This is a genomic window from Agrobacterium sp. CMT1 (assembly GCF_037203725.1).
Classification (GTDB): Bacteria; Pseudomonadota; Alphaproteobacteria; order Rhizobiales; family Rhizobiaceae; genus Agrobacterium; species Agrobacterium pusense.
This window is the reverse complement of the sequence record NZ_JBBCAR010000019.1, coordinates 1-54747: the sequence shown is the minus strand read 5'-3', so window position 1 is coordinate 54747 and position 54747 is coordinate 1. Positions and strand designations below refer to the sequence as shown.

The 54747-nt window shown below is 57.8% G+C and carries 56 protein-coding genes and 7 pseudogenes (1 of these 63 only partly in view); 33 read left to right on the top strand and 30 right to left on the bottom strand.

Annotated elements, in window-relative coordinates; all coding sequences use genetic code 11:
* Positions 1-189 carry the 5' end (the start) of a MarR family transcriptional regulator gene (locus WA845_RS23265; protein ID WP_337322637.1) on the bottom strand. Its footprint begins 303 nt before the window's first position, so only the first 189 of its 492 coding nucleotides appear in the window; the start codon lies at positions 187-189; its stop codon lies beyond the left edge, outside the window.
* A 798-nt stretch (positions 190-987) separates the two neighbouring features.
* Positions 988-1680, bottom strand: coding sequence for a MarR family transcriptional regulator (locus WA845_RS23260; RefSeq protein ID WP_337322636.1), 693 nt, complete (start codon positions 1678-1680; stop codon positions 988-990).
* Positions 1681-2279: 599 nt separating this feature from the next.
* On the opposite strand from WA845_RS23260, the gene WA845_RS23255 reads away from it, so the two are divergent.
* The 3 genes from WA845_RS23255 (at position 2280) to WA845_RS23245 (ending at position 4360) form a co-directional block, all read left to right on the top strand.
* Complete coding sequence (locus WA845_RS23255; protein WP_337322635.1) at positions 2280-2483, top strand: DUF6527 family protein; 204 nt, start codon at positions 2280-2282, stop codon at positions 2481-2483.
* 435 nt (positions 2484-2918) lie between these two features.
* Positions 2919-3206, top strand: a complete 288-nt coding sequence (locus WA845_RS23250; RefSeq protein ID WP_337322634.1) for a DUF7673 family protein — start codon at positions 2919-2921, stop codon at positions 3204-3206.
* A complete protein-coding gene (locus WA845_RS23245) occupies positions 3206-4360 on the top strand; it encodes a site-specific integrase (RefSeq protein ID WP_337322633.1) in 1155 nt (384 codons plus the stop codon). Before WA845_RS23250 ends, WA845_RS23245 begins: the two co-directional genes overlap by 1 nt.
* A gap of 15 nt (positions 4361-4375) precedes the next feature.
* On the opposite strand, the pseudogene WA845_RS23240 reads toward WA845_RS23245, so the two are convergent.
* From WA845_RS23240 to WA845_RS23190, 10 genes and pseudogenes are all read right to left on the bottom strand, one after another.
* Positions 4376-4785 (bottom strand): annotated as a pseudogene (locus WA845_RS23240) (type II toxin-antitoxin system VapC family toxin).
* Positions 4782-5030, bottom strand: coding sequence for a type II toxin-antitoxin system VapB family antitoxin (locus tag WA845_RS23235; RefSeq protein WP_337322632.1), 249 nt, complete (start codon positions 5028-5030; stop codon positions 4782-4784). Before WA845_RS23235 ends, WA845_RS23240 begins: the two are co-directional and overlap by 4 nt.
* 821 nt (positions 5031-5851) lie before the next feature.
* On the bottom strand, positions 5852-6295 hold the full coding sequence (locus WA845_RS23225; protein ID WP_337322631.1) for a sulfite exporter TauE/SafE family protein: 444 nt from the start codon (positions 6293-6295) through the stop codon (positions 5852-5854).
* A gap of 4 nt (positions 6296-6299) precedes the next feature.
* Positions 6300-7496 (bottom strand): arsenite efflux MFS transporter ArsK, encoded by a 1197-nt coding sequence (gene arsK / locus WA845_RS23220; protein ID WP_337322630.1) that lies wholly within the window; start codon positions 7494-7496, stop codon positions 6300-6302.
* On the bottom strand, positions 7493-8218 hold the full coding sequence (gene arsH / locus WA845_RS23215) for an arsenical resistance protein ArsH (RefSeq protein ID WP_337322629.1): 726 nt from the start codon (positions 8216-8218) through the stop codon (positions 7493-7495). The genes arsK and arsH overlap by 4 nt, the downstream gene beginning before the upstream one ends.
* Positions 8193-8615, bottom strand: coding sequence for an arsenate reductase (glutaredoxin) (gene arsC, locus WA845_RS23210; protein WP_337322628.1), 423 nt, complete (start codon positions 8613-8615; stop codon positions 8193-8195). The genes arsH and arsC overlap by 26 nt, the downstream gene beginning before the upstream one ends.
* Positions 8616-8619: 4 nt before the next feature.
* Positions 8620-9660, bottom strand: coding sequence for an ACR3 family arsenite efflux transporter (gene arsB / locus WA845_RS23205; RefSeq protein ID WP_337322627.1), 1041 nt, complete (start codon positions 9658-9660; stop codon positions 8620-8622).
* Between the two features lie 10 nt (positions 9661-9670).
* Positions 9671-10108 (bottom strand): arsenic resistance N-acetyltransferase ArsN2, encoded by a 438-nt coding sequence (gene arsN2, locus WA845_RS23200; RefSeq protein WP_337322626.1) that lies wholly within the window; start codon positions 10106-10108, stop codon positions 9671-9673.
* Positions 10105-10635 carry an arsenate reductase ArsC gene (locus WA845_RS23195; RefSeq protein ID WP_337322625.1) on the bottom strand — a complete coding sequence of 177 codons (531 nt, stop codon included), beginning with the start codon at positions 10633-10635 and terminating at the stop codon, positions 10105-10107. Before WA845_RS23195 ends, arsN2 begins: the two co-directional genes overlap by 4 nt.
* The gene (locus tag WA845_RS23190) at positions 10632-10988 is read right to left on the bottom strand and encodes an ArsR/SmtB family transcription factor (RefSeq protein WP_337322624.1); all 357 of its coding nucleotides are present in this window, start codon (positions 10986-10988) and stop codon (positions 10632-10634) included. Before WA845_RS23190 ends, WA845_RS23195 begins: the two co-directional genes overlap by 4 nt.
* A 41-nt stretch (positions 10989-11029) precedes the next feature.
* Here WA845_RS23190 and WA845_RS23185 point away from each other — a divergent pair, with 41 nt between their 5' ends.
* The 9 genes and pseudogenes from WA845_RS23185 to WA845_RS23140 all read left to right on the top strand — a co-directional run bounded on the left by WA845_RS23185 (position 11030) and on the right by WA845_RS23140 (position 17919).
* A complete protein-coding gene (locus tag WA845_RS23185; protein ID WP_337322623.1) occupies positions 11030-11545 on the top strand; it encodes a DUF6428 family protein in 516 nt (171 codons plus the stop codon).
* Positions 11546-11658: 113 nt separating this feature from the next.
* A pseudogene (locus WA845_RS23175) lies at positions 11659-12766 on the top strand (integrase).
* Between the two features lie 108 nt (positions 12767-12874).
* Positions 12875-13198 carry an AAA family ATPase gene (locus WA845_RS23170; RefSeq protein ID WP_337322621.1) on the top strand — a complete coding sequence of 108 codons (324 nt, stop codon included), beginning with the start codon at positions 12875-12877 and terminating at the stop codon, positions 13196-13198.
* A 1-nt stretch (position 13199) separates the two neighbouring features.
* Positions 13200-13792: pseudogene (locus WA845_RS23165) on the top strand (ATP-binding protein).
* Between the two features lie 352 nt (positions 13793-14144).
* Positions 14145-14336: pseudogene (locus WA845_RS23155) on the top strand (type II toxin-antitoxin system prevent-host-death family antitoxin); the annotation flags it as partial.
* Positions 14333-14570 (top strand): annotated as a pseudogene (locus WA845_RS23150) (VapC toxin family PIN domain ribonuclease); the annotation flags it as partial. The pseudogenes WA845_RS23155 and WA845_RS23150, both read left to right, overlap by 4 nt.
* Before the next feature lie 65 nt (positions 14571-14635).
* Positions 14636-14884: pseudogene (locus tag WA845_RS23145) on the top strand (integrase); the annotation flags it as partial.
* 2668 nt (positions 14885-17552) lie between these two features.
* A pseudogene (locus WA845_RS25315) lies at positions 17553-17723 on the top strand (helix-turn-helix domain-containing protein); the annotation flags it as partial.
* A gap of 13 nt (positions 17724-17736) precedes the next feature.
* Entirely contained in the window at positions 17737-17919 is a 183-nt protein-coding gene (locus WA845_RS23140; RefSeq protein ID WP_443111975.1) for a helix-turn-helix domain-containing protein, read from the top strand.
* A 443-nt stretch (positions 17920-18362) separates the two neighbouring features.
* On the opposite strand, the gene repC is transcribed toward WA845_RS23140, so the two are convergent.
* The 3 genes from repC to repA form a co-directional block, all read right to left on the bottom strand.
* Positions 18363-19577, bottom strand: a complete 1215-nt coding sequence (repC, locus tag WA845_RS23135; RefSeq protein WP_337322618.1) for a plasmid replication protein RepC — start codon at positions 19575-19577, stop codon at positions 18363-18365.
* Positions 19578-19773: 196 nt separating this feature from the next.
* Complete coding sequence (gene repB, locus WA845_RS23130; protein ID WP_337322617.1) at positions 19774-20799, bottom strand: plasmid partitioning protein RepB; 1026 nt, start codon at positions 20797-20799, stop codon at positions 19774-19776.
* A complete protein-coding gene (gene repA / locus WA845_RS23125; protein WP_042936411.1) occupies positions 20796-22079 on the bottom strand; it encodes a plasmid partitioning protein RepA in 1284 nt (427 codons plus the stop codon). Before repA ends, repB begins: the two co-directional genes overlap by 4 nt.
* A gap of 635 nt (positions 22080-22714) precedes the next feature.
* Here repA and WA845_RS23120 point away from each other — a divergent pair.
* Complete coding sequence (locus WA845_RS23120) at positions 22715-23614, top strand: hypothetical protein (RefSeq protein WP_337322616.1); 900 nt, start codon at positions 22715-22717, stop codon at positions 23612-23614.
* 59 nt (positions 23615-23673) lie between these two features.
* Positions 23674-24078, top strand: a complete 405-nt coding sequence (locus WA845_RS23115) for a GFA family protein (protein ID WP_337322615.1) — start codon at positions 23674-23676, stop codon at positions 24076-24078.
* A 129-nt stretch (positions 24079-24207) separates the two neighbouring features.
* Here the strand turns inward: WA845_RS23115 and xth are convergent, their stop codons facing one another.
* Together xth and WA845_RS23105 are read right to left on the bottom strand one after the other, a co-directional pair.
* Positions 24208-24984, bottom strand: coding sequence for an exodeoxyribonuclease III (xth, locus tag WA845_RS23110; protein ID WP_337322614.1), 777 nt, complete (start codon positions 24982-24984; stop codon positions 24208-24210).
* Between the two features lie 8 nt (positions 24985-24992).
* Entirely contained in the window at positions 24993-25169 is a 177-nt protein-coding gene (locus WA845_RS23105) for a hypothetical protein (RefSeq protein ID WP_006699349.1), read from the bottom strand.
* Positions 25170-25369: 200 nt separating this feature from the next.
* Here WA845_RS23105 and ku (WA845_RS23100) point away from each other — a divergent pair, with 200 nt between their 5' ends.
* The 6 genes from ku (WA845_RS23100) to WA845_RS23075 all read left to right on the top strand — a co-directional run bounded on the left by ku (WA845_RS23100) (position 25370) and on the right by WA845_RS23075 (position 29421).
* Entirely contained in the window at positions 25370-26269 is a 900-nt protein-coding gene (gene ku / locus WA845_RS23100; RefSeq protein ID WP_337322613.1) for a non-homologous end joining protein Ku, read from the top strand.
* A gap of 11 nt (positions 26270-26280) precedes the next feature.
* The gene (gene ku, locus WA845_RS23095) at positions 26281-27093 is read left to right on the top strand and encodes a non-homologous end joining protein Ku (RefSeq protein WP_337322612.1); all 813 of its coding nucleotides are present in this window, start codon (positions 26281-26283) and stop codon (positions 27091-27093) included.
* Positions 27090-28121 carry a non-homologous end-joining DNA ligase gene (ligD, locus tag WA845_RS23090; RefSeq protein ID WP_337322611.1) on the top strand — a complete coding sequence of 344 codons (1032 nt, stop codon included), beginning with the start codon at positions 27090-27092 and terminating at the stop codon, positions 28119-28121. The genes ku (WA845_RS23095) and ligD (WA845_RS23090) overlap by 4 nt, the downstream gene beginning before the upstream one ends.
* Positions 28122-28290: 169 nt before the next feature.
* Complete coding sequence (locus tag WA845_RS23085; protein ID WP_006699352.1) at positions 28291-28767, top strand: Hsp20 family protein; 477 nt, start codon at positions 28291-28293, stop codon at positions 28765-28767.
* Positions 28768-28835: 68 nt separating this feature from the next.
* Positions 28836-29135, top strand: coding sequence for a DUF982 domain-containing protein (locus WA845_RS23080; RefSeq protein WP_135856547.1), 300 nt, complete (start codon positions 28836-28838; stop codon positions 29133-29135).
* Between the two features lie 10 nt (positions 29136-29145).
* Complete coding sequence (locus tag WA845_RS23075; protein ID WP_337322610.1) at positions 29146-29421, top strand: hypothetical protein; 276 nt, start codon at positions 29146-29148, stop codon at positions 29419-29421.
* Between the two features lie 12 nt (positions 29422-29433).
* On the opposite strand, the gene ligD (WA845_RS23070) is transcribed toward WA845_RS23075, so the two are convergent.
* Positions 29434-32085, bottom strand: coding sequence for a DNA ligase D (gene ligD / locus WA845_RS23070; RefSeq protein ID WP_337322609.1), 2652 nt, complete (start codon positions 32083-32085; stop codon positions 29434-29436).
* Between the two features lie 475 nt (positions 32086-32560).
* Positions 32561-33283: a helix-turn-helix transcriptional regulator gene (locus WA845_RS23065; RefSeq protein ID WP_337322608.1), complete on the bottom strand. Its 723-nt coding sequence runs from the start codon at positions 33281-33283 to the stop codon at positions 32561-32563.
* A gap of 94 nt (positions 33284-33377) precedes the next feature.
* Here WA845_RS23065 and WA845_RS23060 point away from each other — a divergent pair, with 94 nt between their 5' ends.
* The 7 genes from WA845_RS23060 to WA845_RS23030 all read left to right on the top strand — a co-directional run bounded on the left by WA845_RS23060 (position 33378) and on the right by WA845_RS23030 (position 36745).
* Complete coding sequence (locus WA845_RS23060) at positions 33378-33989, top strand: glutathione S-transferase family protein (RefSeq protein WP_337322607.1); 612 nt, start codon at positions 33378-33380, stop codon at positions 33987-33989.
* Between the two features lie 306 nt (positions 33990-34295).
* Entirely contained in the window at positions 34296-34430 is a 135-nt protein-coding gene (locus WA845_RS23055; RefSeq protein WP_337322606.1) for a hypothetical protein, read from the top strand.
* A gap of 200 nt (positions 34431-34630) precedes the next feature.
* Positions 34631-34867: a DUF6894 family protein gene (locus WA845_RS23050; protein ID WP_337322605.1), complete on the top strand. Its 237-nt coding sequence runs from the start codon at positions 34631-34633 to the stop codon at positions 34865-34867.
* Between the two features lie 629 nt (positions 34868-35496).
* Entirely contained in the window at positions 35497-35706 is a 210-nt protein-coding gene (locus WA845_RS23045) for a cold-shock protein (protein WP_337322604.1), read from the top strand.
* A 119-nt stretch (positions 35707-35825) separates the two neighbouring features.
* The gene (locus tag WA845_RS23040) at positions 35826-36071 is read left to right on the top strand and encodes a hypothetical protein (RefSeq protein WP_337322603.1); all 246 of its coding nucleotides are present in this window, start codon (positions 35826-35828) and stop codon (positions 36069-36071) included.
* Positions 36072-36159: 88 nt separating this feature from the next.
* Positions 36160-36435, top strand: coding sequence for a hypothetical protein (locus WA845_RS23035; RefSeq protein ID WP_337322602.1), 276 nt, complete (start codon positions 36160-36162; stop codon positions 36433-36435).
* Between the two features lie 85 nt (positions 36436-36520).
* The gene (locus WA845_RS23030) at positions 36521-36745 is read left to right on the top strand and encodes a hypothetical protein (protein ID WP_337322601.1); all 225 of its coding nucleotides are present in this window, start codon (positions 36521-36523) and stop codon (positions 36743-36745) included.
* Positions 36746-37053: 308 nt separating this feature from the next.
* Here the strand turns inward: WA845_RS23030 and WA845_RS23025 are convergent, their stop codons facing one another.
* A complete protein-coding gene (locus WA845_RS23025) occupies positions 37054-37218 on the bottom strand; it encodes a hypothetical protein (protein WP_337322600.1) in 165 nt (54 codons plus the stop codon).
* A gap of 465 nt (positions 37219-37683) precedes the next feature.
* On the opposite strand from WA845_RS23025, the gene WA845_RS23020 reads away from it, so the two are divergent.
* The 3 genes from WA845_RS23020 to WA845_RS23010 all read left to right on the top strand — a co-directional run bounded on the left by WA845_RS23020 (position 37684) and on the right by WA845_RS23010 (position 41075).
* Positions 37684-39126 carry an ATPase domain-containing protein gene (locus tag WA845_RS23020; RefSeq protein ID WP_337322599.1) on the top strand — a complete coding sequence of 481 codons (1443 nt, stop codon included), beginning with the start codon at positions 37684-37686 and terminating at the stop codon, positions 39124-39126.
* A complete protein-coding gene (locus WA845_RS23015; RefSeq protein WP_337322598.1) occupies positions 39123-40175 on the top strand; it encodes a sensor histidine kinase in 1053 nt (350 codons plus the stop codon). The genes WA845_RS23020 and WA845_RS23015 overlap by 4 nt, the downstream gene beginning before the upstream one ends.
* A gap of 627 nt (positions 40176-40802) precedes the next feature.
* Positions 40803-41075 (top strand): hypothetical protein, encoded by a 273-nt coding sequence (locus tag WA845_RS23010; RefSeq protein ID WP_337322597.1) that lies wholly within the window; start codon positions 40803-40805, stop codon positions 41073-41075.
* Here the strand turns inward: WA845_RS23010 and WA845_RS23005 are convergent.
* Both WA845_RS23005 and rnk read right to left on the bottom strand, forming a co-directional pair.
* Positions 41069-41512, bottom strand: a complete 444-nt coding sequence (locus WA845_RS23005) for a hypothetical protein (RefSeq protein WP_337322596.1) — start codon at positions 41510-41512, stop codon at positions 41069-41071. The two genes, WA845_RS23010 and WA845_RS23005, sit on opposite strands and share 7 nt — an antisense overlap.
* A gap of 339 nt (positions 41513-41851) precedes the next feature.
* Entirely contained in the window at positions 41852-42265 is a 414-nt protein-coding gene (rnk, locus tag WA845_RS23000; protein ID WP_337322595.1) for a nucleoside diphosphate kinase regulator, read from the bottom strand.
* Positions 42266-42743: 478 nt separating this feature from the next.
* On the opposite strand from rnk, the gene WA845_RS22995 reads away from it, so the two are divergent.
* Complete coding sequence (locus WA845_RS22995; RefSeq protein WP_337322594.1) at positions 42744-43784, top strand: DMT family transporter; 1041 nt, start codon at positions 42744-42746, stop codon at positions 43782-43784.
* 433 nt (positions 43785-44217) lie between these two features.
* Here the strand turns inward: WA845_RS22995 and WA845_RS22990 are convergent, their stop codons facing one another.
* The 3 genes from WA845_RS22990 to WA845_RS22980 form a co-directional block, all read right to left on the bottom strand.
* Positions 44218-44766: a DUF1003 domain-containing protein gene (locus WA845_RS22990; RefSeq protein WP_337322593.1), complete on the bottom strand. Its 549-nt coding sequence runs from the start codon at positions 44764-44766 to the stop codon at positions 44218-44220.
* Positions 44767-45587: 821 nt separating this feature from the next.
* Complete coding sequence (locus tag WA845_RS22985) at positions 45588-45878, bottom strand: hypothetical protein (protein WP_337322592.1); 291 nt, start codon at positions 45876-45878, stop codon at positions 45588-45590.
* 878 nt (positions 45879-46756) lie between these two features.
* Positions 46757-47266 (bottom strand): ferritin-like domain-containing protein, encoded by a 510-nt coding sequence (locus tag WA845_RS22980; protein WP_337322591.1) that lies wholly within the window; start codon positions 47264-47266, stop codon positions 46757-46759.
* A gap of 166 nt (positions 47267-47432) precedes the next feature.
* Here WA845_RS22980 and WA845_RS22975 point away from each other — a divergent pair, with 166 nt between their 5' ends.
* Both WA845_RS22975 and WA845_RS22970 read left to right on the top strand, forming a co-directional pair.
* The gene (locus WA845_RS22975; RefSeq protein ID WP_337322590.1) at positions 47433-48257 is read left to right on the top strand and encodes a manganese catalase family protein; all 825 of its coding nucleotides are present in this window, start codon (positions 47433-47435) and stop codon (positions 48255-48257) included.
* A gap of 61 nt (positions 48258-48318) precedes the next feature.
* Positions 48319-48537, top strand: coding sequence for a hypothetical protein (locus WA845_RS22970; protein ID WP_337322589.1), 219 nt, complete (start codon positions 48319-48321; stop codon positions 48535-48537).
* Between the two features lie 443 nt (positions 48538-48980).
* On the opposite strand, the gene WA845_RS22965 is transcribed toward WA845_RS22970, so the two are convergent.
* The 5 genes from WA845_RS22965 to WA845_RS22945 form a co-directional block, all read right to left on the bottom strand.
* Positions 48981-49247 (bottom strand): SemiSWEET family sugar transporter, encoded by a 267-nt coding sequence (locus tag WA845_RS22965; RefSeq protein ID WP_220367413.1) that lies wholly within the window; start codon positions 49245-49247, stop codon positions 48981-48983.
* Positions 49248-49305: 58 nt separating this feature from the next.
* Positions 49306-50280 (bottom strand): TIGR03885 family FMN-dependent LLM class oxidoreductase, encoded by a 975-nt coding sequence (locus WA845_RS22960; protein ID WP_337322588.1) that lies wholly within the window; start codon positions 50278-50280, stop codon positions 49306-49308.
* Positions 50281-50297: 17 nt separating this feature from the next.
* Positions 50298-50594 carry a hypothetical protein gene (locus tag WA845_RS22955; RefSeq protein ID WP_044460274.1) on the bottom strand — a complete coding sequence of 99 codons (297 nt, stop codon included), beginning with the start codon at positions 50592-50594 and terminating at the stop codon, positions 50298-50300.
* Positions 50595-50782: 188 nt separating this feature from the next.
* Positions 50783-51145, bottom strand: a complete 363-nt coding sequence (locus tag WA845_RS22950; RefSeq protein ID WP_044460273.1) for a response regulator — start codon at positions 51143-51145, stop codon at positions 50783-50785.
* A complete protein-coding gene (locus tag WA845_RS22945; protein ID WP_337322587.1) occupies positions 51145-53703 on the bottom strand; it encodes a PAS domain S-box protein in 2559 nt (852 codons plus the stop codon). The genes WA845_RS22950 and WA845_RS22945 overlap by 1 nt, the downstream gene beginning before the upstream one ends.
* Positions 53704-54747: the final 1044 nt, after the last annotated feature.

The following is a 54747-nucleotide window of genomic DNA, read 5'->3' as shown; positions in this document are numbered from 1 at the left end:
GTCTTCTTTCCACCAATTAGAGATTATATTGATTAATACGACCATCTCGCTTGGGTTGAGCTTGAATTCCTCATCTATGTAGTCGTTGATCCAGATCAGATTATTTGGAAGCATCGAGTACGTCGATCTCCCCACGCGTACACCCCATTTCGTCAAGAATGGCGAAATCCCGGAAACACTTTTCACCATCTTAGCCCCTCCGTTATATGTAGGACGCTGGTGTCCAGGTAGGACTTAAGCGTCTCACATATATATATCGGGCTGTTCATCGTCATACGCAACCATTTGGGAAGTCTGCTGAAATCCCGACAGAAAATAATCATGCGTCTGAATTGAGACATCTCGGGGCTGATGTTAATCCTAGTGCGTCGATGCAAATTTGGCATGTAAATCAACAAATTAACGACGAAAGGATTCACCATGATAGTGGCGATGAAAGCTGGAGTATTGTTGGTAGTATTCGCAAGCCTGTCGATTCACTACGGCCTCGAAGCATATCATCAATATAAAAATGCCGTCTCGACCTTCTCAGACCGAGACGGCGACATATCTAAGTAAGCAAAGAGGAGATGGTGTTGCAACCACCATCTCCTCGCACATATGTCTCACTACTCGAAGCAGCCGTCAATTCCGTTCAGAGTTCGTGGCTCATCATAATATGGACACAAGAGATATCGCACTCTATAACGAGTGCAGCACGCTGCAAGGTTTTGGAGACCCTGCAGCGTGCGTCCTTAACCCTTATGGAAGGGGTCAGGGGTGCCGCCTAACTGGCGGTATCCGATAATAAGGTCTGGCGATGCCATTCCATGTTCTGTCCTTTCTCATGTGCGCCACCTGACGCGGGTTATTTTTAGGAGGATGGGCCGTTCGCAGCGGCTTGCCCTTCCGGTTTAAGAGGCTCCCTCGCGGGGGTCTCTTTTCGTTTCAGCACCGAATTTCTCGGCGCCGGATTCTTGTACCATCGAAAAGTTAACGCGAATTAACCTATTCAAAGATGTTCTTCGATCCTCCAGAACCAGAAGACGGATCGTCGCCAAGGATGTCTGCAAAATCTGAGGCATCACTCAGCCTCCCGACCGTTTTCACGATTGCCGATGGTTCCTGGCCCCTCATGTTAAGCGCGGACTCTGCCGTTGCTCTACCTGTTGGTGTCACCCTAAACTTGCCCCGCTCGTTCTCGAGGCGCTCCACAAGGCCACTATCCACGTAAGTTTTGATCTGGCTGCGCATCGTTGGCTTGGCGACATCATAGTCCATGATTTCTGACATCGTTACGAGATCATCGTAGGTAAATGCTTCGTGCTCCGCCATGGACACGAGAAGCTTGGCCCACGATTCCGAAAGGCTCTTTTTCTTCGGTGAGGAAGCAAAAGCATCCCGACCCAAGGCGATCAGCCCGCCTGCAACCGTTACGGATGATGTAAGCGTTGAAGTCAGTGAACTCCTTGCTGTGATATTCCCCTCAATCGCCGCCATCAGCGCCGTGTACTGGCTTTCGCCGAATACCATCGATGCCGCGTCTTCGTAGGCACTGATCTGGATAGACAACTCCTTCAGGCGTTCGTTGATCCTGCTTGCCTCAACGTACGTGCGCGCCCGCTCATTCCTCAAAACTCGGATCTTATCGAGGAGGTCAGTGTTCAGCCCAGGGCGCTTTGTTTCGGTCTCTTCTACCATTCCCCGGAGATAGCAGCCTAAGCCCCAATTGGCAATCCCGGATTCCTAGTCGACACAACGAACTTCGTGTTTTTTGAAAGAAATTAACTAAACGCGGGAGTCGCAAGCACCGTCCCCCTAGTTTGACTCAAACACTAGATATCGTGAATTTCATAATGACGGAGCCGTCAAATAGAAATTCAATCGATATTTAGTAGGTGCGAAAAATCCAATCGCGATATGAAATTCAAACTCGTGTTGGAAATTTCCAACGAACTTTATGCAGTGCGAGAAAATTCAATCGGAATTAATACAACGAAAATTCGAATGAATAGAAAAATGATCGCGCAATTCTAGACGCAGTTAATTCCGCGACGGCGAAATTTTAATCGACGAGAAAGAGCACGTGAATTTCGCTACGATCACAATGGTCAGAACGTCCGGAGGGAACCCTGCCGGCGTTTGCGCCGTGCCCCTGCAACACACACCATTCTTGTGGGCACCAATGCACGAGGAGGATGTGATGCCGGTATTGAATTTGAACGCACAGGAGGCAGGGCTCGTGGTTAATGCACTCATGGAACGGCTTTTCAAGCTCATGAAGGACAGGTGATACATCCATGGTTTTTCGCTCGCGGCCCAGATTGATTGTCATGGCGTGCCCTGATGGGTGCGGCGAGACCCTGGTAATCAATCTCGACAGCCGCGCCGACAAGGCATGGCGCTTCGACATTCGCGGTGAAGGACTTACCCTGTTTCCCTCGGTTTGGCGCGACGGAGGATGCGAAAGCCACTTCATCGTGTGGCGTGGGCACACCCTGTAGTGTGATCGGTTTGAAGAAGGAAATAATGAACCGACCTACAATCTCGAGATCGAGGACGCTGTTCTGAGCGCGATGGATGAGGTTCAGCCGCGCACTGCCGTGGAACTCGCCGATGCAATTGATGAACTCGTCTGGGACGTCAATCGCGCCGCGGGCATGCCCAGGGATCGGATTGTTTTCGGGCACTGCCAGCGAATCTGCCCCACTTACCCCGCATCAGGGCTGTCATGCTGGTTTTTGCGAGATCGTAAGCCATTGAATTTATGGTTAATAAATCTATAATGAAAGCTATATCGCCGTTAGGATTCATTACTGCGTATGGCTTTAAGTTGGGCTTATAACCATCGATAAGTATCCCTTATCGATGGTAGATCGACAAAACCCCCAAATTCACTTACCGTGGGCCAAAATCACGTTCTGCAAAGGTTTCGAAACATGGAAGATCGCGTCCGCTTCGCGCTGGAAAAGTTGCTCAACGTCGCCCACGGCGATACCGGTCAGAGCCGGCGCGTCGCCAACTTCATTCTTGCTTGGTGGAATGCAGACGTGCACGGCGGCTTTAATCTTACAGATCTGGCCGATGTCGATCGCGACGTCTGCGAAGACATGGTGACAGTCTTCACTTTTCTCGCCCGCGAAGAGGATCTCGTTTACCCTGAGGCTTATAAACTGGAGATCATTCAAATCATTCGCCGCTGGCGGCCGAACGTCGAGATCGATTAATGTCGAAACCGCGCAGGCCAGCCTCCCTGTCTAACATCGAGCGGCGCGCTGTCGAGCTCGACACGATCGCATCGGTGCTGCCAATCGAGCGCAGGGACGAACTCGCCGAGCTTCTGACTGACCAGGATGTCGAAACGCTCAAACATCTGGTCAACCAGGGCATGGGCGACAACACGCTGCGGGCGCTGACCTCCGATCTCGCCTATCTCGAAGCCTGGGGTCTTGCTGCCACCGGGCAGTCCCTGCCCTGGCCCGCGCCAGAGGCGCTACTGCTCAAATTCGTCGCTCACCACCTGTGGGATCCCGAAAGGCGCGCCAGCGACCCCAACCACGGCATGCCTCCTGAGGTTGAGGAGAACCTCAGAGGCCAAGGCTTCCTGAAATCCATCGGCCCGCACGCCCCCGATACGGTGCGGCGCCGGCTTGCGAGTTGGTCGACCATGACCAAATGGCGCGGCTTATCCGGAGCCTTCTCCTCCCCTGCCCTCAAACAGGCGATCCGGCTCGCGGTCCGCGCCGTTCCACGAAAGCGTCGTCGAAAAAGCGCAAAGGCGGTCACGGGGGACATCCTGCAAATGCTACTCGCCACGTGCGCAAGTGACAGCTTGCGTGACATCAGGGACCGGGCGATTTTGATGGTCGCCTTTGCATCAGGTGGTCGCCGGCGCAGCGAGATCGCAGGCCTCCGCCTGGAGCAACTGACCGAGGAAGCACCGATCGAGGTGCCTGACAGCCCTCCCCTTCCCTCTTTGGCAATTCATCTTGGACGGACCAAAACGACGACCGGAGAGCAGGACGACGTCGTCTATCTCACAGGCCGGCCTGTCGAGGCATTGACTGCCTGGCTGTCGGCCGCCAGAATCGACAAGGGAAGCGTGTTTCGGGGGATCGGAAGGTGGGGATCGGTCTCGCGGCGGGCGCTCGATCCGCAGTCGATCAACGCGATCCTTAAACAGCGTGCGGAAATGGCGGGGTTGGATTCGGGGGAGTTTTCTGCGCACGGTTTGCGGTCGGGATATTTGACGGAGGCCGCCAATCGCGGCATTCCGCTGCCTGAGGCGATGGAACAGTCCCGCCACAAGTCAGTGCAGCAGGCGTCGAGCTATTATAACAGTGCTGCACGGAGAAGCGGGCGAGCGACCCGATTGTTGTAGGATCTGATATCACTGTTAAAATTGCCAAGGCGAGATCAATTTGAGCCCTGTTGTTTCGAAATCTTTGAGGTTTCTGGTCGCCAACCGGCCATCATTGATCCACACTATCGCCGCGATCATGCCGTCTGGAGCCGACATCCTCCTCCCCTGCCGCGCAGCAGGCTCCCATGATATCGCCATAGGCCAATGCTGCTTCCGTGAAGGCAAACATTTTGTCGGAGAACCGGTGACGCCAGCTCACAAGTCGCTCTTCCAGGCGATCTGCCCCCTGATCCGGCCTGATCTTTTGAATACCAAAAGCGATCTCAGCAACTGCAACCGTCGGCAATGCCAATTCGGCATCGTGGCGAACCAGCCATGCTATGACCGCAGAATCGAGAGCCTTCATAAAAGACAGACATCGCATTCGTGTGCATGAAAATCAAAGCTCTACGCCTTTGTGAGCGCGTCTGTTTTCATTGATGATACTGTCTAGATCGATATCCGTACCAGACTGCGATGAAAGACGGCTATAGAATTTCGCAGCGGGTTCACGTCCTGCCTGACGAGCCTCATAGGTTTCGAGCGCGCGCTCGACGATATCGGCAATCGTGCGATTTTCTCGGCGGGCGAGCTTATGGGCAAGGTCGCGAGCTTTGGAACTGCGGACGGATAGTTGCGGTGTTACCATTGAGTGCTCCTTCCTCTGGATCCACAGTAACCTAATTGAGTAGCCATCAAGATGGCGCCTGCCATCTTGATGGCTATCTCGTATTTGTGATTTGGCGCCCCGTGGTTTGGTGATCGTGCATGTTCGTTCCGCGTGGTGGCCAACACATCCCCTCCCCGAACGCCATATTTAAGCAATTTCCGCCGTAGACGGCCATCAGAGCGCATTTCAAGCCGGTCGTAGCTAGAATGAGTTTGACGCGATGTTTCGCGTCTGACAGGGCCGCATTAAGGTCATAAAAACACACTTGCAACTGGTCCTTTATCAGCGCGTTCCTTATCTGAACAAACCTGCTGAATCGAACCGAAAATCAATGGCCGAACGGCAAAAAGCAATTCTTCTCCCCCACCTCGCCGGCTTATAGGTCACGCCCGTATCGCGACCGACGATCAGGTTCACGAGGCGCAGGGCGACGAGCTACAGGCCGCAGGCTTAGGCCTCATCTGTCAGGATCATGGGCCCATTTGCATCCGGAGCGCGACCCGTGCTCGCGAGACTGCTGAAGGAGTTGACCGCGGCATCAACACTCAACAGAGAACAGCGTTACGGCTACTCGTTCAGTATACGACAATGCTTCCGATCAGCCGCATTGCCCCAGCGATCAGAAGGAAGGCCAAAATTTTGCGCAGCGTTTCGGGTTTGAAATTGAACGCTCCCAACCACGAGCCGACATAGCCTCCGGCCCCCACACACAACAGCCACAGTGGAAGCTCCGCAGGAAGGTCGGGCATGGTAACCCATGCGCCAGCCTACGCCGTCCCGGAATTGAGGAGGTGCACCCCCTACTCCAGTGGCCCCTGAAATGATGCCCAGCACCCACCCGCCACGAGCGACGGCATAAAGGGCGGGCCTTTGGGGTGGGCTTCGCCGTCACGGCCGGATACCGGGCGCAGCATCTGGACTCCTGCAATGAGCAACAGGGTTCCGACCACCGGATGATACACCCTCGCAGGCAGGTGCAGCGCGCCGCCGATTAAAGAGAACGGCAGGCCAAGGATTGCGAACGGGTAACACGTGCGCCAGGTGACCAGACCCGCCCTGTAAAAGCGAACGCAGCCGATGGCCGACACGGGAATATTGAGGGCGAGAGCTGAAGGCTTGATCACGGCGGGCGTAAACCCTGCCAGCGCCATCAGCGCCACATAGCCCGTGCCCCCTGTCTGACTGACGCAGGAATAGAGAAGAGCGACTATCGCTAGGGAGAAGGCAAAGAGGACATGCAGCACGCGATCAGCCTACCATACCCTGGCGGCGAAAGCTCCCAAGGAGGACGAACAAGGCCAGGGCCAGCATGCCGAGGCCGACGATGGCTGCCAGGGACAGAGAGATCCCCAGCCATTCCATCGCCAACGCCATGACAAAGGGGGCTGAAGCCGAAACGATCAGTCGAGCGCCCATCATCTTCCCCTGCAGCTTCCCGTATCCTTCACTGCCGAACAGCGCTAGCGGCAGGGTGCCCGTGACAATGCTCAGCAGGCCGTTGCCCATGCCGAACACCACGGCGAAAATCGTGGCTCCGGGTATGGAGGGCGCGGTCAGCTCCAAGACCAGTGCGCCGGCAGGGATCAGGGCGGCTGAAATCAACGCTAGGTGCAGCGCGTCAAGGTGCTTTCCGAACAGCATGTTGATCAGCCGGCTCGCGACCTGCGACGGTCCAAACAGGGTGCCGACGAGGGCCGCGGTGGCGCCGAGCCCGAGACCAGCGAGCAACGGCACCATGTGGACCAGGACCGAGGCACTGGCGAGGTACTGCACCGCAAAGGCCGTTGTCATGAGTGCAAAACCGGCGCGGCGGTGCGACGGCGCCAGGGATCCTGCCACGGGAGCGGCCTGTTGCCCGGCAGCTTGCCGACGACTGTGTGCCAGGCCGCGCGAAAGCCAGGCATGGATCGGCAGGCACACCAGCAGATTGAGGCCAGCGAATATGAGGTAGACGTTCTGCCAGGACAGCTGGGCGTGCAGCGCCGTCGTGATCGGCCAGAACATCGTCGAGGCAAAGCCGGCGATCAGGGTGAGATACGTGATGCTGCGCTGAGCGGCGGCCGGCCGCAGCTGGACCAGGAGCGCGAACGCTGCCCCGTACTGTACCAGGTTGGCGGCGACCTCGATCGCGATGAGCGCCGCGACATAAGTACCCCTTCCCGGCGCATAGGCGCAAGCAACTAAGGCTACGGCCGCGACGGCGGAGCCAATGGTCATCACCCGCCCTGCCCCAATGCGGTCGATCGGCGTGCCAAGCCAAGGGGCGGTCAATCCGCCGATCAGCAGCGCCACCGAGAGGGCGCCGAAGATCCATTCCTGAGACCAGGCGAGACTTGCCGCCATGTCTGGCGCCAGGATGCTGAAGCTGTAATAGAGGGTGCCGTAGCCGACGTTCTGGGTGACACCGAGGGCGAGGATCGCGCCGATCGGCAAGCGCTGGGTCATATGGACTTGAGGCTCACGCGCTGCTCCAGTTTCGCGGCTTCTTCCTTTCGCTCGCTGTAGCGGTCGGTGAGGTAGGCCGAAGCGTCGCGGGTGAGCAGCGTGAACTTGACCAGTTCTTCGCAGACGTCGACGACGCGGTCGTAATAGGAGGAGGGCTTCATGCGGCCATCCGCATCGAACTCTTGGAACGCTTTGGCCACTGAAGACTGGTTTGGGATCGTAATCATCCGCATCCAGCGTCCGAGGACGCGCAGCTGGTTTACCGCGTTGAACGACTGCGAGCCGCCGGAGACCTGCATCACCGCCAGGGTTTTGCCCTGGGTCGGCCGCGCGGAGCCGACGGAAAGCGGGATCCAGTCGATCTGCGCCTTCATGATGCCGGTCATCGCGCCGTGGCGCTCAGGGCTGACCCAGACCTGGCCTTCCGACCATTGTGTCAGCTCACGCAGCTCCTGGACCTTCGGATGATCCACCGGCGCCGCATCGGGCAGCGGCAGGCCTTCGGGATCGAAGATCTTCACCTCGCAGCCAAAATGCTCGAGCAGACGCGCTGCCTCGTGCGCCAGCAGGCGGCTATAAGAGACCGGACGCAGCGAGCCGTACAGGATCAGGATCCTCGGCTTGTGGTCGGAAAACGATGGACGCAGCGCCTGCAGATCGGGAAGTTGCAGATGCTGAAGGGATGCGGCAGGTAAATCAGACAATGCGCTTGCCCTCTGCATCGAGGACCCGTTCCCCGTCTTCCTTGGTGAAGGCACCCTTGTGGCTATCCGGCAGGATGTCCAGCACCACCTCCGAGGGCCGCGTCAGGCGCGCGCCTATGGACGTGATAACGAATGGCCGGTTGATCAGGATCGGATCCTTGAGCATGGCGTCGAGCAACTGGTCATCGGTCAGCTCCGGGTCGTCGAGGCCGAGGTCGGCATAGGGCGTACCCTTCTCGCGGATCGCCTGCCGGACGGTGAGGCCCGCGTCAGCGATCATCTTGATTAGCTGAACGCGGCTGGGCGGGGTTTTCAGGTATTCGATCACCGTAGGCTCAATGCCCGCGTTGCGGATCATCTCCAGCGTGTTACGCGACGTTCCGCAGGCGGGGTTGTGATAGATTGTGACGTCCATGGTTTCAGGCCCTTTCGATGGCGGAAGCGGAGGAGCGGACGGCGGCGCCGCGCTCGTACCAACCCCTGCTGCGGTTGACGATCCAGACTACCGACAGCATGACTGGCACCTCGATGAGGACGCCGACGACGGTTGCCAGCGCCGCGCCCGAGTTGAATCCGAACAGGCTGATGGCGGCGGCCACCGCCAGTTCGAAAAAGTTGGACGCGCCGATCAAAGCCGACGGGCCGGCGACACAGTGCTTCTCACCGCTCATGCGGTTGAGCAGGTAGGCGAGGCCGGAGTTGAAATAGACCTGGATGAGGATCGGAACGGCCAGCAGCGCGATCACGCCCGGTTGCGCGAGGATCTGCTCGCCCTGAAAGCCGAACAGCAGCACCAGGGTCGCCATCAACGCGACGAGTGACACCGGCTGCAGCCTTGCACCGAGGCGGTTTACGTCGGTCAGCCGACGCAGGATCTGTGCCGCGATCACCGGCAGGACGATGTAGAGCACGACCGACAGGATCAACGTATCCCAAGGCACCGTGATGGCGGACAGGCCCAACAGCAGCCCGACGATCGGCGCGAAGGCCATCACCATGATCGTGTCGTTTAGGGCGACCTGACTCAGCGTGAAATGCGGTTCGCCTTTTGTCAGGTTGGACCAGACGAACACCATGGCGGTGCAGGGCGCCGTTGCCAGGATGATCAGGCCGGCGATATAGGAATCGATCTGCCCGGCCGGCAGGTACGGACGGAACAGATAGCCGATGAACAGCCAGCCAAGCAGCGCCATCGAAAATGGTTTTACGGCCCAGTTTATGAACAGGGTGACGCCAATCCCTCGCCAGTGGCGGCCGACCTGACCGAGGGACGCGAAATCGATCTTAAGGAGCATCGGAATGATCATCAGCCAGATCAGCACTGCAACTGGCAGGTTGACCTTCGCGACTTCGGCCGCACCGATCGCTTGGAAGGTGTCCGGCATGAGGTGGCCGAGCGCCACCCCGACGACGATGCAGGCAAAGACCCACACCGTCAGATAGCGTTCAAATGTGGACATGATTTTATCCTCAGATTGATTTGGCAAACAGGCCGGCAGATGCCGGGCACAGGCTTGCCGCCTGGCGTGTTTGCAGGATCGCCGCCGGCGCATACGCGCGCTCGACTTTCACGAACCCCAGATGTTCAAAGAACGCGGCCGCCGATTGAGTCAGCAGATAGACAGTACGGGCGCCGGCGCGCCCCGCCTCGTCAAGCAGCCGGCGGGAGATAGCTTCGCCATAACCGCGTCCGCGTTGATCTGGCAGGACCACCACGGAGCGCAACAGCGCGCAGTCGCCATAGGGCTCCATCCCGCCGAAGCCGACGATACGGCCCTGGTCGGCAAAGCGGAAAAACACGCGCCCAGTTTGCTCCAGATCGTCGATTGGAAGTTCCGCCGCCTGCAGTGCTGCCCGCAAATCCTGATCGTGGCCGCTGGCCTGCTGCTGATCCAAAACGTAGCTCACGCGACGTCGCCCTGGGGGCTGGTGCAGCCTTCCATCGTGCCAATGGTGCGGAGCTGGGTTTCCAGCGCCAGCTTGTCGATCGAGGCCAGAGGCAGGCTTAAGAATGCGGTGATGCGGTTCTTGAGATAGCGGGCCGCCTGGGAGAAGGCCTGGCCCTTTTCGATGAGGGAGCCCTCGACAGCTGCCGGATCTTCAACGCCCCAGTGAGCAGTCATCGGGTGGCCGATCCAGACCGGGCAGGCTTCGCCAGCGGCGTTGTCACAGACCGTGAAGATGAAATCCATTTGCGGTGCGCCAGGCTCCGCGAAGATGTCCCAGCTTTTTGAGCTGAACCCCGTCGCTTCGTATCCGAGGCCGCGCAGCGTATCCAGGGCCAACGGATGAACCTCGCCCTTTGGCTGACTGCCAGCAGAGAACGCGCGGAAGCGGCCCTTGCCTTCACTATTCAAAATGGACTCGGCGAGGATTGAACGCGCCGAATTGCCGGTGCAGAGGAACAGGACGTTGTAAACGCGATCGGCGGTCATTGCAGGTTCTCCTTTGGGGTAGGCGCACAGCAGGCGGCGATTTCGGTGGCCGGTGCGCATATCTCCGGGTGACCGGCGCAGCAGTCTTCCATCAGGAAGCGGACCAGCGCACCCAGCCCGTCGTAATTGGCGGTATAGATAATCGAACGGGATTCGCGCTGCTGGTTGATGAGCCCGGCCCGCTCCAGTTCCTTCAGGTGGAAGGACACATTCGAGGGCGACACCTCAGCCTTTTCCGCGATCGCGCCGGCAGCCATTCCGTCCGGACCGGCCACCACCAGCATGCGGACGATGTGGAGCCTCGTTTCCTGCGACAGCGCCGCAAATGACATGAGGGCTTGACGTTCTTCCATATTTCTACAATCCTTGAATTATTGAAACAGGAGTAGCCGAAATGAACGCATTCGACAAGCCCCTTCTCGAAACCGACATCAGCCTCGGTCGCCTGCTCGACACCATCGACGGCGTCCGGGACATGGCACTGATATTTTCCTACGACGGCCGGCCGGTGAAGGGCGGCTATCACGTGACCGAGGTGAAAGCGGGACAGTTCGCAGCACTCGACTGTGGCGCCCAGCACGAGGAGTGGTCGGAAATCTTTGTGCAGCTGTGGGACATCGATGAGGATGACCGCACGCACATGCCGGCCGGAAAGTTTGCCGCAATCATTCGCAAGGTTTCGGAGCACTTGCAGCTGGATGGATCCGCCAAGCTGACCTTCGAAGTCAGTGACGGGGTGCGGCCGATGCAGCTTTATTGCGCGGCGGCCCCTGCCCTACACAGCGGCGCACTGCACGTTGATCTAGTTCCACGTCCCGCGAGCTGCAGGCCCCGCGATCGCTGGCTGGCGGAAAAAACCCAGAAGGCCTCTGCGTGCTGCGGTCCGGCACAGCAATCATGTTGCGCCTGAGTCCGCTTAATTAGGGTGAGTCCGGCGAATTGGGAGAATGCCTTGTCCTTTGAAATCAGTCAGACAGAGTCCGCTCGATAAGGACGGCCGAATCCTGTGATTTTGGAGCGATCGTGGCCGAAGCCAAAACATCCCTGAGTGCTGTCGAGCGCCGCGCCGAAGAGCTCGACACGATCGCGTCCCTTCTGCCGATGGAGCGCCGCGACGAGCTTGCGGAATTGCCCACCTCCGACTAGGATGTCGAAACGCTTAAACATCTCGTCAACCAGGGTATGGGCGATAATACCCTACGCGCCCTGACATCGGACCTCGCCTATCTCGAAGCCTTGGCACTGGCCGCGACCGGACAGTCCCTGCCCTGGCCGGCGCCCGAAGCGCTGCTGCTGAAATTCGTCGCGCACCATCTGTGGGATCCGGAGAAACGTGCGGCCGATACGGATCACGGCATGCACGTCGACGACAACCTCCGGCGCCAGGGCTTTCTGAATCCGCCGGCCTGCATGCACCGGATACTGTGCGCCGCCGGTTAGCCAGTTGGTCGACCCTCACGAAATGGCGTCGACTTCCAGGCGCCTCCGCCTCTCCTGCCCTTAAATCCGCCATTCGTCTGGCCGTGCGGGCCGTCCGAGGCAGCGCCGTCGAAAGAGCGTCAAGGCGGTGACATCAGGCGTGCTAGCAAAAATGCGGGCGACCTAAGCAACGGAGAGCTTGCGCGATCTGCGTGACAGGGCGATCCTGATGGCCGCCTTTGCGTCGGGCGGCCGGCGGCCGGCGGTGCAGCGAGATCGCAGGCCTTCGTGTCGAGCAATTGACAATTAAGCAGCCGATCGAGGTGGAAGACGGCCCTCCCCTCCCCTCTCTTGCCATTCATCTCGGCCGCACCAAGACGACGTCCGGTGATCAGGACAATACCGTCTATCTCACAGGCCGGCCGTTCGAGGCTCTCTATGCATGGATGGATGGCCGTGATATAGATCGACTAGGGCGGCGCTGGGGTACGGTGTCGAAGCGAGCGCTCGATCCGCAGTCGGTCAATGCCATTCTCAAGCAGGGCAGAAATGGCGGGGCTGGACCGTGGGAATTCTCTGCGCACGGTCTGCGGGCAGGATATCTGGCCGAGGCCGCCAATTGTGGTATCCCACTGCCCGAAGCTAGCAGGCATCGAGTTACTACAATAATGCGACGCGGCGTAGCGGTCGGGCCGCGCGCCTCATTGCATAGGTTTTCCTTGCAGATCCGGAACAGTATGCCATAAATGCAAGGATGATTGAGTGAAGAATTGAAGCCGAACTCCTGCATCGGGTGGACGAAAGCCCTGCGGTAGCGCTATTGGGCCCTCGTCAGATTGGTAAAACGACATTAGCACTCAATATTGGCGAAACCCGACCATCCATCTATCTCCACCTCGAATCGGAAGCAGATCGAGCCAAACTGTTGGAACCGGAGCTTTATCTTGCAAGCCACGACGACAAGCTGGTTATCCTTGACGAAGTTCACCGCCTGCCAAACGTATTCCAGATCCTGCGGGGCTTGATCGATCGCAACCGCCGCGCCGGACGGCCCACCGGCCAGTTCCTGCTACTTGGCTCAGCTTCTATCGATCTCCTCAACCAATCCGGAGAAACGCCGTCATGGCCGCATAGCGCATCTTGAAATGCAGCCTGTCGACGGATTGGAAGTGCCGGTAGATGCACTCGAGAGACTTTGGCTACGGGGTGGTTTTACCGACAGTTTCCTTGCTTCCAGCGACTATGGAAGCATGGGCTGGCGACAGGATTTCATTCGCACCTATCTCGAACGCGATATTCCGCTTTTGGGGCGACGCATTCCTGCCAAGACGCTGAGGCGGTTCTGGACCATGCTGGCACACCACCAGTCTGGTCTTCTCAACGCAGCCGAACTCGCCCGTTCGCTGGGGATAGATGGCAAAACCGTCGCTTCTTACCTCGATCTTCTTGTTGACCTGCTATTGGTGCGCCGTCTCGAACCCGGCATGCCAATGTCGGCAAGCGGTTGGTCAAATCACCAAGGGTCTATGTCAGGGACAGCGGCATTGCCCATGCGCTGCTTGGGCTCGGAAGCGCTGAACCATTAATTGGTCATCCAATTGTCGGCTCCAGTTGGGAGGGCTTCGTGATCGAAACACTGATCGCGTCCTTGCCCGACGGCACTGCAGCCAACTTCAACCGCACAGCGGCTGGAGCCGAAATCGATCTCCTGCTGACTGCTCCAGGCGAAAATCCTTGAGCGATAGAGATTAAGCGAAGCCTTACGCCTAAACTAGAAAAAGGTTCTACCTTGCCTGCGAGGATTTGCAGCCGCAAAAACGGGTCGTTGTCTACCCCGGGGCCAAGAGGCCTTCCCTCTTCCGAACGGTGTGACGGTAATGTCCCTGTCTGCCGCCGGTCGCCTGTTGCTTGACCGATAGCCAAATCCTCATTGATGGGGATAGCCTGCAGGCCAGCGTAACTCCTAGACGCATTTTTCCCCAAACGCCCGATGATCCTGCACTATCGGACGTTCTTGTCATTGTAGAGAAATGGCCCAAATCATCGAGCAAAACAGTGAAATTCACGTCGAGAAGACCCCAGCGCTGGAACGTGCGCGATTGGCGCCTCAGACAATTACCCGCAACGGAACGCCGAGCGTAGTCGTCGTTTCCGCAGAAGAGTGGCAGCGGAGAACTGGACGGAGGGGATCGCTCGCGGAATTTCTCTTGGCATCGCCTCTGCGCGGCGCGGATCTGGATCTTGAACGGCAGCACAACGAGCCACGTGACTTGTCGTTCTGAGGCTGCTCCTCGCCGCGAACGTTCTGTCGGAAGGTACGAAACCTCGCCCGGATGAAGCTGTTCTTAAGTGGCTTCACGGGCTGGGCGAAGACCGTACGCTCATCGGCATCGTGTCGATCGCTGAAATTCGCCGCGGTGTCGCGCCGATGGATGCTGGGCGAATGGCTCAGATATGATCTGCCTCAACCTTTCACAAACAGGATTGTTCCGGTGGAAGGGCCTGTCGCGAGCGCAGCACCCCTAACTAGCTGACCAGTCGACGGATAGGAGAATAACGTCGCCATATTATGGCTCGCGGTGAATCCGCCATTCGTCTGGCCGTGCGCGCCGTTCCGCGAGCCCGAGCGCGCAAGAGCGCAAAAGCAGTTACAGTCGATGTTCTGCCGAAGCTGCTGGCGATCTCAGCCTCCGACATCTTGCGCGATCTACGCGACAAGGCAATCCCGATGGCGGCCTTTGCCTCTGGCGGCCGCCGGCGCAGTAAAATCGCAAGGCTTCGTGTAGAGCTGCTCACTATCCAACCTCCGATCGAGATGTTGAACAGCCCCCTCACTTGACGATCTGCACGCTGATCCGGTCTGAGCTTTTTGATAATATCAAAGCGATCACGCCAACCGTCCTCGCTATCACCGGGCATTCCCTGCCCTGCCGGCGCCCGAGCCGCTACTGCTCAGATTCGTTGCTCAAGACCTGTAGGATCTAGAAAACTGCGCCGGCGATCCCGTTCACGGCATGCCTATTGAAGCAGCCGATAGGATAGTCCCGATTGTATCCTCTAGGCCGGGCGCCAAAACCTTGTCAGCTGACAAGGTTTTTCCCACTGAAGTAATGCAAAGTTTGCAGCCGCTTGGTTGTCTGATGACGCACCCGCGACCTGACTACCGCCGCAGAACCTTGTCAGCTGACAATGTTTCCGTCAAATCCGAGGTGCACCGGTCCGTAAAAAGTGGTGCTTCGACAAGCCTGGGGCAGACTACCCACTGCAAAACCTTGTCAGCTGGCAGGGTATTCTTCTGAAGAAACGCGAAAAAATACGCAGCTGCTCGGCTCTCTGACGGTCTACCCCGGACACGAGTACCACCGTAAACCTTGTCAGCTGACAGGGTTCCACCATCCGGGATGAACTGGTTCGCGACCGCGCGGGCTTCGACACTGCGCTTTACACTAGCGTACCAGCTCGGGAAAATTGCGGACGGTCCGCTAGGAAAGGGGTGGTTGCCTTCAACGTTGCACTCAGACCCGTTCCCCGACAAGACCAGAGTCAATTTCAATTTCAAGGCACCAAGCAAGTGCTACGCTTTTGACAACAATGCCTCGCGGGGGTGATAGGAAATGCTCTGCTGACGAGATGATGTTAACATCCATCCTGCGCACAAACCGTCGGAACTGCGCGATATTGCAAAGCCGTTTTTCGGAGTAGGGGAGGGGAGGGGAGGGGCTCGTTGCATCGGCAGCAAGCACCCGTATTAGCAAAGCCCGTCAAAGCACCACTCTGAAGATCGAGCTGCGCGATGGCCGCAGAATGGGCTGCAGTGTTGTTGAATTAGTCCGTTTTCCATTGCTTGCGAATTGGATGTTGAGGGATCACGCCCGCAAGTGGGTCCTGATCCTCGGCAAGAAGGCGCTCACCGTTTTTGATCGGTCCCGATGCCAAGGATACGGGGAACGAGACGGTGGCCACGGTATTGTCGACCGTAACTTCCCCACAGAGCTTCCTGAAAAATTCGATCTTGAAGCGGTCCAGAATGATTTGACGACGCCGCTTTTGGCGGAGCTATTCACGACTCGGATGGCGGGGAACAGGCGGCCTGATCATCATAGCCGAGGCCGCTGGCAGGTATTGCGGCGGCGATGTCACCGGCTTCTGGAATATTGGACATGGAGACCTTGAAAGTCGCAGTCTCCGCGGAGTTGTATCTGCCATATAACGGCCTTGCCTACCAGTTCGACCTCCCGGATGACATTGAACACGCCCTCGTGGCGGGTGACGTCTCTGATCGCTTGCACGCTGCGGGCGGTTTCGCCGTTTTACGCCCAAGCATAGCAGGTCTATCAATGCCGAGAGCCGCGCACGGTTTCGGGATCCTTCCGACGGCTTTGACGGCCCTCCTGTCGTGCCTACGTATCCAAATCATGTCGGTTGCAGAGGGATATGCGACCACACCGCTGACGCCTGCATTCGCTTTGGACTTCGGCCCGGATATCGAGAAACCTGCGCCGGCCACAGGCGTACGGGCTTCGACTATTCCGTTCCCTGCGCCCCTATCGTATGCAATCCTCTCGGTTATCAGAAAGAGGCTACCAGAGTCAGCAGCGTCCGAGAGAACCCGATCTTCTTCCCCATCAGATCATCGACGTCCCCCCTGACGCCGAGACCAGCAATTGGCGCCGCCATCGTCGCCGCGGATTACCACAGATATGATAGCTCTATGAGAACAGTTTTAGCCCCCTCACTGGACATGCCGCCGCCAAGGAGCAGCCAGACGACTGAATAACGGAACAGGATACGAGTAGAGGCTCTCGGCTACTGAACAGAGCCTTTTCGAACTCTCACCACCTAGGATTGTTTCGCTCGAAACGTATAACCCTAAGATTGAAGCGAAAAAAACGCCCGCAGAGCGACTTTGACCATTCTGGGGAGTAAAGACTGGTAATGCTGCCAAATCTGATCTCCGCTTTTTGAAGATGAATATAGGCGGTGTTTACGAAGGCTGTAATTCCCATTGAGGATGCCGATCTCGCGGAGATCACCGAACCGCTGTCTCCCCGAAATTCTGAGCGAACTGAACGAGCACACCGCAGCCGCGGGCCGCATTAGAATTCCACCAAAAGATGCTGCACCTCGACGCTAACCTGATGGCTATCATAGCAATCATCGAAATGCGTTTGCGAAACTCGATCTGCGGTAATCTCGGTGCAAATTGTGCCTTGACCGGTCGGCTCCTGCGCCCTACCGCGCCTTTCCAGTGGAGGACAGCGAGCAGAACAAGATCATGCAGGCGCTCGATGCCCTCGCTTTCAAGAACGGCCTCCCTGCGTAACAGCAATTATCGTCCCACGGGTCGGTCCGAGCATGACTGACGAGGACATCACGCAGGAATGGGAGCTGGATTATCTCACCACCGACATCACGAGGACGGCTACGAGACATAACCTTTGACGCCGCCTGTAAGGCGCTATCCCAATGGCAACCTCCGGGCCAGAATTTCAAAACAAGTGCAAGCTATTCAGGCGATGTGCGAAGCCCAGCCATCGCTGGGGGTGATAGATCGCGTTCCGGCTGTCCTTGACGTCCTGGCGACTTTCTATCCAGCTGCCGAGCTATCCGGTGAGCGCGGCTTGGTCGCATTCCGGTCTAATACCCGGCTGTCGGCCTGCGCCCGCGGCATGGGCCGCCGCGATGGTACGACGGCACTTGGAAGTCCTCGTGAGGCCGGGATCGATGGCGGGGAAGGACAGCGCCAACGAGAAACGCTACGCGCGCCGTGGAAGGGCAGGGGAGGTGGAGGAAGCCTTCGGCTTTTCGCTCGCGTTACTGCTGGCACGGTCGGCCGAGATCGAGGCTCTGCCGCCCAGCGCCTAGAAACGAGAACAGCTATGGGTCACCAAGCAGCGCCCGACCGTTTGCCGACGTGACATTGCCAAGCTGAGTCGCCGCAGCGATCGGCGAGGGGCGTCGCGGCTGGGAGCAGATTTCGCTCATGTTGAAACCAATGACGGCACGACATCCGAGCACGCCTTGTATCGACGAAGTGACATTCATGGGTGTCCGCGATCGGCCCACCGTGGTTAGGATCGATGCATTCTAGTCCGCGACAGAGCTTGGCACCATGTGCTGGTCCCTCAACGACGATCGTGCGCGTCAATTCTCACCTGCGATTCTGGCTCGGTACCGCCACCAGTGTCTCCTCGACGGAGGGTACTCGCACGGTAACCTGCGCTCCGCCTAGAATTCATGGTCCGTTTGGCTGCAGATTGCCGGGAGGAACAATTTTTGTTCCCACCCGCAATTATGCGGCCTCAACATTACCCAGTGGCTTTGACGTTGTGGCCCCCGGCACGTAGCAGAGCCATTAGGACCGGACCAAGTGAAAATTCGCCTCGCTTCGCCTTGCTTGTCAAATCTCTGAGATATCCACCCGGTGAATTAATGTGACCACCGCGCTCCAAAATGCAGGCAATCGTCACCGCCGCGTTCTCTGGACCCATTGCCTCGCAGGCTTCCTGATATGCAGAGGGGCTGACCCCAAGCATGGATCTGACGACCACTGCGGCTGTCATGAGTTCACGCCAGTTCCGAATTTCGCCTTCGGGCCCGTAGCTTGAAATTTCGGGGCAGGCCCGCAGCACAAGTCCGATTGGGAAAGACTTGATCGGCACATGCTGCGGCTGCCTGTCCTCACTCGGCTTCGCTCCCTGCTCTTTTCCAGAGCTAGGTTCAAGTTCATTAGGAGGATTGGTATTTGAATTCTGTATGTGACGCTCAATATGAGCATCATTGGCGTTCATTTTTGATGAAAAGTCTCCGAAATTCAGGAGCTTGACGATATCCTCGCGTAGACTACTCATCCTGAGACCAAGATCGCCGAGTTCAGCCAGGGTGGGATTGCGCGGAATTTCTCCCACGATCGCGATATAGCGCTCCTCTATTCCGTCCCAATCGCCTGCTGCCCCTTCTTCAACAGCTGCAGTGATCAGCTTGCGGATATCCCGCCGGCAGATCGTCAGATTTTCCTTTGCCTGTCTAAAGGCGATCCGATCGGCAGCAACCTGCTGTGCGAGGCACGCAAGCTCCTCAGCTCGCATAAGAAGAGGTGATATGTCGAATCCGTACGCATGCTCGATCGAGCCATCGTCGCCTTTTCTCGCGTAGCGTTTCCCGTTGGCGCTATCCTTGCGGATAATCAAGCCGGCATCAACGAGGGCCGCAAGATGCCGGCGCAAGGTCGCGCCTGCAATGCCATGGGCACGAATTGACAGCTGAATGTTCGAGGGAAAGACGACGAGCTGCGCGTCTTGGCGCAGTTCGTTCTCCGGATAGAAGCTCAAAAGCGCATCGAGAACCGCGAGGCTGCGATCCTGCAGACCAAGCACCTCCCGAGCTTCAGATGCGTCGCGAAAAACCTTCCACTTGTTTGCCGATTTACCTTCCTCGATCCTGCTCGTGGCAATTTGCCGCCTCACAAGCGCAAGGGTAACATGTCGCCGCCCAAAGGGCGTCGTTACTTGTCCACCTTCCATGTCCTCGCCTCTCAAAAGGCAAAAGAAAAACGCTCACCAAAACGGTGCCAAAGACTCTTGACTAGGATTCATGGAAATGCGATTCTCAAGCTCTCACACAACGAGAAGGGCTTCCATGACGGCAACGTTTCGGGGGCCTTTTTCTTTTGCTCGCGTTCCTTCCTGAATTCGTGTCGAAATCCGCTTGCGGCTTCGATCAGTTCTTAGACTTCTCACGACTGAAGCGCTCAGCCAGCGTCGGCAACTCCGATTCGATAAAGCTCAGGAACTCCTTCGCAGATGCTGTGTGCGCTGAAATACGAACCTCGTTAGCCGTACGCACAAGCCTGCCCAGTTGCTCGCCTGCGGGTCCAGCAATGGACTTGCCAGTGTCCTTCAGGGGGGCCTCAGGTTTGAGAGCATTGAATGCTGCAAGAAACTTCTGGTCCGATCCCAGGCGCTTTTCGGCGCTGCCGGATAAAACATTCCTCAATGCATCGTGGAGATCCGGCCTTTCGGAATAGTTCTTTGCAAAGTCGGCCCACCTCGGGCGACCGACCTTGCCCGCCCGCCCGATTGCTTCGATGATTTCGGTCGGGACGACACGGTAGACGGACCGCATGCGAGCGAGTTCGGGGTCATCGATAGACAGCGCAGCCTTGATATCCCGAGGCTTTACACCAGCATCATCCATGCGGCGGGCGAAGAGGGCGCGCTCGATCCAGGTCAGATCCTGGCGATCAGCATTTTCAATACCCTGTGCGATAGCAAGTTCGATGTCGGAAATCTCGACCTCGATCGCCTTGACCGGAATTCCAAGGTCTCTGGCTGCCTGGAGCCGGCGGTGGCCGTAGATCACCTGATAGCGGTCAGGAGACGAAGGTGATTTGCGGACCTGTATGGGAACCTTCTGGCCTTCGGACCGTATCGAGTTCCGGAACGCCTCGAAATCGGCCGCATCATCGTCAGGAAGACGATCAGGAAAGGGGGAGGGGTCGATACTTAAGGGATCGAGTTCGCGGATCGTGCCTCCGCCGGCTTCGACCAGAGCCTTCAGGCGGTCGCGTTCAGATTTGATGTCGTCGATCGCCCGATGCGCCGCACCGATCACGCCTGCGCCCACTCGCGCAGTTGGCATGGGCTGGGGAGCGGGGGTCGGGTTCTCGGTCGAGAGCCGGTTTTCCAACTCGGCAGAAAGCAAACCGAAGTTTGCCACAATCGACTTGCGCGACTTGCTCGTCATGTACGCCCCCAACTTGTGTTGATGAGTTTCACGATCGCTTCGTTCACGGCGTCAACCGCCTCGCGAGCACGTTTATGCGTGTCACGACCGATTTGGCCCATTTCGAGTTCATAGATGGAGCGCTTCGCAAGCCCCGCTGCTTCCACAGCCGTGCTCTCGATCAAGGTCGGCAGGAGGACATCCGTGCCAAACAGATGACGCATCATCGCGACTACCTGCGACTGCGGCGCGTCGTTCGGATCGTGGCGGGTAACCAGATAGCGAATGAAATCCTGATCGAGTTGTGCGCCGCTTTCGTTCAGCACGCTGATCAGGTCTCCCATCATCAACAGGAACTGGCTCATCGAAGCCACGTCAAGCATTGCCGGATGGACGGTGATGATCATGCTGGTGGCGGCGTAGATCGCGCTGAGGGTGAGGAACCCAAGGGAAGGAGGGGTATCGAGAATCACGACGTCGTAGTCCTGATCCACCTCGGCCAATGCCAGTTTCAAGCGCTCGAAGAAAATTGCCCCTGAGCCGGATTTCTGCGCCAGAACCCTGGGCGTCTCGTGCTCATATTCCATGACCTCGAGGTTGCCCGGTATCAGGTCGATGCCGTCGAAATATGTTTTGCGAATGATGTCGCGGATCGGCCGACGCTCTGCATCGTCATAGCGCAACGCCGCATAGATCGTCTCATTGGCGCCTACGTCAAATTCAGGCTGGGCGCCGAAGAGAGCGGAGAGTGACGCCTGCGGATCGAGGTCCAGTGCAAGGACACGATAGCCCTGCAAGGCGAGATAGTGCGCAAGGTGGACGCAGGTCGTGGTCTTGGCACTGCCGCCCTTGAAGTTGGCGATTGCCACCACCTGAAGGTGTTCACCCTCGCGGCGCCGGGGCAAGAATCTCAATGCATCTGCAGGCTTCTGACTTGCGAAAAGCTCCCGCAATTCGTTGATCTGGGCCAGGGTGTAGACGCGATGATTGTTTTCCAGCCGCCCGGGAATCGGACCACGCCCCTCACTCGAGAGAAGTTTCAGGGTGGAATCAGGAATGGACGTCAGTTTGGATACTTCGTTGGTCAGGAAGGGGCGCAGGCTTTTTTCTGACTTAGGCGGATACATGCGTGTTCGCAGTTCCTGCAATTGCTGCGACAAAAGGCTTGCGTGACGTGCTATCTTGCCGCCCGCATCTTCCTTCTGCACAATCGCCGCTTCGATCTTATTCGCTATCGCCATATCGTCCCCTTGGCGGGCAAAGTTCGGTTTGCCGACTAAATCCCGCCAAAGATACAACATGATTCTCGCGCTACGTCCAGAGATAAGGGTTGATCGACCCTCAAGGGGATCATCTGCCGTTGAGGCCGTGACGCTGAAACGGCTACAACCTGTCGCGTGAATTGCTGGTCGCCGCGGCCTGTCTAAAAACGCGTTGCGGTCATCTATCCAAACTTATGTTTTCACTATTGCCTGCATTGCCTCGGCCGCCCAATACATGAGAGCAAGATTCCAGGGCGTGACAGACTATTGCACGATCTGGCCGAGATGGCGCTTCCTGACGAGAGCCCGCGAAACCGGCGCAGCGACCGCCGAAGATACGTCTCGTCCGCGAACGCCCTTGGCGACGCTACTACTTATCAAAAACGGCAGCATAAAACGACAGCTTTCGCACGGCTCTCGGCCCTGATGCCGGGGTGCCGGGGTGCCGGGGACGAATGCACTCCATGTCTTCGTGTCGCCGCCGTCTGTGTTGTTGACGGCAAGTCGGCGCGCGAAGTCAGCCGTTGCAAGACCGATCACCATCATCATGGGTTCCCTGGCATTCGTCGGTCAGCTTCTGTCGGGATTGTCTCGCGGACGGGTTAGCGGCGCGTTTAGTTTTTTAAAATTCGTGCACTGGACGCAACCGGGCCCGCGGCGGATCGTTTTCTGAAATGGACGACGAACAAGAGCATCAGCCCAACAACCCGGTTTTGGAAACGGTGTCGTTTCCGTTCGACCGCATGACCGTCGCACGGTTCCGAGAGACTTTTCCCAAGGCGCGATGGAGTGACCGCCTACAGGCGTGGACGGTTCCCGGCAGCACCGCGCGGCGCCGGATTGACCGGTGGCTGGCGTCGGAAGCCGACCGCAAGGCTCCCTTCGAAGAGGAGAGGGGACGAGACCTCTTCGAGTTTGAGCCTATACTGAGCCCGTACCTGGAGGTCCACGGCGGCGGTTTGCTCGTCCGAACTCCCTATTCCCGTGCGGTCGTTGACGAACTTCGGCAGATTTCCTATGCCCGCTGGAACGGTGAGGCCAAAGCTTGGGAAGTGCCCTTTGCATTCTATGAGGAACTACAGAGCCGATGGGAAGCTATTGAAGATGCTGCAAAACGGGCCGAACCAGAGGAAAGACGCAAGAGAGCCCAAGCCAGGAAGGGCACGGAGGAAGAAGCCAGGACAAAGCGGCGTGCTACGGAACGCAGGAAGAAAAGACTTCCCGTTGCAAGTGGCGAAATGCCGCCCCTGGGACGACCGGTGGCTACTTCCGCCTATGGAGTAGTTGTCGTCACCGAAGTGACCGGAGAACTTGTCGATCCGGCAGAGGTTGTAGAGCACCATCCAGGCGTCAGTGATGAACATGTGTGGGTACTGTGGCGATTGCCCACACTGGAAGAGCTGATTCACACCTGGCCGGCACAACACGAACCGATCCAGTTTGATAGGACCCGCGGTTGGTGGCAGCCGACACTGGATGAATTGCGGGATGCGAGACGGCAGGCGAAAATGCGTGAACGACGCAAGCGCAGGGACGGCCACGCCCACGACGGGGCGCGGGCGGGGCAGATATAATGTCGAACTGGAAGGGCATCCTCGATGTTTCAAAATAGCAACAATGAATGGAGCCTCACATGCACATCGATGGCGCATGCCAATGCCGAAAGATCACGTATGAAGCCGAGATCGACCCGCAGGACGTCGCAATCTGCCACTGTACCGACTGCCAGAGGCTGACCGGCTCCGCGTATAGAGTGACCGTCAGCACACACCGCAACCGGTTCCAGATCACGTCCGGTACGCCCAGACTTTACGTAAAGACCGCTGACAACGGCCGCCGGCGGCTCCAGTTCTTCTGCGCCGACTGCGGATCGCCCGTCTACACGACCGCAGAGCATGAGGATGCAGAGCAGATTGGGATCAGACTGGGAACGGTGAACCAGCGTCAGGAACTGAGGCCCCGTTCGCAGATCTGGTGCGCTTCGGCTTTGCCATGGGCGCAGAGCCTGACCGATCTTCCGGGTCGAGCGAAAGACTAAGCGTCGGTCAAAGAGGCTTGTTACGCCATCCTGATCACGGGCCCGGGGAAGCTCGACTTGCAGTGCGAACTGTTGTTAGGTGATGATGCGTCGGAGCGAATGTGTCGGAGGGGTCCTCTCTATGAGGTCCTATCGGTCGTCCAGTTCAATCCAGGCGGGGGCGTGATCACTGGTGTGCTCCCACGCACGCGCAAACTTATCGACGCCACACGCCTGCAGTCGCTCGACTAGTGACGAACTCAGCAAAAAATGATCGATGCGCAGACCCGCGTTACGAGCAAACGCATTTCGGAAATACTTCCAGAAGGTATAGATTTGATCATCCGGATGCAGCAGCCTGATGGCGTCCGTCCAGCCCATGGCGATAAGGTCGGCATAGGCTGCGCGAACCTCGGGACGAAACAGGGCATCGTCTCGCCAGCGCTCAGGCTTATAGACATCGAGATCCGTCGGCATGACGTTGAAGTCTCCGACAAGGGCGCATGGCACGTCCAGCTCAAGCAGTTGACCTGCGTAGGAACGCAGCCGCTCAAACCAGCGCAGCTTGTAGTCAAATTTCGGCCCGGGTGCCGGGTTGCCGTTTGGCAGGTAAAGACAGCCGATGATCATGCCATCGATGGCAGCCTCGATATACCGGCTGTGGCTGTCGTCAGGGTCTCCGGGAAGCCCCCGGCGCGTCTCGAGAGGTTCCTGACCCCGGGCAAGGATTGCAACGCCATTCCATGATTTCTGACCATGGCAGATGGCGCCGTAGCCTGCGCGCTCAATTTGGCGGCGCGGAAACTTCTCGTCCGGCGCCTTCAACTCCTGCAGGCAGACGACATCGGGTTTCGCCTGATCGAGCCAGCGGAGCAGGACTTCGAGCCGGCCGTTGATGCCGTTGACGTTGTATGTGGCGAGCTTCACCGGGTTCGTCAGTGCTTGCGATCACCCCGGTCGCCCTGGCCCGGTTTCGCATCATTCTTCGCATCGTGGCGCGCGTCGGCAGAGAGCGATCGGGAGACGTCAACGCTTTCCTTGAACTTGCCGTCCTTATCGCGGCGGACATAACGCTTGTCGGTTCCGGTATCGATCAGTTCACGCTTGCTCATGATAGGCCTCCTCTTCGCGTTTCGTGACGAGGAAACGTTCGTCGCCAAAAAAAGATGCACCGGAATCAAGCGTCTAGCGCAGACTCGCAAAACGAGTGGTGATCGTGGCCGTAAGTCCTTGAAAAATGATTCGTTTTGACTCGGAACAAATGCATGCTGATTCGCTTGAATCGCATTGGTTGTGGCAGGAGTTTTGCGTCATGGTTGCCCCGCGAGCGAATTGGAAGGGCTTTATCAAATTCGGAGAGGTCGCGTGTCCTGTGGCTCTCTACACTGCGGCATCATCATCGGAGCGGATCGCTTTCAACACCCTCAATCGCCGAACCGGCAACCGGGTGAAACGCGAATTCATCGACAGCGAGACCGGCGATCCTGTGGAACGGGACGCCCAGGTCAAAGGCTATGAGATCGAAAACGGCCAGTACATCGTTCTCGAGCCGGACGAGGTGGCTGCGGCCGTGCCCCACAGCGACAAGACGCTGAAGATCGACGCCTTCATCCCCTGCAGCGAGATCGACAGCGTCTATTTCGACAAGCCGTATTATCTGGCGCCCGACAGGATGGGGACGGAAGCTTTCGTTCTTTTGCGCGATGGTATGAAACGAGCCAAAGTTGCTGCGATCGCCCGCACCGTGCTCTTCCGACGCCTGCGTACGGTGCTGATCAGGCCACACGGGAAGGGCCTGATCGCCACGACGCTCAACTTTGACTATGAAGTCCGCTCGTCGGCGGAGGCCTTCGAGGAGTTGCCGGACCTGAAGATTGAAGGCGAGATGCTTGAGCTTGCCGCGCACATTATCGGCACAAAGAAGGGGACCTTCGACGCCAGCACGTTCGACGACCGTTATGAGGCCGCTGTTGCCGAGCTGGTCAAGGCCAAGATCGAGGGCAGGGCCCTGCCGAAGAAGAAGGCCGCAGCGGTCCCCAGGCAAAACGATCTTTTGCAGGCGCTACGCGAGAGTGCTGGCATGGGCACCAAATCCAGGCAGAAACGCGCCGCTTCTAACGCCAACAAGAGTGCTGGCCGTCAGAAGGCCTCGAAACCGGGTGCTGCTGCCAAATCAAATGCGGTCTCGCCACAGACGCGCCGCGCCGGCTGACGGAGGAAATCATGGCTGTCCGCCCCTATTGGAAAGGTTATCTGAAACTCTCGCTCGTCACCTGTCCCGTGCAGATGATGCCGGCAACGTCCGAAAGTGAGAAGGTCCGCTTCCACACACTCAACCGCGATACCGAAAACCGGGTCGTCAGCCACTACGTCGATAGCGTTACCGGAAAAGAGGTGAGGGAGGAGGATGAGGTCAAGGGCTATGAGCGTGGCGAGAACGATTACATCATCCTCGAAGACGAAGAACTGGAAAACGTTGCACTCGACAGCACAAAGACCATCGACATCTCGACGTTTACGCCCCGCGACAGCATCGAGTGGATATGGCTCGACACGCCCTATTATCTTTCACCCAACGATGCCGTCGGCCAGGAAGCATTCTCGGTCATCAGGGATGCGATGGAAGCGCAGAACATGGTGGGGATTTCACGTCTGGTAATTACCCGCCGCGAGCGCGCCGTCATGCTTGAGCCGCGCGGCAAGGGTATCGTTCTGTGGACGCTGCGCTATGGGGATGAAGTCCGTGACGAGGATACTTACTTTGGCGGGATCGAAGAAGACGAAACGGCCGATAGCGAGATGATGCGTCTCGTGCAGCAACTGATCAAAAAGCAAACGCAGCACTGGGACCCCAAGATGGTCATCGATCCGGTTCAGGATCGATTGCTTGACATCATTGCCGCCAAGAAGAAAGCGCTGAAGAAGTCTGCAAAACCCAGGACATCCACACCGACGAAGTCGGCACCCAGCAATGTCATCAATATCATGGACGCGCTTAAGAAGTCGGTTGCGGCCGAGAGTCGGGCGGGCAAATGAAACGTCCCGCCAAGCCGCTCCTGCAGAATGACAGCCTGACGGTAAAATCGCAGCCGCGCCACCGGCGCGATCCGGCTCAGCCCAATCTGGCGTTCGACCCGATGCCAGATCGCGTCGAGCCGTGTCTGGCGCTCCTGAAGACGGTCCCGCCGTCCGGCTCCGAGTGGGTCTATGAAATGAAGTGGGACGGCTATCGGCTCGCGGTCCATATCGAGCCGAAGGGTGTGCGGATCATTACCCGGGGCGGCCACGATTGGACGCACCGTTTTCCCGCTATCGCCGCAGCGGCCAGGGACCTTGGAGTTGCAACAGCCATCCTTGACGGCGAAGCGGTGGTGCTGAACGGCGAGGGCCGCTCCGATTTTGGCGCTCTGCAACGCTCGCTCGGTGGGCGAGGCGGCAAACGGGCGTCGACAGAAGCCGTACTCTTCGCCTTCGATCTTATGTATTTCGATGGTCACGATCTCACTCGTGCCGAGCTGTCGGTCCGCCGGCACTTGCTGGGGGACCTGCTGGAAGACGCGACCGGCGCAATCCAGCTGTCCGAAGAAATAGAAGCGGACGGCGCTGAATTATTGGCGAGCGCGTGCTCCCTTGGCATGGAAGGCATCATCGCAAAACATCGTGACAGCATTTATCGCTCGGGCCGGACCGGAGACTGGCTGAAGATCAAGTGTGTTCAAAGCGAGAGCTTCATGATTGTCGGCTACGAGCAGTCGGCGGTGGCGCGCGGCGGGATTGGCAGTTTGCTGCTGGCGGCGAGACGTGGCCATGACTGGGTCTATGTTGGCGCCGTTGGAACCGGGTTCAAGGAGAAAGATGCGGCGTATCTGAAGAAGACCCTGGATAGGCTGAAGACGAAGACACCGGTCGTTCCGCTCAAGGGCAGGAATTACGTCTTCGCGCAGCCGACGCTCATCGCCGAAATCGAGTTCCGTGGCTGGACCGACGATGGCAACCTGCGCCATGCCTCCTATAAAGGACTGCGCGAGGTACAGGACAACGCCGCGGTCCATGAACTCAAATGAGTTGGTCCTGGCGGGCGCCTGGACGTCAATTTTTTCTGACGGCACCCTTGAAACGTAAATTTCCGCAAACCAAATCGATTGCCGCCAGCTGCTGAGACAGGGCTGGACTTGCTGGAAGCGCCGCGTTTCGGCGCTTCTGTACCCATGTTGCTTCAAGGAGGATATGGCTATGGCAACATCTTATGACTACGCACCCCTGTTCCGCTCGACCGTCGGCTTCGACCGGATCTTCAATCTTCTTGAAAATGCCCAGCGCGCCCGCTCGATCAGCGACTGGCCGCCCTATGACATCGTCAAGACCGGCGATGACAGCTACCGGATTTCGGTCGCGGTCGCAGGGTTTGCCGAGGACGAGCTAGACATCACCTTTCAGTCCAACCTTCTCACCGTTACCGGTAAGAAGCAGGACGCTTCCGCCGATGAATACCTTCATCGCGGTATAGCCGGCCGGCCATTTGAACACCGGTTCGAACTTGCCGACCATGTCAGGGTGAATGGTGCCGATCTCCGCAACGGTCTTCTGTCTATCGATCTCGTTCGTGAGATTCCTGAGGCCTTGAAACCGCGCAAGATCGATATCCAGACCAGCCCGGCCCTTCAGCATAAGGTTGCCCCGGCGCAGATCGAAGCGCAAAAGGCGGCCTGATCGATTTTTAAAAAACGGGCGCCGTTGCAGCGGCGCCCGTCAACATCGGGGGTAGGAAGGAGATCGCGATGAAACCCGATATGTTCAAAGAGCCCGTAACCATCCTTATCGGCCTTGGATTTCCGACCGAGGTTCGCAGCGTCATGGACGCTTACCGGCATCTGGCGGAATGGCCTGCATCGATGCGCGATACGGCGCATTCAATGGCGCTGAAGGCCTGCAGCGCGGCATTGCGCGGTGAGATCGAAGCGGACACCGCCCGGGGTCTGTTTGCAGCCTTTGCCGCCAAACACGATCTGCTGGCCCCGGACATTGACGTCATCTCCGCGTCCCGTCACTCGCACGACAAGGATCCGCACGTTCGCTGAGGAAGCCGACATGCTTGAGAATCCGCAGCTTGCCGCGAGCGATATCGCCCTGATGGGCACGACAATCCTGCTCAAGGGGATGGAAATTGCGCGGCCGATCGATGTGGTGGACGCAACCACGCTCAAGGTCGACGAAAAACGGACCATATTGGCCGCCTGGTCTTCGGACCTCTACACGATCGACTCAAGGCCAGCGTACCGCCATATGCCTGGAACGCCGGAGCCTGTCTCAATCGATGAGGTTCAGGCTGCGCTGAGCGACCTCGACCGGCGCTACGGGTCTTGATCCAGGCCGCTCTCAGGCGGCCTGTTTCATCGACTTCGTCAGCCGCTTGATGGCCTGCTCCAGCGAACGCTGCCCGTCGCAGTAATCCTCCCAGGCGGTTGTCTTCGACAAAAGCGCCGGTACGGTGCGAATGGTGAAGCGTTTCGGATCGAGATCCGTTTTTACCTGCTTCCAGGTCAGTGGCATCGAAACTGGCGCGCCTGGCCGGGCGCGCGGTGACAGCGGCGCAACAGCAGTCGCCATTCGGTCATTGCGCAGGTAGTCGAGGAAGATCCGGCCGTTGCGCTGGTTCTTCGCCATCTTGATCAGGTAAAGGTCAGGGTTGTCACGTGCCATCTGCAGGCAGACATCGTGTGCGAAGCGTTTCGCCTCCGGCCAGCTCAGCTTCTTTCCCTTGGGTACCGCAAGCGGCGTTACGACGTGAAGGCCCTTGCCGCCGGTGGTCTTGCAGAAGCTGACGAGGCCAAGCTCCTCCAGCCGGTCGCGCATTTCCCGCGCGGCTTCGACTACGGTGGAGAAGGGTACGTCCGGACCCGGATCAAGGTCGAAGACAAGACGACCGGGCACCTCCGGTTCGTTGGGCTCGCAATTCCAGGGATGCAGTTCGACGCCGCCGATCTGGGCGATGGCGGCAAGGCCCTCAACGCGATCAATCTGCAGATAGGGTTTCTTGTCGCCGAACACCTTGACCAGCTCGAGCAGGTTCGACGTTCCCGGCATCGCGTGTCTCTGGAAGAACTGCTCACCACCGATGCCGTCAGGTGTCCGGATGATAGAGCATGGCCGTCCCTTGATATGGTCGATCAGCCATGGACCAACGGCCTCATGATAGTGCGCGAGATCCTCCTTGGTGACCGGCTCACCGTCGTTGGCATCGGGCCAGAGCGGCTTGTCAGGGCTGGAGATCATCACGCCCATAACTTCTGCCTTGGTGTTCTTGCCGCGTGCCGGTCGCGATGGCTTTGGCCGGGCCGGCGTTGGCGTTTCAGTTTTCCCGGGCGATGCCGGCGTTTCGGCCTCGACCTCCCTCGCCGGCTTGTCTTCGCGCAAACCCTTGAAGGCTGCCTGACGGACCAGTCCATCCGCGGTCCAGCCAGCGAACTGGATCTCGGCCACCAGTTCGGGCTTGACCCAGACAATGTTGGGTTCTTTTTTCGGAGCGCCTATTCCGGTAAAAGGCGATTTTGAGGTTTCCAGTTCCCGGAGCTTCGGCAGGATTGTATCCACCGTTTTGGCACCATAGCCGGTCCCGACCCGCCCGACATAGACGAAGTGATCGTCCCTGAAGACGCCGACAAGAAGTGAACGAAACTTGCCGTCGGTTTTGGCGTAAGCGCCAATGACAACCTCATGTCCGGCGCGGCATTTGGATTTCGCCCAGGTATCAGTACGCCCCGACTGATAGGGGGCATCCGCCTGCTTCGAGACAATGCCCTCCAGCGAGAGCTTGCACGCCGATTTCAATACTGCATCGCCGCCGGTCTCAAAGTGTTCGACGAACCGCAGGCGCGGATCTTCCCCCGCCTTACTCAGCAGCGCTTCGAGCCTTTTCTTGCGTTCCGTGAGCGGCAGTTGCCTTAGATCCTTACTGCCCTCGAACAGCAGGTCGAAAGCAAAATACACGAGCGCATCCGTTTTACCTTCCGACAGCGCCGCCTGAAGTGCGGCGAAGTCCGGGGCACCGTTTTCATCGAGCGCACAGATCTCCCCGTCGATGACAGCATCAGGCAAGTCTGCGGCCGATGTCGCAATCGCCGGATACTTGGCCGTCCAGTCCAGCCCCTTGCGGGTCTTCAGCGTGACTTCGCCGTTTTCAATGCGCGCCTGAATGCGGTATCCGTCGAATTTGATCTCGTGGATCCAGCCATCGGCCGAGGGTGGGCGTTCGAGCGTTTCGCAAAGCTGCGGAGGTATGAAGTCGGGCATCGCGGACTTCACTGCTTTCCGCGCTGCCGGGCGCTTTTTCTTCGCATCCCCCGCACGTTTGTCTGCCGCCAGTCCATGATTGCTGTCCCAGACGGCGTCGGCCTGCACATCGCCGCTCTGCACCATGAACGGTTTTGGTTTCTTTCCTTTACCGGCGGCGATGGCGTCCATGGTTCTGCCTGAAGCAACCGACGTGTCGTTTTCGTCAAGGATGGCGGCGCCGTTTTCATCGACCGAGAAGTCGTCGCGATGCTTGATCAGCAGCCAGTTCGTCCGTTTGCCACCGTCACGGTCATTGCGCATCCGCACCAGAACGAAGCTGCCATGCAGTCGCTCCCCTTCAAGGGAAAATTTGAAGTCGCCCTTGGCGAGAGCTTGTTCGGGCGTCCTGTTGCCTTCCGGCTCCCAGTAGCCACGGTCCCAGAGCATGACCGTGCCGCCGCCATACTGACCTTTTGGTATCGTGCCTTCGAAGTCACCATAGTCCAGTGGATGGTCTTCGACCTCCACGGCCAGGCGCTTGTCCTGGGGATCGAGAGACGGTCCCTTGGTGACAGCCCAGGACTTGAAGACGCCATCGAGTTCGAGGCGCAGGTCATAATGGAGCCGCGTGGCGTCATGTTTCTGTATAACAAAGCGCCTGCGGTTTGAAGCTTTCAGCTTCGCTTTGCCGCTCGGCTCCCGCGTCTTCTGGAAATCGCGTTTTTGCTTGTAGGTTGAGAGCTTATCGCTGGCCATGAGCATCCCCGGTAAATAATCAGCTTGCCGCCCCCGATGGAATGGGATGAGGCGCGGGCGGGACAGAGAGAGGCACTCGACTGCGGCCCGCAGAGAACCGGGATCACTGCACACTATCTCAACAAGCAAAATCAATAACTCCAGGTTTTGTTCCGAGGGGAGGAGGGAGGCCGGTCAGAGGTGCATCGTCCCCGCGTCATGTCGCTACATTGCAACTCTGCAAGTAGTTTGTTTCGCCAGGTGCACTCGTCATACTGGTCGACGAAATATCCGCTTCGGATCTTATGAAGCAATATTTCGCCGGCCTTCCTCCATTCGCGTCAAACGGCGAAAAGAAAGTCGAGTTTCCAGATGCCGCAGCTCTGCTGCCCATTGGAGCAGCATCGCGCCTCAGTACGGCCGTTCGGATTTGCTGCATCTTCGACCAGCGGTCCGAACGTGGGTCGCTATCAAATCGACCGCATCCTCGTATCGGTTAGGACTGGCCGGCCAAGATCATCTTTGATGTTTCGGGCGCGCCGGCGTTCAGAATGGCAACGTAGTCCCTGAGCAACTGAACCCGGCGCGGTCGGAAGCTCTCCTCCGTCATCTCGATGTCGGCGATGCGGTCGACGCGGAACTTGCGGAAATCCTGACGCAGACAACACCAGGCAAGCAACACCAGCGTTCTCTCCAGATAGACGATCGCCAGCGGCAGCACTTGCCGGTCGGTCCGTTTTTGCTCCGCGTCCACATAGCTTATCACCACGGCGCGTTCTTGCCAGCAGGCCTCGCGCAGAAGGCCGACGTTGGCGACCGGCGGATCGCGGCGCTCGAACCGATAAACCTGGGAGGCGGCATGCAGTGTCTGGCGTTGTAGTCGATCGGGCAGCGTTGCTGTGACCTTCGAAAGCACGGCGCCGGCGGCCGCCGCGAGAGCCGGTTCACCCATATGCCGCACCTCGGCAAGGCCCAGCACCAAGGCTTCTATTTCAAGCCGTGTGAACGTCTGCGGCGGCAAGGCGATGTCTTCCGTCAGCCTGTAGCCGAAACCGCGCTCGCCATCGATGACGGCACCTGCGGCGCGCAGGCTCTCGATGTCCCTATAGAGCGAACGCAACGACACGTCGGTCTCCTCGGCGAGGCGCGCGGCCGTCACCGGGGAGGGGAGAGTGCGAAGCGCCTGAAGCAGGCGGAACAGACGATCACTACGAGCCATAACTTTGGACGATAGACGAAGCCTACTGACGGAAACTGGCAGTTGGCGGACTGTACAAGATCCGCATCGCCAAACGCAACCGAGGATCCACACCATGTTAACGCTCTTTCACGCCCCCCGCTCACGCTCGACACGTATCGTCACCCTGCTTCGCGAACTGGACGCCATCGACAAGGTCGCGATCAAGATCGTCGATATCACCCGCGGCGACGGCAGCGGTCGCAAAGATCCAAAGAACCCGCATCCGGAAGGAAAGGTGCCGCTGCTCGACCACGACGGCGTCGTCATCTGGGAGAGCATAGCGATCATTCAGTACCTGACGGATCTTTTCCCGGAAAAGAAGATGGCGCCTGTTGCCGACGACCCGCAGCGCGGCAGGTATCTCAGCTGGCTTGCCTGGTACGCCGGCGTGGTCGAACCTGTGCTGATCATGCAGGCCGCCGGGATTTCGCATCCTTTTGTGGATTTCACCTTCCGCAGCCCGGCGCAGCTTGCGGCACGCCTCGAAACCGCGCTCAAGGATAACCCTTACCTGATGGGAGAGCGATACACAGCTGTCGATCTGCTGCTGCATTCACCCTTTGCCTGGTACCCTGCAGCGACGCCGGAGAGCGACGTGGTCAAGGCCTGGATTGAGCGCTGCGGCGAGCGACCATCGCTGCAATGGACCGCCGACTATGATGCCCGTGCCGTGGTTGCGGCCTGATCGCCGGCGTTGGCCGCTCCGATTGTGCAGCCACTTTCGTGGGAGATTGCGTAGCGGCTACGGAAACATCGCGAGCACCACGGCTGCTGCTGCCGGGTTCGACCGCGACGCCCCGAAGACTTGTCAGGTTTGGTAACGCGGTCGAGACAAGTGAAGGCTTCTTGGCTGGCCAGCGTGACCTCACTTGGCCAAGCAGGCGTTACAGCTTGATTTTGTCCCGTATCGTGTCGACTGATCTTATGGGACATTGCTGTCTGGGGCTTTTACCTGCGCAGATGGCCCATCTCGTCAGTGCTGAAGCCCGCCGTGGGTAGTGCACTCGGCTCCGCGATCCTTGCAACTCGTTCCGTCCAGGCGATCGGTCTTGCCGCCGCCGGATTAGAGGCCATCGCCGTGATCCTGTTCCTCATCTACAGGCTGACTGGCCGGCGCGATGTATGAACGTGAGGTACCACCGCAATCGAACCGAAATCCGAACGTTCGCGTTGGATTTCGCCGGCGAACGTGGTTTGTCCCTCTGTCCCCGCCGGTTCACGAGTTCCAGCCAGGTCACCAGGTCTGCCAATTCCCCGCCGCGGAATCGGCCAACGGAACCAATATGATGAGAGGCAGTTGGTTATCGAAGGAAGCAGGATTATACGATGCCACGGTATTTTTTCCACGTCCGGGACGCAGACGGTCTCTCTTTGGATACGGAAGGCGCGGTGCTGCCCAGCGACGAGGGCGCCTGTGTTGAGGCCGTACAGGCCGCGAGGGAAATGCTGGCAGAGAAAATCCTGAAGAATGAGGTCGTGGACGGTGCAGAGTTCGAAGTCGTCAGGAGCGATGGCGTCCTGGTGGCTAAAATTCCGCTGAAATCCGTTGTACGATTTGAATAACCCCCGGGTGCCGGGTGGTGACGGTGTGCTTTCGCAGGATTTTGTTGGAGAGCGTTGAAGCGGGCCGCCCAGCAGGCGTTCCCGATCTCAAGAGGGTAGCTTGAATGTTGAGACCGAATGCGCTTTGGTTCGGGCAGAAGCGCTGGCTGCGCCGGATTTCGCTTTCGATGCGGCCAGTTCCGGGGCGTGGGTGCCGCAAGGAAGCGGCTGGGATCGTGCCGACCACTTGTCCGAAGAGCTAGGTCCTGAACTTTAAGGATAGCGGACGCTACAATAACGCCCGTCTACACGAGGAGACGACTGTGCTGAAAACTCGTTGGCTCTCTATTTGAAATCTTCCCGAGTCAACCACGGCTGTTGATCGGGGACGTTCCTCATCCCGGGCGGCCTGGACGACGCGCAGCAGTTATACACAACCACTAGGTGAAGAGACGCTTCGCCAAAAACTAATCGTTGACTTACCGTCGCAGGTGCCTTATATATCCACCATCGATCTTTTGCTTGCCAAGCTTGTCTACCGTGCGATTGGCACCGCGCCCTAAGCGAACTTCTCTTTCAAAAATAGTCGGTTTATGCCCGCGTCTCATCCGTTGCGCGGTATGTCACTCTATGCTTGGAAAGGGTCCATCATGGCCACTGGCACAGTAAAATGGTTTAACTCTACAAAAGGCTTTGGCTTCATTCAGCCTGACAATGGCGGCGCAGACGCGTTCGTTCACATCTCGGCTGTCGAGCGCGCAGGAATGCGTGAACTCGTAGAGGGCCAGAAGATTGGTTTCGAACTTGAGCGGGACAACAAGTCTGGCAAGATGTCTGCGACCAATCTGCAGTCTGCGTAAGTGAGATCCGCTCCCCTTTGACCACGGATGTACTGGCACTGCCGGGAGCAATTTCATCGAGGCCGGGCGTTTCGCCTGGCCTTTTTCGTTCGGCCACAGGCCGGAGAGGCAGGGACTTCATGACACAACAACAAAGCAAACTGCGTCAGCAGGCAGAAATCGCGTTTCGCAAGCTTCAGGCTCCCGCCCTTGCGAAGGATCGTCCCGAGGAAAAGGGGCACGCTGCCATCGAGGCACATAATGAAAAAACGGCAAGGCTCAGGACTGCTCGCCTCGCAAAAGAACTAGCGGATCGGAAATCTGCAACATCCACATTGACCGCGAAGCGTGCCGCCAAGGTTTCGACCACCCGTTCGGCGGGTTAAGCGGTTGCACAATCGCACTTTGCCGTGCTCTTGCGAACCATACGAGCGCATTGCCAATGATGACTTGAGAACTAAAAAGGCGAAATTCATGTCAGCGACAACAAATGAGCTGAGCGCGATAAACACCGCATGGCAGATCGCTATCCAGGAGATTTTGCGGATGGTGATCCGCGATCTTTACCGTGGGGAGGGCGAGGCGCAGTTTAAAGAGCATATCAAGCGCATTGAGGCCGCCGCCGTTGACAGCATCCACACGGATCTGAGGTTTCGGGGAACCGACGAGTGGACGGAGCTTGTGGTCAAGGAGAAGGCCAGCAATTTCGTCACGACCTTGTTGACCTCCTTTACCTTCGACCGGGCATAATCACACTGCTCAAGTGCGGTCTCGCTCCATAGCCTGCAGTCGGCCGCGCACGCGTCTTTCAGAAAATGACGAGAGGGCAACGATCATGACGGATTTCAAACAATTTGCTGCAAGTTCGAATGGTGATAACTGGTTCCTGGGGACGCGAGAAGATGGGACATCTGTCGTACGTCACAAAGGCAATCCAGCGTCAGGCGGATACGAGACGGAGTTACGTGTCGAGGAGTTTCTGCTTCTGAGGCCGTATGGTCCCGAGCAGGCGGCGCTGATTGAGCTTCTTGATGCAGGCGCTGATCAGCAAAATCAATGAAGTCTCGACAGGTCTCGTGCACCTTCGCTCGAATTCCCCCGTTCGGGGGCTTGGTGCAGACCCGACGCGCCACCTCTGAATTTGTAGGCGAGCAGATCGCATTGGGGCCGCTTATTCCTTGGTTCGAGGCGTTGCGCCCAGGCTACCACACGTCAACCCCCATTTCGGCGTCATTAGGCCGGCCAGGACCTTGAACGGTCCTCGGCCAGCGGAACGAACGAACTGTTCAGGGCTCGATGTGGCGCTTAGCGATGAAGGACGTGGATCCGAAAAAACAATGAACCGCGGTCCAAGCCGTTTCCGCGGGTCTATTCGCGCTCGGCGTTTTCGAGAAATTGATCGATCAGCACTTTTGCAGCCACGTCTCTGGCCGATTGTTGTTCTTGATCGTCGAAACTACGCATTCCAGCGCTCTCAAGCATAGCATTGAGCCGGTCGAACTCACGAATATTCTGGGCAGAAATGGAAGACATTGCGTTGGCCTTGCTGACTGGGGCTAGGCTATACTAACTGCCTAACGACAGCGCCCGTTCCATTGACTGCCGGTAATGATTCATAGGGGTCAATTGCGCCGGCATGAAGGCCGGTGACCGACCCGACGTGGCTTTTGACCCTACGGGGTCCTACCGCTGGCAACATTTCAGTGGGAGAGGGACGCGGCGTGCTCGATTGTAACTGATATGCTACCGTCGACTGTTGTTGGGAGGCCGTTTACGGCGTCTTCCACAAAGTCATCGCTCCAGGGCGGCGCGCCTTATAGACCCCGCGACTGCGGATTCCCGAACGCTCTGCGGCTTTGCGGTCTTGATCAAACATAACTCCCTTGATCTTCACAGGGAAGGAACGATTTGATGTTTCCAGAAAGACGAATATAGATATGAGTGTAATCTCAGTGGCGTTCCCTCGATGCCAATGCGCGTGGCCAGCGGAAGGTAAAAATGCCGAGACCGAAAATGCCCTCTGTCGTCAGCACCGGAATCGCGGGACTTGACGAAATTCTTCGCGGCGGTCTTCCCGCATCCAATCTCTACATTCTGCAGGGCGCTCCGGGATCGGGCAAAACCACCGCCGCCCTACAGTTCCTGCGAGCCGGAGTCGCTGCCGGCGAAAGCTGCATTTACGTGACACTCTCGCAGACAGCTGCCGAGCTGAAGGCGATTGCGGTGTCGCACGGCTGGACACTCGACGGTATCCGTGTCGAGGAACTCGCGACATCCGGCTCCGTAAACGAGGCAGATGATCAAAGCATATTCATGACGTCCGACCTGCGGCTTGACGAGACACGCAAGGCGGTTGAGGCAGCGATCGAGGAACATAAACCGCGCCGGCTTGTCTACGATTCCCTTCTCGAAATCCGGTTAATCACCGGCGATTCTCCCCGGTTTCGCCGGGAGCTGATCGCGTTCAAGGCCTTCCTGGCAAAACAGGATGTCGTCGCGTTGCTGCTTGACACCCAGTCGCCAGGATTTGACCGAAGCGGCGAAGAGGTGGAGGGACTGGCCCACGGGGTAATCCGGCTTGACAAGTCGCTGGAGGAGTACGGCGGCGTGCGCCGCCGTGTGGAGATATCCAAGATGCGCAGCGTGCCAATCGCCGATGGCTATCACGACATGGCGATCCGGGAGGGAGAGGGCGTGTTGATATTCCCTCGGATAATGCCAAGCGCCGCATCGGATGCGGGAAAGCCACAACTGATCAAGTCCGGGGTTGCCGAACTCGACGACATGTTCGGCGGAGGCCAGGAAGCCGGAACCACGACCCTGGTCATTGGTCAGGCCGGGACCGGAAAATCGACGATGTCGTCGCTCTATGCAACCGCGGCGCTTGAGCGTGGAGAAAATGTAGCCCTGTTCCTGTTTGAGGAGCGACTGGAAACGTTCTTTCGCCGGTCAGAAGGCCTGGGCATGCAACTCAGGCAGTTTCATAAGGACGGCAGGCTGATCCTTCGCGACTTCAATCCTAACGAGATCTCGCCGGGCGAATTCGGCCAGATCGTTCAGGATGCCGTGACGCAGAACAAGTCGAAAGTCGTCGTCATTGACAGTCTGACCGGCTACCTCAATTCCTTGCCGCACCGGGACAAGGCGGTGCGCGACATCCAGTCCCTGTTAAAGTATCTGGCGCGCTCCGGCGTGTTGACCATGCTTATCGTCGCCCAGCACGGCCTCCTCGGGCAGAATGTCGGAATCGACGTCGATGTGAGCTTCCTCGGCGACACGGTGCTGCTGTTGCGGATCATGGAACATGAAGGGCGCCTTCGTCGGAATATCACCGTCGTAAAGAAGCGCCACGGTCCGCACGATCTTGACGTGCGGGAACTGATTATCGAAAGCGGTAACGTCAGCGTAGTGGCCTACAACCCACTACCCGATCCAAAATGAACGGGCTGCCGAAGGAAAATGGGCCGGACTGGGTCTTGGTCCTTGCTCCGTTCCGAAAAGACGCCGAATACATTGCTGCTCTTTTGCAAGACCAAAAGGTGGGGGTGGTCCCGGCCAAGGTCGATGGCGACCTTGAAGGTCTTCTTTGTTCGTCGCCGGACATCATCATCGTTACGCACGAGGCGCTCACTCCCTCTGTCTTGACGAAGATTTGCGACCACTTGAACGCTCAACCCGATTGGTCGGAGATACCGATCATCGTCCTTCTAGAGAAGGCCGCATCGGTGCAAGGCATCCGGGATCGATTGCAGGCAGCATGGCCGAAATCCCGTCTTCTGTTCCATGTGCGTCCGATCGCGCCGCTAGAACTGGTCAACGCTGTTCAGTTGAACCTTCTGGTGCGGTTACGGCAGCGGCAAGTTCGCAATTCAATCGAACGGGAGAGAGAACTGCGTTTGGAACTGAACCATCGCGTGAAGAACATCCTTGCCACTGTCACCTCCATTTTCCAGATGACGCGAAAACGCGCAACGACCGTGGACGAACTGGCGGGTGATTTTGGCGCGCGGCTTCAGGCCCTTTCGGGCGTTCATTCGGCAGTCTTCGAGGCGGGCGGGGAGGAGGTTGACCTCTCTTTGGTCGTGGCTACGACAATAGCTCCCTATAATGGTGATGGCTGGACGCGAATCGCGGTTTCCGGTCCAGATATTGTTGTCGGTCGGGATGCGGGGACGACCATCGCGCTTTGTATTCATGAACTGACGACCAATGCCATTAAATACGGCGCGCTTTCTGTTCCTGAGGGTAGCGTGGAAGTGGTTTGGGAAATCACCGAGGGAAATGACCCAATGTTCAGCATGAACTGGGTTGAACGAGGCGGCCCGCCCGCGGTCGCCCCCAGTCGTCAAGGATACGGGACGCGCTATATTCGTTCAGCTTTAGGCTCATTATTCGGTACAGCGCCTGAACTGCAGTTTGGCACGGAGGGATTTCGCTGTCGCATTGCCGGACAAGTTTCACAGTTAAAACCTGCAAAACTGCCGGACTAGACGCGGCCTTTTTTCCGACGAGGCGGACCTATTGCGCCGGTCGCGACGCCATGAGCCGGTCCTCCTCCGGCGCCCCGGTTCAACATATTCGAAATGTTGAGCCCGAAGATTGATGCGAGGGTCTGAGGACCCCGTCCTGGCGCTTGGGCTGGATCAGGATTGTGAACCCTGCTGGTCTGGTACGCACCAAAGGACGCCGAGCGGCCGAACGGCCCCGCCATTCTCACTGCGCCCTGGGGAAGGGTTCTTCAACTGTCGCGTCGTCGTGTTGACCGACAGCCGGCCGTAACGCAGAGTTCCAGAGTGAATTTGCCAAGACGAAACCATTCAACGAGGGGTGAAACTTAGCGGACGCGGAAAGGCCTGCCACCAGCGGGGAATGGGGTTCGGCCGTCATCGTTAACATCAAGCCGTCCGACATGCCCTGGCCGGGTGGATTTCCACAGACACCGGCCTGCGAGTATTGAGATGAGACTGGCAAGGGGGCAGGGGTGTGCAATTGACAAGTATTGGTCAACTCCTCGATCGGATGTGTTATTATGTTTGCATTGCCACCAACCGAATTCACAGGCGGTGGCACCTGAGGGTTACTACGTGCTCCCGCCTATTCGTGTGGAGGACGGCCGCGTGCCCCAACCATCAGATCACAATGATTCCCTGCTGCGCCGTGTGCTTTCGCGCTGGGCTGCGCGTTTCACTTCAGATGAGCGGATTCAGGCTCATCTCGTAGAGAAGACCATCAGCGAAATCCTCCTGGAGTTTCCAACTGCGGACGACGCTTCGCCGATCGATGTCGTGCTTCTTGCGACGATGCGGCGGGTGCTGCTGCGAGATTTTCAGCTGCGGCCTGCGACGGAAAGTCCGTCTGACGAACTGCCCACTCGGATCGACGATCAATGAAGAGTCGATGAGGTTCCCGGTGGGCCGAACAGTGCGTCGGCAATTTTTCGAAGTTCTACGATATCGCCGCTCACTTCGTAGCCGCCAGAATTTCCTTTTGCGCGGGAAGCGAAAAGAAACGGCACGTTTGCGCTCTCCAGAATGATGGATACGGACAGCAGCGTGTCATCATCAACCCCGATGTCAATGATTGCCGCGTCTACGTCTGCCTCCATCATCGCATCAAGAACATCTCTTGCAGATCGAAGAGGAAGGCCGACCGTGGCCCCGGCCGCAGTCATCCGCTCACGGCATGCCTCCGTCAGCATTGGTCGTTGCTCAACAATAATGAGCTTTTTGCCTCTAAGGACACGCAGCACGGGGACTTCCTTCCGGTCGTACCGCCCCGAACAATCCGGGCGATTGACGGTTCCGTCTTGCAGGCCGTTCTCGAACATCGCCGATTGCGAACATTTCCCGGTGTTCGCCTGGAACGAACCCGGAAAAAGAACAGAAGGTTATCTGGTTGCAGCAGCAAGTACTACGCTCCGCAAGACGGCGCACGCGGTCGTCGTCTATTCGATCCGCGATCATGCCGCAAGCTCGTCCAATCGATGACGAACAACCTGAACGTCAACATTCCGCCTATGCCTAATTTGGCTAGGCAGCCTGACCTGCCCGCGTCGCGTCTCACTTTGGTGTCGTTACTTTTATCTGTTTGCGTTCACACGGCCAGGCACGCCAGAAATCCTCGCCGATAAATGGCGAGGTTCTCGTATCCTCTGAAATTGAGCCCTTCAGGCCGCCGTGGAAGGGACCCCGGCGGTCACGTCAAGGACGGTCAACATGTGTGACTGCCCGTCGCGGCCGCTCCACTCGATCTGCTGCCCCGGAGAAAGACCCAGAAGCGCAGCGCCAATCGGCGTCAGCACGCTGACCATTGAGCGTTCGATGTCGGCGAGACCGGGATAACAAAGAGTGACCGACCTTCTGGCGCCGCCCTCCGTCCTGTAGGACACGGTCGATCCGAGCGCTACGGCATCCGGCGGGAACTGGTCATCCTCTACGACATCAGCTCGATCAAGTTCGATAAGCAATTCCTCGGCAACATCGAGGTCGCGTCCCGGTGCTGCCAGTGCAAGAGAGGTCAGACGAGCGTGGTCAGTCTGACTGACGACGATGGACGGCTTTCCGCAATTGGTGGTATTCATGTCATATGCCTCTGATGCAGCCCAAGGGCTGCGCAATAAAAAGACTGCTTGTGGATTAGGTCGCGCAATCCCGCAGGATCAAAGCCCGGGCACAGACGCGCGACAGCAGTCTACGTCCCGGGTTAATACCCTTCGACGGGATACTCTCGGCTGAGGCAAAATCTTTGGAAATTGCTGTTCTTCAACATGGTAGCGCAATCATCGCATTCTTGAGGAGGAAGTCAAGAAGCGCTCCCTAACGCACTGCCCTGCGCTCATGATCGCGTTCTTCATCGTGAAATGCAGGCGTACGGGCGCCCGCCGTCCTTTATGACGCCTGTTGGGGCGGCGGCCCTTGTCCTCACAACGGGCAGCGAGGCGAGGAATATCGCGATGGATCCAATGCTGGTGACGTTCTCTCGGTGAAAGACAGGACCTACGAAAGCTTCAGCAGCCCCAGGATCAGGATGATATCGACTGGGGACGGGATGCAGGATCTATGTCCGCGTTTACGTTGGCAGAGTCTGCGGCCCGTGAAACCACCAAAATCTGCTTCGCAAGATGCGATATCTGGCCGATAAAAGCAGACCGAAGCGCCCTCTATAGCGGCTACACAATTTATCTGTCCGGAGCAATGATGGAAAAAGACAAACGTTTCGATAGAAAGCGAGGGCGGGCAGACTTTATGCGGGGACTGGGCTGGATGGCTCTGAGCATGGTGTCCTTCATAAGTATGGCGGTAGGATCTCGCGAGTTGGCATCGACCTTGTCAATCAGGCAGGTGCTGTTTTTCCGCGCTCTGGTCGGTCTCATCACAATTTTGCTGGTGGGACGATCACTCCTGCCGCAGATCCGCCAGATGAAACTGTTTCCCAGACATCTGGCACGGAACGTCGTTCACTTCACCGCCCAGTATTTTTGGACAATAGGCGTGGTCTCTCTGCCGCTGGCGTCCGTCTTTGCCCTTGAGTTTACCATGCCCATCTGGGTCGCGCTGTTCGCCTGGTTTTTGCTCAAGGAGAAGCTGACCGGGCCGCGGCTTCTCGCAACCCTTGGCGGGTTCATTGGTGTTCTGGTTGTCGTGCGCCCTGGGCACGGCGTCGTTGATCCCGCCGCCGGATTTGTACTGCTGGCGGCCGCAGGCTACGGGCTTTCCTTGATCCTCGTCAAGCAGCTTACCAGGGAATGCTCACCTGCAGTCATCGTGGTCTGGATGATCCTCATTCAGTTGCCTCTGGGGCTGGTCGCCGCTTTGACAGACTGGAGGGACGTCGGCCTGTCCGATGTTCCATGGATGATGGTTGCCGGCGTTGGTGCGTTGAGTGCACACTACTGCCAGGCACAGGCGTTGAAGCGCCTCGATGCCTCTGTCATCATGCCCGTCGACTTTCTGCGGGTGCCCATGGCTGCACTCGTCGGGTTCTACGCTTACGGAGAAGGTATAGACGTCTGGGTTGTTATCGGCGGATGCATAATTCTGATGTCAAATTTCCAGGCAATGATGTCCGAACGCATGAGGTCACAGACACCAAATGCATGACGAGCCACGACATCCGGCATTGCCTGCGGCGAGCCGGCTGGCGGCCGGTGGTGAGAGGGATGCAGATGTGAATCGGTGGCGTCGGAGGAGGACGTGTTTCTGGCGGATCGTGGTTGTCAAAGGCCGGCTGCGCCCAATCTGACAGGGGGCAGGTCAAATGGCACAGCCGGTCAAAAATCACTCGCAATCCGGGCGCGACATCCCGTTGCGGCGACGAACGGATGCACGACTGCCGCGCTTAAACCAGATCTGCTGTTCCGCCAGTAACTGTTTGCAATTTTGCACCGTGAGTCGGCTCGGTTTGACGGTCGTATCCACCATGTCGCGGTGAACCGCCGGGTAATGGTTATCGGCCAGAGGCCTGAGTCAGCGGACGATCAATGCGCATCAACATGTGGACCCAACCATCAGCAGCAAAATGCGATCGGTACGTCTAAACATTGCCGAGCGGTCCTCTTCCCTCAGACTGGCCGTCCTCTCCACCCGAGATCTTTTCAATGGTGTCCAGAACGCCCTCCGGCGTAACGTCCTCTTGCAGTTGTGCAATTTCCTGCTTCTGAGCAAGGTCGAGACCGAGTTTTTCCGCTATCGCGGTCACGATCGATAGAAGTTGCGTGGTCTCGTGCTCTGCAAGAAGCGATATCTGGAGATTGAGGTCCGCGCGCTTGTCGTCGGCCTCCGCCATCCTGTTCTGACTGATCATAACGAATGTCGAGATGAAAATAGCTTCTACGGAAGCGACCATGGCCAGGACAACCATTGACGGATCGAACGCCGGAAGGATGGGAAGTAAACCAACATTAATCGCGATCCACCCTCCAAACACCAAGGCATGAATGTAGACAAATATCATCGAGCCAGCGAAACGGGTGATGGCTGCCGCCCCCGTCGCTGCCTCCTGCCGCCGCCGCTCGAGCAGGGCTGCGATATTACGGTCAAGCCGGCTGGAAACGGTCTGCTGCTTTATGACGGGCTTTGACATTTCACCCTCCGCTCGACCAAACCAACTAGATGGAATCCGGTTCCGGCTCGGCTCCCTTCCGCGGTACCGGACATGCGAGCCCAGTTGCCGGCCTAGGCCGCCCGGGACGCGGGCACCATCGTTATCGTTGTCGCGAGGGCCCGAATGCAGTTCCGAAACCAGGCACCTCTGATTTCGATAGCGACAACAGCTGGGAAATCCGGGGTTCCGCATCTTGAGTCCTCCGCAGCGTGGCGTCAGGATTTCTTGACGAATTCGTCCTGCTTGATAATGCATATGACGGCCTTCGATGGCCAGTAGTTGCGCCACACGGATCCTGGCGGCTACCCAACCCAGCTGTCAGCGAAGATGAGCATAAGACATTTGGCACTATTGTATCTCGGTATCGCGTTCCTCCTCGTCGGCTGCGCCACCTTTCTGGGTGGGTTAGGCTACCTGCTCTGGCTGGTTATCAGTGAGCCAGCCATCATCAAAAATGACTTTGGTCACCGCATCGTAACGCGCCAGTAGCCTGCCTCTTGCAAGATGCATTCGGCTGCCCGGTCATCTTGCGATACAGGAACCCCAAAAGATTCGGGGAACTATGGGTTGAGCGGCAAGCTGAAGGTGACGGTGCGCTCTCGATCCTTACCGTGTCGCGCGCACACAGGTGCTGTCGGAGTGCCGATTATCGGCGCTGTGCCACACTGGAGAGGGATCGCAGGCACGCGAGGCGGGTGGTCTCGACGGTGCAAACACGTTCGCCCCAGGGGAGCGGAGGTCCTTGCGTGGCGGCAGGAAGCTTGAGACCCCCGGGCATTCTTTGACGCCCCTGTCCATCATCACCGCTTGGTCGAGATGTTTTCGTCAGGAGGAAAACTGTTGCGAAGTGGATAGTTGTCCGGCGGCGCATAAGCCGAGCCAAAAGCGCGTAACGCCAGACGCCGCATCGTCAAAAAAAGTTCTGTATCAATTGCAGTCTCGTCACCTCGTGAAGACAGTGTTTTCAACGTCTCGGTGATAGTGTCTTCGACGAGCTTCACTTGCAAGGCGCGGTGGGGCGTGAAACACGCAGCCCATTTCCCGAGAGTTCGCTGCAGCAAACAGCCTTCGATTTGTGCAGGTCGTTTCATGCTATCCTCCTGGCGCTGGACGTATACGAGCTTCGGAACGAGACGCGACCTCGCGGATGCATTGGCTAGACACTAGTGCAATCTTTGAGGGAGTCCACTCTGAGATTTGAGGAGTAGAAATTATACGGCCTACGCACGCAGACTGACCGACAGACGCCGCGGCCCGGCTCACGCGACATATACGACCGGCGCGGCGCCAGTCGGCGCAGCAAGCCTCGTGCTCGGCTACGGATCTTGCTTTTTGCGGGTTGGTTCTTGCCGCCTCAGCACGCGTTTGTTCATCTGGCGTTCATTCATCACGAGCCACCCTGTGTACGGTCGCGTCAGGCGGCCTGACAAAGGCCCGCAGCTTACCCCAGCCCACTGCGGGCCTCTTTTTACCCAAGACGCAGCTTCCACCACTACAAAGTTCGTGGTGGCAGATTGCGTCCATCGCCCGGAGGCAATAAACGCCGACGCAAAAATGCCAGCCACTCGACAAGGAGTTTATGCGCTTGCGGCAAAAAATTTTCGGAGAGCGATTGCGAACATGGGGAACTGCCGCACCATCCAACATTCTCGCCGGAACATCCATCCGAGCTTCAGGGCTAGGACTGAACAGCGAAGTCTTGACGGACTAAGTACTTCTGAACGCAGGTGTCGCGGGCGTAGTTCGTGGCGCTGAACCGCCAGATGCGAGGGGGACGCAGCGGCAATCTCTGATGGATCGCGCATTGACGCGGCACTTGCGGAGCTGAAGGAGCGCGATGGCGGCCTGAAAGCGTAATCGACCGGTGCAATAGACGCGTGGCGCGTCGCATTTAATAGCGGAATCTTTCGATTCGATGTGCGGCGCTTGGCGCGACGATCGATATCATCGATTGGTCCGAAGCGAAAGGTCAAACCTTGGCGGTCTGTCCCTGCTCACTGAGTGCCACAAATTCCAGGGTCACTTTTTCCAGATTGTCTTGCAGCCACCGCGCCATGTTCTCCTCCTCTTCGAGGTTGCTTCGGAGTGCAGAATAAGCTGCCTGATAGCCTCCATGGTCGCTGAGGGTCAGCAGAGACTTGTAGGCAGCAATTTCGTAATTTTCGAAGGCAAAATTCGCGAGGCTGTTCTTTATGATCTCATCTCCGGCAACTGTATGCCCGAGGCTTGCGAGAGAGCCTGCCATGGAAAGCGCCGTGTCCTTTATTGTCGAGGCCGATTCCGACAGTCCATTGAGGATTTCCTCAAGGCGGGCGATCTGTCCCTCCGTCTCTCGATAGTGAAGTTCCAGTCGGGCCTTCACCTCCGGATAATTCTCGATCCTTGAAATCTGCGGCTTCATGATCGACAGAGCCTGGTTTTCCATGGCGTGGGCATTACGCAGTCCGGTCACAAAAATTTCGCGCACGTCGGTTGTCATTCTTCATCCTCCTTGTTGAGCGCCCCCAACCGTTGTTGGCCACGGAAGTTCCCGCCGATATCCGGGCACGCGCTGGCTCGTTGCGTGTTGTGCTCGTTTTGCGTTATGGGCCGGAACAATCCCCGCGGCGCCCGGTTGGGCGGCCGATGAAACGAGGAGAAATCAAATGTTTTATACCGACAACAAGCTGCAGTACCCAGTGAGAGTGGAGACACCAGACCCCCTGTTTGCAAGAGCGCTTCAGCAGGCGATTGGTGGCGTGGAGGGCGAGATCCGCGTCGCCATGCAGTATTTTTTCCAGGCGTGCGGCGCGCGCGGGAATCCGAAATTTCGCGACCTTCTCATGAACACGGCCACGGAAGAACTCGGTCATATCGAAATGCTCGCCACCGCCGTCGCCCTCAATCTTGAAGGCGCGCCCCTTGAGCTGCGGGAGGAAATCTCTGGCGATGCGGTGGGAGGAGCCGTGCTGAACGGCGTCAATCTGAAGAACATACTATCGTCCGGGCTCGCCGCTATGCCTGTGGATTCAGACGGCGTGCCTTTTGACATGTCGCATATTTATGCCACGGGAAACATTGCTGCAGACATGACCGCCAATGTTGCCGCGGAATCGAGCGGCAGGGTGCTTGCTGTACGGTTGTACAACATGACCAACGACCCAGGCATGAAGGACATGCTGTCGTTCCTCATTGCCAGAGACACGATGCATCAAAACCAGTGGCTAGCCGCGCTGGAGGAGTTGGACGGGGCAAAAAGTGTCTTTCCCATTCCCAACAGCTTTCCGCAAGAACTGGAACAGCAGGATTTCAGCTACACCTACCTGGGTTTCCAGTACCGCGGCACCGAGCCGGCGCAGGGTCGCTGGAGCACCGGAGCCTCCATTGATGGAAAAGGGGAGTTTTCTACAAAGATCTCCGAGCCCTTAGGACAGAAACCGGAGCTCGGTCCTGCCAAGCCGGGCGGCGGGGCGCAGAAGGAACAGATGTGAGCATCTTTCCATTCAAAAAACCCGCCTCCCAGGAGGCGGGTTTCGCGCAGAGGAAAAGGTGATGGCAGCGGAAGCTTTATCGGGGACATGGGTGCTGGTAGGCGTCGCCGGCTTGGTGATCTGGCTCTTCGGCGGTGTGTTGAACGCCGTCAGCTACAGTAGCCCGCCAAGACCAAGCGGTGGTTACGCTACGGTTGTGATGTCTGTTCTGTTTGTGGCTGGTGGCGTACTCGAGCTCGTTATGATTGTAGGCATCCTGACGGAGTCCCTGTCGAACTAACGGCCCCCGTAGCGTCGAAGTAAGGGAGCGGCTCGTTCCGCGTTCCAGAGTTTGACCAGTACAGTGCGAAGCAGATAGTCACCCCTTTCTGGTTGGCGACCAGACATCGCGCACCGGACGCAGCGCGAAGCAGGCTGGCCAGCCCGTTCAGCGAGAGTTGGCGGTCGTGTCAAATCCTTGACGGATCCGCTGGGCCAGCCGGGATGAATGATCGGCATACTCGGACACACGTACATGCCTTCTCGCCTCGGCGGTAATCCAGCATGGACTGGTCGCGCAGGTGCAACAGCCTGTAACAGCCGGCGCTGCTGGGACGACAGCTGTAACCGGGCAACGAGTATTAATGACACCGGAACTGAGCCGGACCTTTGCGGCAACCCGAGGCTCCATTGGGCTTGCCTCGACAGGCGCCATTGCCACTGTTGCCCGCAAATCCGGCGCTCTCATTCAGACAAGCTGCGCGTCCGGAGTTTTTGGAAAAGGACAATACCGGACAGGCAAAAACAGAGGGAGTTGGTGAGAATGATCGGCCATTCGCCTCGAAGAAGACCGAACGTCGTCCAAAGCGCAAATCCGGTTACAGTCAACATATACATCCGCACTGAAATCGCTTCCGTGTCGCCTGACCGCATAACCTTCCAGACTTGAGGGATGAAGCTCGCCACGGAGCATATTGATGCGAGATAACCAACGAGCAGACCGCTGTCCATGAGCAACAGGTTTCCTTTTCCCAGTCCGTTTCCGGGTCCCCAAAATACAGAGATGACTTTAACGGCGTTGCACTAATTTCGGGAGCACCTCGCGCGCCATGAATCGAATGAAGCCGGGCTGATCGCGAGAGACGTTATGAATGTAAACTTCGCCCACGCCGCAGGAACGGCACTCATCGAGGAGCCGAAGGACGTCGCCTGCAATGCCGACAAGGGGGACGCACTCGTCCATCTCCTCCGGCGGGACCTCGCGCGTCACGTTGTCAAAATCTGCCGGACTTGCAAGGTCAGCGAGGAGATCTGCCGGTGCGGCTGCCGTTCGCCACTGATCCCAGGCAGCGATACGTGCTTCGCCCCTTGTGTTTCCCCAACTGAGCTGCAACTGAAGCGCGAGCGGCTTTTCAACGCCGCCCCTCGCTCGGTACCGGTCAAAAATGTCCGCCAGCTCCCGAGCCGGCTTGCGCACCGTCAGGAGACCATCTGTCCAGCCCCCCATCCATGCAGCAGTCTCCGCTGACAGTGCAGCGCCGAATACGGCCGGAGGCCGCCTGGGAAGCGACCAGAGCTTCGCATTGTCGACTGAAAACCATGGCAATACGCAGGACACTGTCTCACCCTTCAAAAGCCCTCGCATAATGTCGGCCCCCGCCTGCAGACGCTGATCGCGTTCGTGCTTGTCCGGCCAGCCCTTGCCAACGACATGTTCGTTTACAGCTTCGCCGCTTCCGACTGCGATCCAGCGCAGCCGGTCCGGAAACATTTCCGAGAGAGTAGCAATCAGGTGTGCAAGCGTAACCGGGTGATAGCGCAAGCCACCGGGAATTGCGAGGCTGCCAAAGGGGAGCGTCGTGACCGCCATGGCAGCTCCCAGCCAGGTCCAGTTGTTGCCGGAGTTGCCTTGGCGCTCACTCCACGGGGTAATATTGTCAGAGGTCATGACAGCATCGAAACCCGCCCGCTCGGCTTGTTTGACGAATGACAGCAACTCGGCAGGTGCGAATTGCTCGCGAGACGCGTGGTATCCAATGATCATGTCCTGGCTCCTGTCTGCTACAGTCTTTCAATGGACAATGCGCGTACGATGATTTCATCTTGGGAAAACAGCGTCTCAAGACTTTGGCGATACTGCGCCCACCAGTGGCGATCGAGTTCGTCGGTCATGACCTCGAGCAGAAGGATACGGTCCTCTTCAACCTTGCTGCCATCCTTCCATAAGCCGTCGGCCGGGATGGGATCATGAACCGTCACACCACCGAAGCGGTTGGTCAGTTCGACACGGACCGTTTCAAGCGCGCGGTCAGACACAGCGGGAGTGACAGGAAGCAGGATCTCAACAAGATAAGGCATTTGGTCGCTCCGGTTGAATGGGCCTCAGCGTCGCCATCATTCAATGGCACCCCCGAAACGCGGGAACTATCGGTTTGTTTCCACCCACGGGGCACTACCAACCGGCATCGCGGCGACCGCACTGTGCCACTTGCATTGGATTTGTAGGGTGCCGGCGGCGCCACACCTGCTTGTCGTCTTACAGATTGCTAACGAGTTAGCCTAGCTATCAGACGCTCCACGTCCTCTGTGACGTACGGCTTTGAAAGGGTCGGCACGTCGGCATATGAACGATCCAGTCCCTTGGCGCCATAGCCCGACGCGAACGCGAACGGGATGCGTTGTTCCCGCAAAATTTCCGCTATCGGATAACTCGTTTGTCCATCGAGATTGACATCAAGAATAGCGACATCAAAGTCCCCACTACGCGCGATTTCACAACCCTGCTGCACGCGCGACGCAATAGTGCTCACCTCGTGGCCAAGATCCGTTACGATATCTTCCATCAGCATCGCCACAAGTGCTTCATCCTCAACGATGAAAATGCGGAGCTTCCTTTCAGGGATAGTCATCAGTGTTTATTCCGTTCGTCAGGATGCGAGGCGGGCAGGGGCGCGGTCAAACTGAAGTTGACGCCAGACTCGGTAAACGACAGGAGAACCTGCGCATTCAGTTCACGAGCCAGTGCCTGTTCAAGAAGACGGCTGCCAAATCCTCTTTTTTCGGGAGCCGTGACGCTCGGACCATGTAGCTCTCTCCATGTGAGATGAAGCCATTTGTCTTCCCCGCCTCCCTCAATATTCCACTCAACTGCGACTTTGCCTGCATCAACCGACAGAGCCCCATGTTTCGTTGCGTTGGTGGCAAGTTCGTGAAAGGCCATCGACAGGGAGAGCGCGAGTTTGGGATTCAACCGGCAGGGCGGTCCCGATACCTCAAGCTGGCCCTCCCGATCGGGGCATACGGCCTGGAGCGCCCTGTTCACAATCTCTAGCAGATCAGCACCCTGCCAGCTTTCTTGCGTGAGAAGGTCATGTGCTCGGGCAAGCGCAACAAGGCGGTTCTCAAATTGCCGGAAGGCGCGACTGTCCCGTTCGCCACGGAACGTCTGGGAAGCGAGGGACTGCACCGTTGCCAAGGTGTTTTTCACCCTGTGGTTCAGCTCGTTAATGAGCAACAGATGTCGCCGCTCCTCCTGGCGCTTCTCCGTTATGTCGCGGGCGATTTTCGATGCCCCGATGATCTGCCCTTTGGCATCTTTCAAGGGAGAAACCGTGAGCGAGACGTCGATCAGGCTTCCGTCTTTTTTCATGCGCACGGTTTCGTAATGCTCGATATGCTCGCCCCTGAAGATGCGCGCAAGGATTTCCGGCTCCTCGTCCTGCCGTTCGGGAGGGATGAGGATCGTAATCGGTTTTCCGATCACGTCAGCGGCCGCATACCCGAAAAGTCGTTCAGCACCCTTGTTCCACGTCTGGATTATGCCCTGGGTGTCCTTGCTGACGATAGCGTCATCCGAGAAGGTGACAATCGCGGCCAGCCGCTCCGCAAACTCTTCCGCTTTCTTCCGGTCCGAAATGTCAACCAGCATGTTTATGGCGCCCGTCAGCCTACCCTCGCTGTCATGCAACGGAGTAGGGTAGGGGATGAACGGAACGCGCGTCCCATCCGGCCTTTCAGCAACCGCCTCTTCTCCACGAATTGGCCGGTCCTCTTTAATGGCGACCGCCATCGGACACTGGTCGTGCGGCAGAAAGGTCCCGTCCGTCCGGAAGAGCCGCCAGGTGACGCACCACTCATCGCCCAACGTCGGAACGCGGCCGGCCATTTCTACCGCCGCACGGTTGAAGAACGTGATGCGACCGTCAGCATCGGTAGTGTACACTGCGGCCGGTAATGCCTCGAGAAGGTCACGCAGGTTCCTCTCGTTCTCTCGTATTCGGTCTTCCATCCTTTTGGCTTTGGTGACGTCGATGAGGACGCGCACGCCGTAACGAAACTCTCCTTTGGCGTCCCGTACCGACGAGCTATGAACGTCGAGATACACGGACGTGCCATCCGGTTTGATCGCCTGCTTGCGCAATACGTAGCTGTCGATTTTGCCCTCGACTTGCTGCGCATAGCGCTCTGCGTCTTGCTTTTTGTCTTCGGCATGCGTGTAATCAAGAAATGTCATCGCGAGGAGCTCGTCCTCAGAGCGTCCGAGCATCCGACAAAGCGCGTCGTTTACCCGCAGAAGGCGTCCAGCTGAATCTGCCTCTGCGATACCGATCGTCGCAGCCTGATAGGTTGCCGCAAGACGTTCTTCGCTTTCGAGACGTGCGAGTTCTGCCTGATGCACATCAGTGACATCAGTGGTAAAGCAGCGCGAATTTATAAAACGTCCGTCCTCGAAGCGACTGTTCGAAGTGATCAACACATGCTTGATCTGCCCGTTCTTGGCGCGAAGTCTGGCTGGGTACCTATCGAGGTCTCTGCCGCAGCTCAGCTTGTCCAGTATATCGGCGATTGCCCGGGCGTCCGCATGAAAGGAGGCGATATGTTTGCCGACATATTCCTCCGCAGTGTAACCCAGCAACTCAAGCTCGGCCTTGTTTGCCCGCAGAATTATTCCTTCGTTGCTGACGATATGGAGACCGACGGCAGCGTTTTCAAAAAAGTCCTCAAGGTCGGCGGCATGTCGATTTGCTTGCCGTTCAAGAGCCTTCTGTGAAGAGATGTCCTGAAAGCAGTTTATTGCACCTTCGATGCGTCCATCCCGGTCCCGCAGTGCGCGTACATTTACCAATGCTTCAAAACGCGAGCCGTCGGGCCGCTCCATGACGACTTCGCCGTTACGCGTTTCCTTGCCTGAACGGACAGCTTCGGCAACCGGGCAGCTGTCATGGGGAAGGCTTGACCCGTCAAGCAGATAAAGGTGGAGCGATCCGCAGAAGCGGTCTTGTGGATCTCGTATTCGAGGATATCTACCCCAAAGGCGTGCGGCTTCAGCGTTGTATGAGATTAGGAGCCCGTTCCTGTCGCACACGTACACCGCCGCGGGAACTGCATCCAGAAGAGCTCCGCCACCGGCGATAATAGCCTCGTATTCACTCAGCTGTAGATCTGTATCATTTTCGGCATTCGACATTGAGATTCCCATTCGCCGTTTCCCGTCTGTGCATCCCCCCGGACGAAAAGGCTGTCCGCTAACGCGCGACGCGTCGCATTGTTCCAGCGTCACCCAAATTTTTCGTTAGCCGTATCGGTGGCCACTGTGCCTTTTTTTGGTGGTGCCAAGATATGGTGCAGTGGCGTGGCGCGAAGCTCCCCTTTGCGTCGGGAGAATTGTGCGTTTTCCGCCCCGGCATTGCTCATTGCCGAAATAGCAAGGTTCGGTGCCCGAAATGATCGATCACTCTGCAAAAGGTCTTGCTGAATGACCGGTCGTCATCCTGGCACGCGCCGATTTTCAGGGCATCTGCCAACAGGGACTGCAGCATATTGAGACCGCGAGACGAAATCCGGCCTTGTTCTTGTGCGGAAGACATCGTGTCCTTTCGTTGGGGCCGAGGAATTTCACCTTGAAGCGGTAACGACCTTTAGAAAGCTACCGAAGAAATTAGCCTGCGCGTTTTGAGATTCATCAGCAAGGGAATTCCATGCCCTGGAATGCAGCCACTGCTCAATGATGGCGAGTGACTAGGGGGTGAGCTTCGCTTGGGGCTCTTCCAGAACTGTAACCGCTTGCGTCTTGACCTATCCGGCGCACTGTAAAGTGTCAGTAGCGGTGTCAAGGCCACTGCTGGGTGAGGGTCGGTTACTCTAGCCCAACGAGAGGACGACAATATGTCTACCATCCAAGCCTTGCAGCCATCTCTCCAGAGTAGATGGAGATGATCCAGTCAGCCTTGAATCGCGCGCGCCCATCGGCAATCTTGCTATTTGGTCATCGCCGGCTCATGGCCGTTCTGACGATCGAAGAAATCTAGAACGCACGAGAGCTCTAAATTGCAGACGGACGGCCCTCCTTCGTACAGCTTTACCACGCAGGTCGTGATGCCTCGTGTGGGATCCACAATGATCACAACCGCTTACGTCATCGACGCCAAAGGCCTTTTGGTGACGCAGGCAGGATCCGTCCGTCTCATCCCGTGGACCTCTATTCGGTTCATACACGTTCACGTAACGAGTG

What these genes read in the sequence shown, in the direction of transcription:
- WA845_RS23035 (WP_337322602.1), top strand. Translation starts at nt 36,160, where the DNA reads ATGTCAGCGACAACAAATGAGCTGAGCGCGATAAACACCGCATGGCAG.
- WA845_RS22980 (WP_337322591.1), bottom strand. Translation starts at nt 47,266, where the DNA reads ATGACAACCGACGTGCGCGAAATTTTTGTGACCGGACTGCGTAATGCC.
- WA845_RS23260 (WP_337322636.1), bottom strand. Translation starts at nt 1,680, where the DNA reads ATGGTAGAAGAGACCGAAACAAAGCGCCCTGGGCTGAACACTGACCTC.
- WA845_RS23050 (WP_337322605.1), top strand. Translation starts at nt 34,631, where the DNA reads ATGCCACGGTATTTTTTCCACGTCCGGGACGCAGACGGTCTCTCTTTG.
- arsB (WP_337322627.1), bottom strand. Translation starts at nt 9,660, where the DNA reads ATGTCCACATTTGAACGCTATCTGACGGTGTGGGTCTTTGCCTGCATC.
- WA845_RS22960 (WP_337322588.1), bottom strand. Translation starts at nt 50,280, where the DNA reads ATGATCATTGGATACCACGCGTCTCGCGAGCAATTCGCACCTGCCGAG.
- WA845_RS23185 (WP_337322623.1), top strand. Translation starts at nt 11,030, where the DNA reads ATGAACGCATTCGACAAGCCCCTTCTCGAAACCGACATCAGCCTCGGT.
- WA845_RS23005 (WP_337322596.1), bottom strand. Translation starts at nt 41,512, where the DNA reads ATGTTCGAGAACGGCCTGCAAGACGGAACCGTCAATCGCCCGGATTGT.
- repA (WP_042936411.1), bottom strand. Translation starts at nt 22,079, where the DNA reads ATGTTGTATCTTTGGCGGGATTTAGTCGGCAAACCGAACTTTGCCCGC.
- WA845_RS23030 (WP_337322601.1), top strand. Translation starts at nt 36,521, where the DNA reads ATGACGGATTTCAAACAATTTGCTGCAAGTTCGAATGGTGATAACTGG.
- WA845_RS22950 (WP_044460273.1), bottom strand. Translation starts at nt 51,145, where the DNA reads ATGACTATCCCTGAAAGGAAGCTCCGCATTTTCATCGTTGAGGATGAA.
- WA845_RS23195 (WP_337322625.1), bottom strand. Translation starts at nt 10,635, where the DNA reads ATGACCGCCGATCGCGTTTACAACGTCCTGTTCCTCTGCACCGGCAAT.
- WA845_RS23245 (WP_337322633.1), top strand. Translation starts at nt 3,206, where the DNA reads ATGTCGAAACCGCGCAGGCCAGCCTCCCTGTCTAACATCGAGCGGCGC.
- WA845_RS23140 (WP_443111975.1), top strand. Translation starts at nt 17,737, where the DNA reads ATGGTACGACGGCACTTGGAAGTCCTCGTGAGGCCGGGATCGATGGCG.
- WA845_RS23020 (WP_337322599.1), top strand. Translation starts at nt 37,684, where the DNA reads ATGCCGAGACCGAAAATGCCCTCTGTCGTCAGCACCGGAATCGCGGGA.
- repC (WP_337322618.1), bottom strand. Translation starts at nt 19,577, where the DNA reads ATGGAAGGTGGACAAGTAACGACGCCCTTTGGGCGGCGACATGTTACC.
- WA845_RS23105 (WP_006699349.1), bottom strand. Translation starts at nt 25,169, where the DNA reads ATGAGCAAGCGTGAACTGATCGATACCGGAACCGACAAGCGTTATGTC.
- arsK (WP_337322630.1), bottom strand. Translation starts at nt 7,496, where the DNA reads ATGACCCAGCGCTTGCCGATCGGCGCGATCCTCGCCCTCGGTGTCACC.
- WA845_RS23120 (WP_337322616.1), top strand. Translation starts at nt 22,715, where the DNA reads ATGGACGACGAACAAGAGCATCAGCCCAACAACCCGGTTTTGGAAACG.
- WA845_RS22985 (WP_337322592.1), bottom strand. Translation starts at nt 45,878, where the DNA reads ATGAAACGACCTGCACAAATCGAAGGCTGTTTGCTGCAGCGAACTCTC.
- WA845_RS23255 (WP_337322635.1), top strand. Translation starts at nt 2,280, where the DNA reads ATGGTTTTTCGCTCGCGGCCCAGATTGATTGTCATGGCGTGCCCTGAT.
- WA845_RS22965 (WP_220367413.1), bottom strand. Translation starts at nt 49,247, where the DNA reads ATGGACAGCGGTCTGCTCGTTGGTTATCTCGCATCAATATGCTCCGTG.
- arsH (WP_337322629.1), bottom strand. Translation starts at nt 8,218, where the DNA reads ATGCAGAGGGCAAGCGCATTGTCTGATTTACCTGCCGCATCCCTTCAG.
- WA845_RS23015 (WP_337322598.1), top strand. Translation starts at nt 39,123, where the DNA reads ATGAACGGGCTGCCGAAGGAAAATGGGCCGGACTGGGTCTTGGTCCTT.
- WA845_RS23085 (WP_006699352.1), top strand. Translation starts at nt 28,291, where the DNA reads ATGGCAACATCTTATGACTACGCACCCCTGTTCCGCTCGACCGTCGGC.
- WA845_RS23190 (WP_337322624.1), bottom strand. Translation starts at nt 10,988, where the DNA reads ATGGAAGAACGTCAAGCCCTCATGTCATTTGCGGCGCTGTCGCAGGAA.
- WA845_RS22955 (WP_044460274.1), bottom strand. Translation starts at nt 50,594, where the DNA reads ATGCCTTATCTTGTTGAGATCCTGCTTCCTGTCACTCCCGCTGTGTCT.
- ku (WP_337322613.1), top strand. Translation starts at nt 25,370, where the DNA reads ATGGTTGCCCCGCGAGCGAATTGGAAGGGCTTTATCAAATTCGGAGAG.
- WA845_RS23065 (WP_337322608.1), bottom strand. Translation starts at nt 33,283, where the DNA reads ATGGCTCGTAGTGATCGTCTGTTCCGCCTGCTTCAGGCGCTTCGCACT.
- WA845_RS22975 (WP_337322590.1), top strand. Translation starts at nt 47,433, where the DNA reads ATGTTTTATACCGACAACAAGCTGCAGTACCCAGTGAGAGTGGAGACA.
- WA845_RS22945 (WP_337322587.1), bottom strand. Translation starts at nt 53,703, where the DNA reads ATGTCGAATGCCGAAAATGATACAGATCTACAGCTGAGTGAATACGAG.
- ligD (WP_337322609.1), bottom strand. Translation starts at nt 32,085, where the DNA reads ATGGCCAGCGATAAGCTCTCAACCTACAAGCAAAAACGCGATTTCCAG.
- WA845_RS22990 (WP_337322593.1), bottom strand. Translation starts at nt 44,766, where the DNA reads ATGTCAAAGCCCGTCATAAAGCAGCAGACCGTTTCCAGCCGGCTTGAC.
- WA845_RS23080 (WP_135856547.1), top strand. Translation starts at nt 28,836, where the DNA reads ATGAAACCCGATATGTTCAAAGAGCCCGTAACCATCCTTATCGGCCTT.
- arsC (WP_337322628.1), bottom strand. Translation starts at nt 8,615, where the DNA reads ATGGACGTCACAATCTATCACAACCCCGCCTGCGGAACGTCGCGTAAC.
- WA845_RS23060 (WP_337322607.1), top strand. Translation starts at nt 33,378, where the DNA reads ATGTTAACGCTCTTTCACGCCCCCCGCTCACGCTCGACACGTATCGTC.
- repB (WP_337322617.1), bottom strand. Translation starts at nt 20,799, where the DNA reads ATGACGAGCAAGTCGCGCAAGTCGATTGTGGCAAACTTCGGTTTGCTT.
- WA845_RS23040 (WP_337322603.1), top strand. Translation starts at nt 35,826, where the DNA reads ATGACACAACAACAAAGCAAACTGCGTCAGCAGGCAGAAATCGCGTTT.
- ligD (WP_337322611.1), top strand. Translation starts at nt 27,090, where the DNA reads ATGAAACGTCCCGCCAAGCCGCTCCTGCAGAATGACAGCCTGACGGTA.
- rnk (WP_337322595.1), bottom strand. Translation starts at nt 42,265, where the DNA reads ATGAATACCACCAATTGCGGAAAGCCGTCCATCGTCGTCAGTCAGACT.
- WA845_RS23045 (WP_337322604.1), top strand. Translation starts at nt 35,497, where the DNA reads ATGGCCACTGGCACAGTAAAATGGTTTAACTCTACAAAAGGCTTTGGC.
- WA845_RS23025 (WP_337322600.1), bottom strand. Translation starts at nt 37,218, where the DNA reads ATGTCTTCCATTTCTGCCCAGAATATTCGTGAGTTCGACCGGCTCAAT.
- WA845_RS22970 (WP_337322589.1), top strand. Translation starts at nt 48,319, where the DNA reads ATGGCAGCGGAAGCTTTATCGGGGACATGGGTGCTGGTAGGCGTCGCC.
- WA845_RS22995 (WP_337322594.1), top strand. Translation starts at nt 42,744, where the DNA reads ATGTCCGCGTTTACGTTGGCAGAGTCTGCGGCCCGTGAAACCACCAAA.
- ku (WP_337322612.1), top strand. Translation starts at nt 26,281, where the DNA reads ATGGCTGTCCGCCCCTATTGGAAAGGTTATCTGAAACTCTCGCTCGTC.
- WA845_RS23235 (WP_337322632.1), bottom strand. Translation starts at nt 5,030, where the DNA reads ATGGTAACACCGCAACTATCCGTCCGCAGTTCCAAAGCTCGCGACCTT.
- WA845_RS23250 (WP_337322634.1), top strand. Translation starts at nt 2,919, where the DNA reads ATGGAAGATCGCGTCCGCTTCGCGCTGGAAAAGTTGCTCAACGTCGCC.
- WA845_RS23115 (WP_337322615.1), top strand. Translation starts at nt 23,674, where the DNA reads ATGCACATCGATGGCGCATGCCAATGCCGAAAGATCACGTATGAAGCC.
- WA845_RS23075 (WP_337322610.1), top strand. Translation starts at nt 29,146, where the DNA reads ATGCTTGAGAATCCGCAGCTTGCCGCGAGCGATATCGCCCTGATGGGC.